Origin of the sequence: Pseudomonas sp. 2FE (assembly GCF_005503735.1) — a bacterium.
In the GTDB taxonomy this organism is placed as follows: domain Bacteria; phylum Pseudomonadota; class Gammaproteobacteria; order Pseudomonadales; family Pseudomonadaceae; genus Aquipseudomonas.
The window spans coordinates 910,768-968,438 of the sequence record NZ_SCMO01000001.1 but is presented as its reverse complement, the minus strand read 5'-3'; the positions used below and the strand labels follow the sequence as shown (position 1 = coordinate 968,438).

Here is a 57,671-nt window from a genome sequence, read left to right as displayed (position 1 = left end):
GGCCGTTTCCAACGCCCTCGCCCGCCTGCGCGAGACCTTCAACGACCCCTTGTTCGTGCGCACCGCGCAAGGCATGGTGCCGACGCCAATGGCACAGAACATCATCGGCCCGGTGCGCAATGCGCTGTCGCTGCTGCGCGTTTCGGTGCAAGAAAGCCGCATCTTCACCCCATTACAGGCGAACAAGACCTACCGCATCAGCATGACCGACCTCACCGAGGAGGTAATTCTGCCGCCGCTGTTCCAGCGTCTACGGCGCCTGGCTCCGGCCGTGCAAATCGAGAGTTTTCTTTCCAAACGGCGGGAAACCACCAAGGAGTTGGCCGCTGGCCGCCTCGACTTCGCCGTCGATGCGCCGCTGAACACCGACCCGCAGGTACGCCACGTCAAGCTGCTGGCGGACCGTTATGTCTGCGCCATCCGCAAGGGCCACCCGCTGGCCAAGGATAAGCTCAGCCTGGACGAATACATGTCGCTGACCCACATCCACATTTCCAGCCGCCGCAGTGGCCTGGGTTATGTCGACTTGACCCTGGGCAAGATGGGGATTCAGCGCAAGATCGCCTTGCGCTCGCAGCACTACCTGATGGCGTCGATGGTGATGCAGCAGACCGACATGGCCATGACCGTGCCCGAACGTTTCGCCCGCAGCCACGACCTGCACTATATCGGCCTGCCGGTAGAAGTGCCGCCGGTGGAAACCCACCTCTATTGGCATGAAAGCACCGACCAGGACCCGGCCAACCGCTGGATGCGCGAGCAACTGATCGAGCTGGCGCAGCAAATTACCAGCCGCGAAGCGCCCCGCTTGTAGGAGCGAATTTATTCGCGACCTCGATTCCGGGATTTGCCTGAGCTCGGGGCTTGAAAAGCCAATCGCGAATGAATTCGCTCCTACACGAACGAATTTATTCGCGACCTCGGTTCCGGGACTTGCCTGAGCTCGGGGCTTGAAAAGCCAATCGCGAATTGGGTTCCCGCGAAGGCGGGCGCTCAAAGATTGCGCGCAATCACCATGCGCTGAACGTCGCTGGTGCCCTCATAGATCTGACAGACACGCACGTCGCGATAGATGCGCTCGACCGGGAAATCGTTGAGATAGCCATAGCCGCCCAAGGTCTGGATCGCCGCCGAGCAGACCCGTTCGGCCATCTCGGAAGCGAACAACTTGGCCATCGACGCCTCGCTCAAACAGGGCAGCCCGGCATCGCGCAGGGCGGCGGTGTGGTGCACCATCTGCCGCGCCACGGCGATTTCCGTCGCCATGTCCGCCAGCCGGAATGCCAACGCCTGGTGTTGCAGCAGCGGCTTGCCGAAGGTTTCCCGCTCGTGGGCGTAATCGCGCGCCACCTCGAACGCCGCGCGGGCCATCCCCACGGATTGCGCGGCGATGCCGATCCGGCCGCCTTCCAGGTTGGCCAGGGCGATCCGGTAACCTTGCCCCTCCTCGCCTAGCCGCAGCTCTGCCGGGATGCGCAGGTCGTTAAAGACGATCTGGCAGGTATCCGAGGCGTGCTGCCCGAGCTTGTCCTCGACCCGCGCCACTTCGTAGCCCGGCGTATCAGTCGGCACGATAAAGGCGCTGATGCCATTCTTGCCGGCCGCCGGGTCGGTCACCGCGAAGGTGATTACCACCCCGGCATGGCTGCCGGAGGTGATGAACTGCTTGGTGCCGTTCAGCACGTAGTGATCGCCGTCGCGGCGCGCGCGGGTCTTCAGGGCGCTGGCGTCGGAACCGGCCTGCGGTTCGGTCAGGGCGAAGGCGCCGAGCATCTCCCCACTGGCCAGCCGCGTCAGGTAACGCTGTTTCTGCTCGTCGGTGCCGAACTTGTAGATCGGCATGCAGCCCACCGAATTGTGCACGCTCATGATGGTCGAGCAGGCGCCATCGCCGGCGGCGATTTCCTCCAGCGCCATGGCATAGGCCAGGTGCCCGGTTTGCGCGCCACCCCACTCTTCCGGCACCAGCATGCCGAGAAAACCCAGCCCGGCCATCTCGCGCAAAGCCTCGGCCGGATAGCGGTGCTCGCGGTCCCAGTCGGCGGCAAAGGGCTTCAAACGTTCCTGGGCGAACTGGCGAGCAACGTCGCGGATTTGCAGGTCTTGTTCCGAGGGAATCATGGAGTTCTCCAGTCTCAGCGCAGTCGTTCGACGGCGATTGCGGTGGCTTCGCCGCCACCGATGCAGATGGCCGCCACGCCGCGTTTGAGGTCGTACTGCTTCAGCGCCGACAGCAGCGTGACGATGATTCGCGCCCCGGACGCCCCGATCGGATGACCGAGGGCGCAGGCACCCCCGTGGATATTGACCTTGTCGTGCGGCAGGTCGAGGCCCTGCATGGCGGCCATGGCGACCACCGCGAAGGCCTCGTTGATCTCGAACAGATCGACCTCGCCCAGCGCCCAGCCGGTTTTCTGCAGCAGCCGCCGCAGCGCACCAATAGGCGCGGTGGGAAACAGGTTGGGCGCATCGGCGAACGAGGCATGCCCACGAATCACCGCCAGTGGTGTGAGGCCGCGTCGTTCGGCTTGCGACAGGCGCATCAGCAGCAGCGCCGCGGCGCCGTCGGAAATCGAACTGGAGTTGGCCGCCGTCACCGTGCCACCTTCGCGGAACGCCGGTTTCAGGGTCGGAATCTTCTCCGGCCGGGCTTTCGGCGGCTGCTCGTCACTGCTCACCTCGCGCAACGCCTTGCCGACCTTGACCTCGACCGGGGCGATCTCATCGGCAAAGCGGCCGTTGGCCATCGCTTGCTGAGCCCGGCTCAGCGACGCCAGCGCAAAGGCATCCTGCGCCTCACGACTGAAGCCATAGGCCTGGGCACAGTCTTCGGCGAAGGTGCCCATCAGCCGGCCCTTGTCGTAGGCATCTTCCAGGCCATCGAGGAACATGTGATCGAGCACCCGACCGTGGCCCATGCGGTAACCGCTGCGCGCCCGCTCCAGCAGATAGGGCGCGTTGGACATGCTTTCCATGCCGCCGGCCAGCACTATGTCGGCACTGCCGGCCAGCAACAGGTCATGCGCCAACATGCTGGCCTTCATGCCCGAACCGCACATCTTGTTGATAGTCGAACATACGGTACCGCGTGCCAGCCCGGCGCCGAGCGCCGCTTGACGCGCTGGGGCCTGGCCCAGCCCGGCTGGCAGTACGCAGCCGAGGATCACTTCGTCGATCTCCGTTGGCTGCAGCCCGGCCCGCGCCAGCGCGGCGCGAATCGCCGTGGCGCCCAGTTCGACGGCGCTGACGTCCTTGAAGTCGCCGAAAAAGCCGCCCATCGGCGTGCGGGCGGCACTGACGATAACCACCGGATCCTGTTGATTGCTCATGTCTTCTCTCCTCTGCTCAGAGCTGGTTTTCACGAGGTGCATCCATGCACCTCACCCTACGGGCAGCTAAAGCTGTGCAAAACGGCTTTCCTGCCGTTTTGTCGCTGCGCTCTACCCAGCCTACAAATACCGCTCAGGCCACTGGCACTAGTTAGACAGTCTTATTTGGCGGCCATGCGAATGGCGCCGTCGAGACGAATCACCTCGCCGTTGAGCATGCTGTTTTCGATGATGTGCCGCACCAGCGCGGCGTATTCGTCCGGGCGACCGAGGCGCGACGGGAATGGCACGCTGGCGCCCAGGGAGTCCTGCACCTCCTGCGGCATGCTGGTCAGCATCGGCGTGGCGAAGATGCCCGGCGCTATGCACATCACGCGAATGCCGAAGCGCGCCAGCTCGCGCGCGATCGGCAGGGTCATGCCGACCACGCCGCTTTTCGAGGCGGCATAGGCGGCTTGGCCGATTTGCCCGTCGAAAGCCGCGACCGAGGCGGTGTTGATGATCACCCCGCGCTCACCGCCCTCGTCCGCCGGCCCCTGGGACATGGCCTCGGCGGCCAGGCGCAGCATGTTGAAGGTGCCGATCAGGTTGACGCCGACCACCCGGGCGAAGCTCTCCAGGCCATGGACACCCTGTCGGCCTACGACCTTTTCCGCCGGCGCAATGCCCGCGCAGTTGGCCAGGCCATGTAAGGCGCCAAAACTCTCCAGGACGCAGGCGATCGCCTGGCGGCCATCGGCCTCCTGGGTGATATCGGCTTGGACGAAGCGCGCATTGCCGCCCAACTCCGCGGCACGGGCATTACCGGCCTCGGCATTCAGATCGGCCAGCACGACTTTGCCGCCGTTGGCGATCAACATCTGTGCCGTCGCCAGGCCCAGCCCGGAGCTGGCGCCGGTCACCAGGAATACACGGTCTTCGATACGCAAAACGCTCTCCTTAATTAATCAGTACTGGGTCGATCACGCCTGAATCACTGCGCCGCCGGGTGCGGTTCGGCTTCACGCTGTTTGGCGATTTCCTGATTACGCAACAGGAAACGCTGAATTTTGCCGCTCGGGGTCTTCGGCAGTTCGAGCACGAACTCGACTTCCCGCGGATAGGCGTGGGCGGACAGGCGCTTGCGCACGTACTGCTGCAGTTCTTCGGCCAACTGCGGCGAGGGCAGGTACTGCGCGCCGAGCACCACGAAGGCTTTGATCAGTTCGGTGCGTTCGGGGTCCGGTTTGCCGATCACCGCGGCTTCGATCACCGCCGGATGCTCAATCAGCGCGCTCTCGACATCGAAGGGGCCAATCCGGTAGCCGGACGTGGTGATCACATCATCCGCGCGGCCGACGAAGCTGATGCTGCCGTCGTCATTCAGTTCGACCGTGTCGCCACTCAGGTAGTAGTCGCCGACAAAAGCCTTGGTCGGCCCCCCCAGATAACCGGGAAACCAGAACAGCGGCGAGTGCTTGCGGTCAATGGCGAGGATGCCCGGCTCGCCGGGCGGCAATTCGCGGTTCTGCTCATCGAGCACCACCACCCGATAACCGGGCACCGAGAAGCCTGCCGCGCCGATGCGCACCGGGTGCTCCAGCGCGTGGTGGTTGCACAGCACCATGCCCGTCTCGGTTTGCCCGTAGTGGTCGTGGATCGCTACCCCGAGCTGAGCGTCGAACCAGCGGATCACCTCCGGGGTCAGCGGCTCGCCGGCACTACTGGCCACGCGCAGGCAGCCCTTGATCGACTGGGTGACCTCGGCGGCGTTGGCCAGCAGCAGGCGATACGCCGTCGGTGAGCCGGCCAGGTTGCTGATGGCATATTTGCGGATGATCCGGCAGGTGCTTTCGATCGTGAACGGGCCATCGTAGAAGGTGGTCGGATGGCCCAGCGCCAGCGGCCCCGCCACTGCGTAGTAGAGCCCATAGGCCCAGCCCGGGTCGGCGAGGTTCCAGAACGAATCTTCGGGGCGCAGGTCGATCGCATCGCGCATGTAGCCGATAAACGCGATCAGCGCCTTGAGCGGCACCGGCAAGGGTTTCGCCGGCCCGGTGGTGCCCGAGGTGAACATCATCAGGAACGGGTCTTCGGCTGTGCGCATGACCGGTTCGAACGTTGGTGAATGCCGCTCGATTTCCGCCCAGAAGCTGAAATCGCCCTGGGCGATGCCCTGCCCTTTGGCGCCGCCAACTGTGACTAGGGTAGGTGGGTTGTCCACCTCGTCGAGTTTCGACCGATTCGTGCCGTCGGTGACCAACACCCGCGGGCCGGCGATCTTCACCCGGTGTTCGATGGCTTTCGGGCCAAAGGCGGTGAACAGCGGTTGATAGACAGCGCCCAGGCGCCAGGTCCCGAGTATGGTGATGAGCAGCTCCGGGGTGCGCGGCAAGAGGCCCGACACGCAGTCGCCGGGGCGCACGCCTTGGCTGTGGAGGAAATTGGCGAAACGCCCGGAGAGTTCTTTCAGCTGGCTGAAGCTGTAGTTGGCGACCGAGCCGTCACGGCCCTCCCAGAACAACGCGATGCGCCCCGGCAAGGCATGCCGGTCGCAGCATTCGACACAGGCATTGAGGGCATCGAGAGAGCCCGCAAGGTCGGCGTCGGCCGTACTGGTGTAATCGAACCCAGTTGCGGCGGTAAGGTAATCGCGCATCGCTATGACTCCCCGGTTTGTTCTTATGTGGAATTAACCGGATATTCGCGCTGCGGGCCGATGGCGGCAATGTCGAAAGCCACCATTGTCGGTGAGCGATTTGGACAGGCCGGAAAACTACTCAGTCCAGCTGACGGCCCATCAACAGTCCCTGGTTCGCCTCGGCCATTTCACGCAGAAAGTTCCAGGTGGTCTTCATCCGGGCAATGTCCTTGAGCTCGATCGGCATCAACATCCAGAAGGTTCGAGTGAATTCGATCTGCTCGCCCAGCACGCGTTTCAGCCGTGGGTCCGCATCGGCGGAGAAGGACGGGAGAATGGCAATCCCGGCCCCGGCTGCGGTTGCCTGCTGCTGCGCGAGAATGCTGGTACTGCGCAACGCGACATGGCGGGGCCGGCCGATTTCATCGAGATAAAGCAGCTCCTTGCTGTAGAGCAAGTCTTCGATATAGCTGACGAAACCGTGCTCGCGCAGGTCATCCCGATGTCGAATTGGCGGATGCTGCTCTAGATAGCTGGCCGAGGCATAGAGCTTGAGCACGTAATCGGTGAGCTTGGTAATGATGAACGGCCCACGTACCGGCCGCTCCAGGGTAATCACGATATCGGCCTCATGCCGCGACAGTTGCACCATGCGCGGCACAGCCAGCAGATCGATGCCCAGATGCGGATAACGTTGGGTGAGCGCGGCCAGTTGCGGGGCAAGCATGACGGAACCGTAGCCCTCGGTCGCACCGATCCGCACCTGGCCGGAGAGGGTGTCCCCCGGCCCGGCTCTCGATTGTTCGATGGCCGAACAGGCGCTCTCCATCGCCTCTGCCTGGGGCAGCAGATTCCGCCCCGCCTCGGTCAGGCTGTAGCCCGCCGCCGCGCGGATAAACAGCTGGGCCTCCAGGCTCTTTTCTAGGGCCTGCACACGGCGCGACACCGTGGTGTGGTCGACGCCTAGCCTGCGCGCGGCCGCCGTCAACTTGCCCGCGCGGGAGAGTTCGAGGAAGTAGCGCAGGTTGTCCCAATCCATGAAGCCGACCTCGCAATTGTGCAAAAACGCAGAATAACCCTGCATATACCAGCATTGCTACAGACAAAAACGCACTGCTAGGATCGAAGCCACGGTTCTCAAAGCCCCTGCGATGAGATCACCCTCAGCATCTGCCCTCGAAAGGCTGGAGTCCTAATGACAGCGCAAGCACAGATCCAGAACACCGTTCCCACCGTCAAGCTGCTGATCGGCGGTAAGCTGGTCGAATCCACCACCAGCCACTGGCGCGACGTGGTCAACCCGGCCACCCAGGAAGTCCTGGCCCGCGTGCCTTTCGCCACAACCGAAGAAATGAACGCCGCCGTGGCCAGCGCCAAGGAAGCCTTCAAGACCTGGCGCAAGACCCCCATCGGCGCCCGCGCACGCATCTTCCTCAAGTACCAGCAACTGATCCGCGAGAACATCAAGGAGCTGGCGGCGATCCTCACCGCCGAACAGGGCAAGACCCTGCCGGACGCCGAGGGGGATGTGTTCCGTGGCCTGGAGGTGGTCGAGCACGCTGCCAGCATCGGCAACCTGCAATTGGGTGAACTGGCCAACAACGTGGCCGGCGGCGTCGACACCTACACCCTGCTGCAACCGCTGGGCGTCTGCGCCGGCATCACCCCGTTCAACTTCCCGGCGATGATCCCGCTGTGGATGTTCCCGATGGCCATCGCCACCGGCAATACCTTCGTGCTCAAGCCCTCCGAGCAGGACCCGATGGTCACCATGCGCCTGGTCGAACTGGCGATGGAAGCCGGAGTGCCGCCGGGCGTGCTCAACGTCATCCACGGCGGTGTCGAGGCGGTCAACCTGCTGTGCGATCACCCGGATATCAAGGCCGTGTCCTTCGTCGGCTCGACCAAGGTCGGCACCCACGTCTACAACCGCGCCATCCTCAACGGCAAACGCGCGCAGTGCATGATGGGCGCGAAGAACCACGCCATCGTGCTGCCGGATGCGAACAAGCAGCAGACCCTGAACAACCTGCTCGGCGCCGCGTTCGGTGCCGCGGGCCAGCGCTGCATGGCGCTGCCGATAGTCATCCTGGTGGGCGAAGCACAGAGCTGGTTGCCGGAGCTGATCGAAAAAACCAAGACGCTGAAGATCAACGCCGGCGCCGAAGCCGGCACCGACATCGGCCCGGTGGTTTCCTGCGCGGCCCTGGATCGCATCAGCGGCCTGATCGCCATGGGTATCGAGGAAGGCGCAACGCTGGAGCTGGATGGCCGCAATCCGCAGGTCAGCGGCTACGCCCAGGGCAACTTCGTCGGCCCGACCATCTTCTCCAACGTCAGTACCGAGATGAGCATTTACCGCGAAGAAATCTTCGGCCCGGTGCTCTGCGTGCTGCACGCCGATAGCCTGAATGACGCCATCGACCTGATCAACGCCAACCCGAACGGCAACGGCACCGCCCTCTTCACCCGCTCCGGCGCGGCCGCGCGGCACTTCCAGGAAGAGATCGACGTCGGCCAGGTCGGCATCAACGTGCCGATCCCGGTGCCGGTGCCGCTGTTCTCCTTCACCGGCTCGCGCGCTTCCAAGCTGGGTGATCTCGGCCCGTACGGCAAGCAGGTGGTGCAGTTCTACACCCAGACCAAGACCGTCACCCAGCGCTGGTTCGACGAGGACGAGGTCGGCGGCACCGTTAACACCACCATCACCTTGAAATGATCCGTCCAAGCCGGCGCGTTCAGGCGCCGGCCTCCTTCAGGAGCCATCGACATGGCCTATGAAACCATCCTGCTCGACGTCCAAGAGCGTGTCGGGCTGATCACCCTGAATCGTCCCCAGGCGCTCAACGCCCTCAATGGGCAGCTCATCGCCGAGCTGAACCTGGCATTAGACCGCCTGGAGAGCGACCCCAATATCGGCTGCATGGTCATCACCGGCTCGCCGAAGGCCTTCGCGGCTGGGGCGGACATCAAGGAAATGGCCGAGCTGTGCTATCCGCAGATCTACCTGGACGACTTCTTCGCCGCCGCCGACCGCATCGGCAACCGGCGCAAGCCGCTGATCGCCGCGGTAGCCGGTTACGCCTTGGGCGGCGGCTGCGAGTTGGCGCTGATGTGCGACTTCATTTACGCCGCCGAAAACGCCCGCTTCGGCCTGCCGGAAAGCGCCCTCGGCGTGCTGCCCGGGATCGGCGGCACCCAGCGTCTGACCCGTGCCCTCGGCAAGGCCAAGGCGATGGAAATGTGCCTGACCGGCCGCCAGATGGACGCCCATGAGGCCGAGCGCGCCGGCCTGGTGGCCCGTGTTCTGCCGGCAGAAACCCTGCTGGAGGAAACCCTCAAGGCCGCCCATGCCATCGCAGACAAATCGTTGCCCAGCACCATGATGGTCAAGGAAAGTATCAACCGCACCTTCGAGATCAGCCTCAGCGAAGGCGTGCGCTTCGAGCGCCGGCTGTTCCATTCGGTGTTCGCCACCGCCGACCAGAAGGAAGGCATGGCCGCCTTTGTCGAGAAGCGCCCGGCGCAGTTCAAGCATCGCTGAAACCCGACAAGAACCAACACAAGAGGTATCCACCATGCATATCGGCTTTCTCGGTCTCGGCAACATGGGCGGGCCCATGGCCCAAAATCTGCTCAAGGCGGGTCACCAGCTGAGCGTATTCGATCCGGCCTCCCCGGCCATTGCCGCTCTGGTCGAACTCGGCGCCGCTGCCGCCGCCTCGCCCGCCGCCGTGGCCCGGGCGAATGTCGAGCTGATCATCACCATGCTGCCCGCCGCCGCCCAGGTGAAAAGCGTCTACCTGGGCGAGGACGGTCTGCTCGCCAACCTCCGTGCCGGGGTCATGCTGATCGACTGCTCGACCATCGATCCGCTCAGCGCCCGCGAAGTCGCCGCCGCAGCCGCCGAGCACGGCAACCCGATGCTCGATGCGCCGGTCTCCGGCGGCACCGGCGGCGCCACGGCCGGCACCCTGACCTTCATGGTCGGTGGCACTGCCGCCGACTTCGACCGAGCCCAGCCGACCCTCGCCGCCATGGGCAAGAACATCGTGCACTGCGGCGACTCCGGCAACGGCCAGGTGGCCAAGGTGGCGAACAACATGCTGCTGGGTATCTCCATGGTCGGCGTCGCCGAGGCCATGGCCCTCGGCGTGGCCCTGGGCATGGACGCCAAGGTCCTGGCCGGAATCATCAACACCTCAAGCGGCCGCTGCTGGAGTTCGGAGATCAATAACCCCTTCCCCGGGGTGCTGGAGAACGCGCCCGCCGCGCGCGGCTACAGCGGCGGCTTCGGCACCGACCTGATGCTCAAGGATCTCGGCCTGGCCAGCGAAGCGGCCAAGCAGATTCGCCAGCCGGTGATCCTCGGCGCCCTGACCCAGCAGCTGTACCAGAGCTTCAGCGCCCAGGGCAACGGCGGCCTGGACTTCTCGGCGATCATCAACCTGTACCGCAAGGACGCCTGAGCATGAGCGAGATCGAAGCTCCCGTCCTGGCTGCGGTACGCAACCGCATCGGCCACCTGACCCTGAACCGCCCGAGCGGACTGAACGCCTTGACCCTGCCGATGGTGCGCGCCCTCTGGCAGCAGTTGCAGGCCTGGGAAGAGGACCTGCAAGTCCTCGCCGTGGTGTTGCGCGCTTCGGGGGAAAAGGCCTTCTGTGCCGGCGGCGATATCCGCTCGCTTTACGACAGCTACCAGTCCGGCGATAACCTGCACAGCATTTTCTTCGAGGAAGAATATGCCCTCGACCAGTACATCCATGACTACAGCAAACCCATCCTGGCGTTGATGGATGGCTTCGTGCTCGGCGGCGGCATGGGGCTGGTCCAGGGCGCCTCGCTGCGGGTGATCACCGAGCGCGTCAAGATGGGCATGCCGGAAGTCGGCATCGGCTACTTCCCCGATGTCGGCGGGAGTTACTTTCTCTCGCGCCTGCCTGGCGAACTGGGGCTCTACCTGGGCGTAACCGGCTCCCAGGTTCGGGCTGCCGATGCGCTTTATGCGCGCCTGGCCGACTGGTGTTTACCCAGCGATCTGCTCCTAGAGTTCGATCGCTGCCTCGACAATATGGCCTGGACTAGCCATCCCCAGGAAGCCCTGCGCACCCTGCTCGCCACGCTGGGCAGCAACAAGCTGCCGGGGGCGGAGTTCAAAGCCTTGCGGCAGGCCATCGATCAGCACTTCTCCGGTGCGGATATTCCGTCCATCCGCGCAGCGCTGCTGGCAGAAACCCGCCCCGAGTTTCAGGACTGGGCCGAGGAAACCGTCAAGCTGCTGGATAGCCGCTCGCCGCTGGCCATGAGCGTCACCCTGGAGCTGCTGCGGCGCGGTCGCGAGCTGCCGCTGGCCGACTGTTTCGAGCTGGAGCTGCACCTCGGTCGCCAGTGGTTCGCCAAGGGCGACATCATGGAGGGCGTGCGCGCGCTGATCATCGACAAGGACAAGACCCCGCGCTGGAATCCGCCCAGCCTGGCGGCGGTTACCGCCGAACGGGTGCACGACTTCTTTACCGGCTTCAAGCCGGCCGCCAGCAAATCCCGCCGCACGGTTTCGGCCTGAGCAGTGCCACAGAACCAGAGAGATGCCCGATGCACGACCTCGAACTGAGCGAAGAACAACGCATGATCCGCGACCTGGCCCGCGATTTCGCCCGCCGCGAGATTGCGCCCAAGGCCCAGGCATGGGAAAAGGCCGGCTGGATCGACGATGCCCTGGTGGCGCAGATGGGTGAGCTGGGCCTGCTCGGCATGGTGGTGCCGGAGGAATGGGGCGGCTCCTATATCGACTACGTCGCCTATGCCCTGGCGGTGGAGGAAATCTCCGCCGGCGACGGCGCCACCGGCGCGTTGATGAGCATCCACAACTCGGTCGGCTGCGGCCCCATCCTCAGGTACGGCACCCAGGCGCAGAAGCACACCTGGCTGCCCGCGCTGGCCAGCGGCCAGGCGATCGGCTGCTTCTGCCTGACCGAGCCCCAGGCCGGTTCCGAAGCCCACAACCTGCGCACCCGCGCCGAGCTGCGTGACGGCCAGTGGCTGCTCAACGGCGCCAAGCAGTTCGTCAGCAACGGCAAGCGTGCCAAGTTGGCCACCGTCTTCGCCGTCACCGATCCGGAACTGGGCAAGAAGGGCCTCTCGGCCTTCCTGGTACCGACCGACAACCCCGGCTTCGTGGTCGACCGCAGCGAACACAAGATGGGCATCCGCGCCTCAGATACCTGTGCGGTGACCCTGAGCAACTGCGTGATCCCGGAGGAAAACCTGCTCGGTTCACGCGGCAAGGGCCTGGCCATCGCCCTCTCCAACCTCGAGGGCGGGCGTATCGGCATCGCCGCCCAGGCGCTGGGCTACGCCCGCGAGCGGGTACAGTTCGGTCAGCCGATCATCGAGCACCAGAGCATCGCCAACCTGCTGGCCGATATGCACACCCGCCTCAATGCCGCGCGCCTGCTGATCCTGCATGTGGCACGCCTGAAGAGCGCCGGGCATTCCTGCCTGTCGGAGGCCTCGCAGGCCAAGCTGTTTGCCTCGGAAATGGCCGAGCGGGTGTGCTCCAAGGCCATGCAGATCCACGGCGGTTACGGTTACCTGGAAGACTATCCGGTGGAGCGCTATTACCGCGATGCACGCATCACCCAGATCTACGAAGGCTCCAGCGAGATCCAACGCCTGCTGATCGCCCGCGAACTGGCCCACTACCCGCTCTAACCCCTTTTGAGCAGGTACCCAGCGCGGTCCTGCTCTTTTTTATTGATGAAGAGTCCCCCATGAAGCTTCACTAGCGTTATGTTTTTCATTGATCGAATCGCTACTCAAAACGGGGTTACGTCGTGGCCAGTAGGTTCTTGATCGGCACGGACAACACGCAACCAGCAACGCAATTCATGAGTTCCTCGCGGCTGGGGGGCTCAAACAAGGGGGCCGGTTCTGCGCTATTCTCGCTTTGACTACTAGGGAGGTGGGCAATGACTAGCGCATTTTCGATTCATCCGTCGGTCGACGACGGCATCCAAGCGGGCGCAGACAATTTCGCGGGCGGGACCCTCGTCTGTCGCTGCGCTCAGGACCCTGTCCGGGTGAGGGTCGATTCGCAATCGGCCCACAACCACGCCTGCGGCTGCACCAAGTGCTGGAAGCCGAAGGGTGCACTTTTCTCCGTGGTGGCGGTGGTGCCGCGCGACAAGCTCAGGGTCACCGACAATGCCGAGAAGCTTGCGGTGGTCGATCCCAAGGCCACCATCCAGCGGCACGCCTGCACCAAGTGCGGCGTGCACATGTACGGCCGGATCGAGAACACCGGGCATCCCTTCTACGGGCTCGACTTCATCCACACCGAACTGTCGTCGGAGCCGGGATGGTCCGCGCCGCAATTCGCCGCGTTCGTCTCCTCGATCATCGAATCGGGCGCGGATCCGGCCATCATGGGTGCTGTGCGTGCCCGGCTGAAGGCACTCGGCCTGGAGCCTTATGACTGCCTGTCGCCAGTGCTGATGGATGCCATCGCGACGCACGCTGCCAAGGCCTCTGGCATGCTGAAGTCCTGAAGTTAAGCGGGGGCAGAGTCACTTGCGAGCGTAAGCCGCCCTGCCCCTTTTGGCCCCTGGGTGCTCGCACCCAGTGGCTCTCCGACATCACTGATTTATTTTTCATCTTTCAGGCTGGAGAGACTGAGCATCATTGGCAACTGAGCAGCTCACCACTGGCAGGAGTTGACCCTTATCGGCCATTCACACAAGCCGGTGGACAAGAACAGCCTTGTCCATATATGGACCGGTTTGCCAGCGAAATGTACTTCCAACGAACCTAGGGAGCTATTGCTTGTCTCGGGAAATTCCGCTTACGAAAAGCAACGTGAGCCCAGAACAGCGAAAGCGGTTGGTTAATGCTAAGTGCAGTTTATTCTCAGGTTTAGGGTGCCGGCAGAATAGGTTAATTAGTTTCAGAAAATCACTTTTATTGGCCCATTTAGAGAGATTGTATTTGGAGACCGTGAAATGGATTTTTTCAAAAGTGAAAGCGCCGCAAAGCAAAATATGCTCGCCAGCCCAAATAATTCGAGCTCGAAAAAATGGCACCGTATGTATTTTTTCCTTGCGGGTTTCGACGTGCTGGTTGTTGTGCTGGGCGTGCTCTTGAATCACCAGATTGTCGACACTTATCACCGTTCCATCAAGGCAAACCAGTCGTGGGTCCAACAGCTGTCGAGCTATTCAACGCTGGGCAGCTTGGCCTCCGAAGTCAATGCACCGGGCAACAATGTGTTCGATACACATGAGGTCGAAGCCGAATCACGGAACATGAGTGAAGCGCTGCGTGCCTTCAACGAGCATTTGGCAATGGCCAAAGAACAGCTACAAGCTCGGATCGCTAATCAAGTTGAGCGCAGTGCAGACATCCAAACCTTCACTCTTGCATTGAAGGATGAGGTGGATGCAGTCGACGTTGCGATGGTGAAAATGGTCGATGAGGCCTTGCTGATATTTTCTTACTTCAGGGAGGGCCAGTCGGACAATGCCGGCAAGCGCATGGCAACAATGGACAGGAAGTATGCCAAGTTGCTCGCCTCACTCGCTACTGTGCGGGAGCGCGTCGGCCTAATTCAAGGCAAGCTTCTAGAGGAAGAGCTGGAATCGGTCGAGGTACTGCGCCGGGTCGAGTATGCGATTATGGCGTTCGTGCTGCTAATGGTCAGTGCGGCCGTTGCTTACGGGCGCAAGATCAAGCGCGAAATGGAGTCACATGCAGCAGAAAGGGAGGGCTACCTTGTAGAGCTGCGCGAAAGCGAGAAGCAGTTCCGCCAGCAAGCATCGTTGCTGGACAAGGCCCAGGATGCCATTGTCGTTCACGGGATGGATCACCGCATTTTGTACTGGAACAAGAGTGCTGAGCGTCTCTACGGCTTGTCAAAGGAAGAGGCACTCGGCAAATCGGCACAGGAGTTAATCTACCAAGGCCATAGCGCTTTCAATCTGGCCACTAATAGCTTGATAGAAACTGGCGATTGGGCTGGTGAGGTCACGCTTCGACGCCAGGATGGCTGCACCATCACGCTTGAAAGCCACCGAACTCTAGTGAGAGACGACCGTGGCCAACCGCAGTCTGTTCTGTCGATTAACACCGACATCACCCACCGCAAGTCAGCAGAGCAAGAGGTCAAGCGTTTGGCCTTCTACGATCAGTTGACCGGGCTGGCCAACAGGCGACTTATGTTGGACCGATTACAGCACGCGCTGGCGGGCAGCGCCCGCAGTCTACATACGAGCGCGGTAATACTTATTGATCTAGATAACTTCAAGGCGCTGAACGACACACTGGGGCATGACAGAGGCGACATGTTGCTGCGGCAAGTTGCTCTGCGTCTCTCCGGCTGCATACGCGAGAGCGACACCGTGGCCCGCCTGGGCGGAGACGAATTCGTGGTCTTGCTGGAAGATCTTAATGAGAACCCTCCAGAAGCAGCTGTCCAGGCCAAGGCTATCGGCGAGAAAATTCTCAATTCGCTCAACATTTCCTACCAACTGGATGGTTATGAGCACCACAGCACCCCCAGCGTCGGCATTGCCCTGTTTCAGGGTCAGCTAAACACTGTGGACGATATTATGAAACGCGCTGACCTGGCGATGTATCGCGCCAAGGCGGCTGGCCGTAATACCATGCGTTTCTTCGATCCGGAAATGCAGGCGGTTGCCACGGCACGCGTCAGACTGGAAGCAGACTTACGCCAAGGCTTGCAGAGAAAGGAATTCCTGCTTCATTTCCAGCCGCAGTTGAATAATGGGGGCTGCATCATAGGGGCAGAGGCGCTTGTGCGCTGGCAGCATCCTGAACGCGGAACCGTATCGCCAATTGAGTTCATTCCAGTGGCGGAGGAAACAGGGCTGATTCTGCCGTTAGGCCGTTGGGTGCTGGAAACTGCTTGTGCTCAGTTGGTAGCTTGGGCAAAACATCCAGAAACCGCCCGGCTGAGCATGGCAGTGAATGTCAGCGCCCGTCAGTTTCACCATCCGGACTTCGTTGAGGAAGTGCTCTCAGTACTGAAATACACCAGTGCCGATCCAGAGAAGTTGAAACTGGAGCTGACCGAAGGCTTGCTGATAGAGGATATAGAAAATACCGTCGCCAAAATGGTCGAATTGAAAGAGAACGGCATAGGCCTCTCCTTAGACGATTTCGGAACCGGCTACTCGTCGCTGTCTTACCTGAAGAGCCTTCCGTTAGATGAACTTAAAATCGACCAGTCCTTCGTCAGGGATGTGCTGATTGATCCTAACGATGCTGCCATCGCCTGCGCGATTGTAAGCTTGAGCCAGAGTTTGGGTCTTGCGGTGATTGCAGAAGGTGTGGAGACAGAGGCTCAGCGCACCTTTCTGGTCAATCATGGCTGCCAGGCCTTCCAAGGCTATCTGTTTTCCCCAGCACTGCCAGCCGAACAATTTAAGGAATTTGTTCACGAAAGATTAATAGCCGAGCGCTGATTTCAGGGGGGATTACCCGGGGAGCTAAATAGCCGCCGCCCGGGCTCCAGAGCCGCTGGACGGCAGGCAGGAATACGGCAGGGGTTAATCGCGATTCAGGGCGAGTGGGCTGCTCAGGACGAGTCCGAGTGCATGATCGCGCGGTACTGACCTGGGGTGGAGCCGGTCCACTTCTTGAACGCCTTGTAAAAGGCGCTGGTATCGGCAAAGCCCAACTCGAAAGCCAGGTCGCTGAAGTTGCCATCGCCAAGGTCCAGCCGGGCGATGGCCAGATCGCGGCGGACCTGATCCTTCAGCGACTGATAGGACTGCCCTTCCAACGCCAGCTTGCGCCGCAGGGTCGAGGCGGCCATGAAGAAGTGCCCGGCCAGCGCCTCGAAATCCGGCCAGCGCTCGGGCTTGATGCTGCGCAGATAGGCTTTGATGCGTGCCGCCAGACTCTGCGGGTCGCGGTACTTGACCAGGATGTTCGCCGGCGCGCCGGCGAGAAAACCCCGCAGTTCCTGCTGGCTGCGGCGTACCGGCAGATCCAGCCATTCGGCCTTGAACAGCAGGCGACTCTGGCGCCGGGAGAAGCGCAGATTGTCGGTGAACATCACCCGGTAGTCTTCGAGGTAATCCGGCGCCGTACAGCGCAGGTCGAGCGCCAGAATCGGGATGCGCCGCCCCGTCAGCCAGCAGGCCAGCCCGTGCACTATCATCCACAAGGTGAAATAGGCGAAGGCCCGGCACTGCGACTCGGCCGGCTCGCGCAGGCTGATTTCCGCCAGCCCGCCCTTGCGCGTCAGCAGCGGTTGCAGGTCATCGAACACCAGCGAGAGGAAGCGCAGCGCAGCGTTCAGCGCACTTTCGAGCGTCGGCTCGTGCAAGGCTGCCCGGCACATGAAGGCGAAGCTGCCGACCTTCATCCGCCGCGCGTTCATGCCGAAGAACTCATCGTCCATGGCTTGGGCGATCAACAGCCAGAGCCGCGAGTAAGCCACGGACGAAACCCGCCCATAGGGTTTAGTCAGCAGCTCGGGAGCAATCCCCGCCTGGGTCAGCAGGGGCAGTTCGTCGCCCCCCCGCCGGCGCAGCTCAAGCAAGGCTTCATTGACCTGTTTGACGGAGATGGTGCCTTTCTGAACGCTCATGGTGACGGGGCTGCTTAGAACCTGTTCAAGGTCTGCTGTGCTTGGCCATGCTGCGTTGAAAACCGGCTCGGAATGCTCATTTACCACTCGTAAACTCCGCTTCCTCGCCTGTTTTCGCCTTGCCTGACCGGCGCTCGCGACGACCTTGAACAGGTTCTTTGTTGCGGGCCAGCGCGCAGCCGCTGCGGCTGCCGCAAAGCGCTAGTCTGCACTGGGTATCCTGTCGCCACCAGCCGTCCTCACCGATGATTGCTGACTTGCCGTTGTGAAGCAGCCTCGCTCAGCTCCTCGATGCTGATTTCGCGCATGCGGAACTTCTGGATCTTGCCGGTCACTGTCATCGGGAAGGCCTCGACGAACTTGAAGTAGCGCGGCGTCTTGAAGTGCGCGATGCGCTCCTTGCACCAGTTGCGCAGCTCCTCTTCGCTGGCACTCTGGCCGGGGTGGAACTTGATCCAGGCGACGACTTCCTCGCCGTATTTCGGGTCGGGAATGCCGATCACCTGCACATCGGCTACCGCCGGATGGGTGAAGAAGAACTCCTCCAACTCGCGCGGGTAAATGTTTTCGCCGCCGCGAATGATCATGTCCTTGCTGCGCCCGACTATGCACACATAGCCCCGTTCGTTCATCACCGCGAGGTCGCCGCTGTGCATCCAGCCGTCCTTATCTATGGCCTCGGCGGTGGCCTGCGGATTGCCCCAATAGCCGATCATCACGCTGTAACCACGGGTGCAGAGTTCGCCGATCTGGCCATGGGCGACTAGATTGCCCGCCTCGTCGACTATCTTGCTTTCCAGTTGTGGCTGGGTGCGGCCGACCGTGGTCACGCGCACTTCCAGTTCGTCATCGGCACTGGTTTGCAGGGAGACCGGGCTGGTTTCGGTCATGCCATAGGCGATCTGTACTTCGCTCATGTGCATGTCGTCGATCACCCGCCGCATCACCTCGACCGGGCAGGTGGCGCCGGCCATGATCCCGGTGCGCAAACTGGACAGGTCGAATGAGCCGCGTTGCGGATGATCCAGCTCGGCAATGAACATGGTCGGCACGCCATAGAGTGCGGTGGCCTTCTCCTCCGCCACCGCCGCCAGGGTGGCCAACGGATCGAAAGCATCGCCCGGGTAGATCATGGTGGAGCCGTGGGTCAGGCAGCCGAGGTTGCCCATCACCATGCCGAAACAGTGGTACAGCGGCACCGGAATGACCAAGCGGTCGTGCTCGGTCAGCCCCAGGCTCTCGCCGACCATGTAGCCGTTGTTGAGGATGTTATGGTGGCTGAGGGTGGCGCCCTTGGGAAAACCTGTGGTACCGGAGGTGTACTGGATATTGATAGGTTGATCGAAGTGCAGCTCGCTCTGGCGCGCCAGCAATTGTTCGTGCGACACGGTCGCAGCGAGCAGGCTCAGCTCCGACCAGGACAAAAAGCCCGAGGGCGGTTCAGCCGCCAAGCTCACCACGCCACGCAACTCCGGCAGGCGCTCGCTGCGCAACTCACCCGGCAGATACTGCGCCAGTTCGGGCAGGAGCCCGGTGAGCATGGCGTGGTAATCCGAGGTTTTGAAGGCGCTGGCACAAATCAGCCAGGTGCAACCGGACTGTTTGAGGGCGTACTCCAACTCACTGCTGCGGTAGGCCGGATTGATATTGACCAGAACCACGCCAACCTTGGCGCTGGCAAACTGCGTGATGCACCATTCTGCGCAGTTGGGGGCCCAGATGCCCAGGCGGTCGCCGGGTTGCAGCCCTAGAGCCAACAGGGCGCGCGCATGGCGATCGACCACCTCGGCCAGTTGCGCCCAGCTGTAACGCTGCCCGTGATGACGAACCACCAGCGCTTCGCGCTCGGCAAAGCGTGCGACGGTACGGTCGAAAGCCTCGCCTATGGTCATGGCCAACAGGGCTTTGTCCTGCCGACCTTGGGTATAACTCAGTCCAGACATCATGATTCCACTTTTGTATTTATTAGGCGTTTGCATTTAGAACCGTAGGGCGGACTCAGGAGCGCAGCGAACAGTCCGCCAGCCAGTGGCGTACTGCCTTCGGCGAGTACGCCCTACACTTGCTAGAAGCGCCGCAGGTTTAGCGGGTGAAGATTTGCGAGGAGGCGATCGCCATGTCGCCGCCAGGCAACTTGATATTAGTCAGCTTCTTCAACGAGTCGGCGTCATACACCGCCACATCGTTGAAGGTGCCGGTCAGGTAGACCTTGCTCCCCGACTTGTTCAGTGCGACTAGGTAGTAGGAGTGATCCAGCTCACCCACTTCCAGCAGTTTCTGCTGCTTGATGTCGTACTTGGTCAGGCGGTTGAGCACACCGTAGATCAGATTCGGGTCCTTCGGTGAGCGCATGGCGGTGAAGTAGATCTCCGTCAGCGGCGCAAAATCCACGGTCTCGCTCTTGCCGGTGGCCAGGTCGATATTGAAGAAGCCATAGACGAACTCGGCAGTCGCCATGTCCTGCTTCTCATCCTTGAACTTGGCCGCGGTGTAGAGAATGCTGAAGTCGCGCGTATAAGGCTGCTGCGCCCAGGCGTAGAGCACATCCGGCGGGCTGTAGAGCGGGCGTTTCCAGTTGCGGCTGGGCACTGCCACGCCGACCTTGCCGGTGTTCACATCGACCTTGTAGATATCGGCGCCGGCCATATACAGCGTGCCGTCATCGCCGGTTTGCATCACCGTCACCTGGCGCGGTGCCGGGAAGCTGCGCAGCGGTTTGGCCGCCAGCCCGCCATCGGCGGCATAGACCTGCAGCCGCGGCGCTTGCACTTCATAGTGGTCGAGCCCCAACTGGGTCGGGTTGGCGACGCTGTAGATCTCCTTGCCATCCGGGCTGATGGCAATAGAGAACAGCGCGCGCGCACGTTCGCCGGGCTTCTGCGCCAGCGCGGCATGGAACACCAGCTTGCAGCTGTCCAGATCGACGCCGTAGATGTCCCCGTAGTGGTTGTTGAGGATGTAAGCGGTCTTATGGTCCGGAGCGATCTGCGCGGTACCCGGGCCGAAGGCATCCGGCAAGCTGCAGGTTTTATACAGCTTGTCGGTCTGGGTATCGACCAGGTGCAGATTGTTCGGATAGTTGCCCACGACCATGTATTCGTGGCCTGACTGCAGGGCGGGGCCGGTTTCGGCCAACGCCGCCACGGACCAGGAAGTGACCAGCGCGGCTAATGCGGCAGCGATGGTGCCGGAGTGCTTGAACGACATAGCGGAATTCCTCTTCTTGTTCTGGGCCGACTAGTTCTTGACCGACTACTTGTCTTTCGGGAATACGGTGTCAAGGTTGCGCCAGCTCTCATTGGAGCTGATCGCATCCTTGTTCCAGTCCGGGTAGGTGCTCATCATGTCCGGCACCTGGGCGGGCCACCAGCAGGGGTCGGAGCAGCCATACAGGTCGGCTTCCATCGGCTGACAGAGCGAGCTGACGCCACCGAAGGCGTCGATTTCCCAGCCCGGATCGGTGGTCGAGGCACAGCCAACCACGGTGCTCATCGCCAGCACCTCCTCGATACGGTCTTCCTGGGCGGCCTGTTGCAGTATTTGTGCTTTGTTATTGATCGGCTTCAGGTGCTTCATCTCATTTCGCCTTCCGCGGAGTGATATAGCTGCTGATGAAGGCCGGGTTGCCGGCCATGATGCGGCTGTAGACTTCGATGCCGAAGTCCACCCAGTCGCGCATCAGATCGCAGTAGTGATAGGTCGGGTGGGTTGGGTCGCCGTAGCGCGCGTAGCTCTCGTGGTAGCAACCGCCGGAACACAGGTTGCGGATGCGGCAGCTTTCGCAACCTGTGTCGGTCCGGTCCAGACGCTTGGAGAGGAAGTCGCCCAGTTCCACCTGTTTTACCCCCTCATGGACGTTGCCGAAGGTCGGCAGGTCCGAGCCGGTAAAACGGTGGCAGAGGTTCAGCTCACCCTTGTGGTCGACCGCCAGCATCTTCAGCCCGGCACCGCATGGCAGCGCCTTCTTGTGGCCTTCGTGGATGTCGGTGATCAGCTGGTGGAGGTTGGAGAAGCCGATATTGCGGTGCTCCAGCGCGGCCTCCAGATAACGCCGGCCGAGCGCCTTCATATTGGCGAAGACCTCGACCAGCTCTTCGGACCTGAGGTTGAAGTCGCTCAGGTCGCCCGAGGTCACGGGGGCAAAGCCGACTTCGGCAAACCCCAACTCATTGAACAGGTGATCCCAGATGTGCTCGACGTCGGTGATGCCCCGCGTCAGGGTCACCCGGGCGCCGACCGGCCGACTGTTGTAGCGCGCCAGGAGCATCTCGGCTTTTTTCCTGACCACCTCATAGGTGCCCTGCCCGCCCACGGTGATGCGGTTGCGGTCATGCACGGTCTTCGGCCCATCGATGCTGATGGACAGACCGAAACGGTGGCGATTCAGGTAGTCGGCGACTTCTTCGGTCAGCAAGGTGGCGTTGGTGGTCATGACGAACTCGACGAACTTGCCCAGCTCGGCGAAGCGCTGCTCGCAGTAGTCGACCATCTGTTCGATCAGCTTGCGGTTGCTCAGCGGCTCGCCGCCGAAGAACACCACGGTGTAACGCTGCTCGTCCGGCGACTCCTTGAGCAGCATCTCCACCGAGGCGATGGCGGTGTCCAGCTGCATCTTCTTGCCGGCGGACGGCTTGTCCAGGTCTTCCTTATAGCAATAGGTGCAGCTCAGGTTGCAGCCGGTGTTGACGTTCAACACCAGGGTATTCAAGGCAATCCGCTCGACCCGCTTGGCGGTGATGTCCGGCGTCAGCGGCGAGCCGTCGCTGACCACCTCCAGCGCCATCAGGTCACGCAGCGTTTCGTCCACCTCGGCATCGGCGAAACGCCCGGCCAGCCGTTGTACCAGCTCAGCCGAAGAGCAACCCTGCTCACGCAGTGCATCGATAATGCCGCCCGTCAGCTCATCCGTCTGAAACAGCGAACTGCTGGGAATGTGGAACAACATGCGCTCTGCATCGACCTTCACTTCGTGCAGATTGCGCTCAACCAAATTCAAAATAGCGCCCATTACAACCTCCGAGAATCTTCTCAATCCAGCCGTTCAGGCCTGAGCGAGCGGCGCCCGCCCAGGTGCTGCGCGATCAAGGGATGGGTGGGTTGTTCCAGCGTTGCACGGTAACGATCATCTGGCCTTCACCCTTGAGGGACTGCTCGCCTTCGGTGACTGCGGCTATGACCTTGAGATTGCCGGCGTTGTTGGTGGACATCTTGCGTGCCGGGTTCGGCCCGGCTGCGCCCGGCGTGAAGACGCCATCTGCGGCGTTCATCACGCCGGCGAATTTGACGTCCTGGTCTTCGGCGGCGCGCTCATCGAACGGCGCCACAGACCAGGTGGCCGGTACGAAACCGATGCGGTAGGCCTTGCCGTCGGCACCCTGGCCCCAGGCCTCGGCCTCGAAGCGACCTTGCACCTTGGGCGTCGAACCGCCGTTGTCACCGACCCGCGCCACCGAAAACGCCGGCACCACCTTGACCTCGCTGATCTGCCGATACACCGCCAGGCTCGCGCCTTTGAGCGCACCCAGGCTGACCACCCGCACGCCGACCGGCGCATCGCTGGCGGCCTTGACCTTGACCCGCACGCGCTCGGGGGTCTGCTCCAGCACCGAGACCAGCTCGACCCCTTCACCGAACCCCGGCTTACCGCTCAAGCCACTGCCGACCAGCGTCAGCTCGGTTTCGCTGCCGGCCTTGAGGTACTCCGGCTGTACGGCGAGCAAGCGCGCCGTGCCTTGTTTGGCGGCGACGAAGTCCAGGCCGCGCTCATCGTGCTCGGTCTCGAACATCCGCCCACGGATTTCCCCGCCATTGGCGGCGAATACCTGGCGCATGGCGACCCCGTCGACCTTGAGGTTGGCGCGCCATTCGTAGCCGTTGAACAGCACGGCCGAGCCACTGCCGTCGAAGGGTTTGCCGTCGGCGTACTGGCCCTCGAGGCTGACCTTGAATTCATCCTTGCCGCTGACCGCGACGCTCATCAGGCCACGCACATCGCCCTTGCTCGGCAGGTGGCCGCTGAAGCTCCACTCGCCGGCCAATTGCGCCGCGTCCGGGCGCTGTTGCTGCCAGTCGGTCCAGGCCTGGCTGTCCAGCGGGTATCTTTTGGTCAGCTCAGGCACCACCTCTTTGAGCGCCACATCCAGCCAGTCGCGGTCACGCGCCAGCGCTTGGTACTCCAGCGACGGCCATTGCCCCAGGTGGAAGTTGACCAGGTGTTCCCACTCCTTGGCCGGGCGGCGCTGCAGGGCCACCCGCGCACCGGAGTGGCAGCGCGCGCACATCTGGGTGAATTTTTCGTCAAACTGCTCGGCGGTATTCAGCCGGCGCTCCAGGGCGTAGCGCACGCCATCGGTTTCGCTTGGCGCCAAGCCCTGCTGGTCGGCGAGGTATTTCACCAGGGAGCGGCGGTCCTCGTCGCCGATCTGCAGGCCATGCATGGTCTGCATCCGCGCAATGCTCATCAGCCAGCCCTCGGGCGTTTTACGCTGATGACTGATGCGGCTCAGGTCGTTGTCGCCTTCCGGGATGTGACATCCCTGACAGGTCTCTTTGAGGATGGTTGCGCCATCCCTTGCAGCCATGGCCTGGGGCGCCTGCAATGCGGCGCCAACAGCCAGCGCTAGCGTTCCGACGCTCAGGTAATGCCGGAGTAGTGTCATCTTCAAAATCAGACCTCCACGGTTTTTTTCTTATGATTGGCGCCACTGCCCAGCTACATAGGAGTGCGACTGCCATGGCAAATACACATTGCATGCCAGCGTTTATAAAACTCTTATAAATCAGCTGGATGAGCGATTTTAATGACGATATTCAGGCCTAGGACTCGAGCGTCCGGCGTTTAAATTCGCGACAGCTGTATAACTCTGCGACAGAAGGTCGCGCAGCTCCTGGCAATGGGTATCCCGGCCTGTTCCAGGGCTGTCTCAGGCCGTCTCAAACTGTGACAGCAGAGGTTGCCATTCAAGCCCCAGTATCAAAATAAGATCATTTAATTTCAGTGACTTATAGAAACAACCCAGGTTTGGCATGACGGTTGCGAAAGAGCCGTCACCCAAGAGCACTAACCGAGGCTGATTCCATGAGTTCTTCCCTGCCCCTTAACCCACCCCTCAACCCGAAAACGCTCGAGTTCATTCAGCGTAGGCAAAGAATGTTGCTCGGCGAGCAATGGCTCGATGCCGCCAGCGGCGCGACCATGAGCGTGCGCAACCCGGCTACCGGTGAAGTGCTGAGTGAGGTGCCTCGCGCCTCCCAGGCTGACGTCGACAACGCCGTGCAGGCTGCCCGCCAGGCCTTCGACGATTCGCCCTGGAGCCGCATGCGCCCACGGGAACGGCAGAACCTGCTGTGGCGCCTGGCCGATCTGATGGAGCGCGACGCCGAGGTACTGGCCGAGATCGAATGCCTGAACAACGGCAAAAGCGCGCAAGTGGCCCGGCTGATGGACGTGCAACTGTCCATCGACTTTCTGCGTTATATGGCCGGCTGGGCCACCAAGATCGAAGGCTCCTGCGTCGAGGTGTCGATGCCGCTGATGCCGGATGATCAGTTCCATGGCTTTATCCGCCGCGAAGCCATAGGCGTGGTCGGCGCCATAGTCGCCTGGAACTTCCCGCTGCTGCTGGCCTGCTGGAAGCTCGGCCCGGCCCTGGCGACCGGTTGCACCCTGGTGCTCAAACCGGCGGACGAAACCCCGCTGTCGGCCCTGATGCTCGCCGAACTGGTACTCGAAGCCGGCTACCCGGCGGGCGTCTTCAACGTGGTCACCGGCACCGGCATCGAGGCCGGTGCGGCGCTCAGCCACAACCCGGATGTCGACAAGCTGACCTTCACCGGCTCCACCGAAGTCGGCAAGCAGATAGGCCGGGCGGCCATGGACAACATGACCCGCGTCACCCTGGAGCTGGGCGGCAAGTCGCCGACCATCGTCATGGCCGATGCCGACCTGCAACAGGCGGCCGCCGGTGCGGCCAGCGCCATCTTCTTCAACCAGGGCCAGGTCTGCTGCGCCGGCTCGCGCCTGTATGTGCAGCGCAAGCACTTCGACAAGGTGATCGCCGACATCGCCGACATCGCCAACGCCATGAAGCTCGGTAACGGCCTGGATCCGAGCGTGGCCATGGGCCCGCTGATTTCGGCGCGCCAACAGGAGCGTGTGTATGGCTACATCGAGCGCGGCCGCGAGCTGGGCGCCACCATCGCCTGCGGCGGCGAGCAATTCGGCCCCGGCTACTTCGTCAAACCGACGGTGATTGTCGATGTCGATCAACGCGGCCCGCTGGTACAGGAGGAAATCTTCGGCCCGGTACTGGTGGCGATGCCCTTCGACGATATCGAAGAGGCGATCCGCCTGGCCAACGACAACCGCTATGGCCTGGGCGCCAGCATCTGGTCGAACAACCTCGCGGCGGTACACCGGATGATCCCGCGGATCAAATCCGGCTCGGTCTGGGTCAACTGCCACAGCGCCCTGGACCCCGCCCTGCCCTTTGGCGGTTACAAGATGTCCGGCGTCGGCCGCGAGATGGGCGCGGCGGCCATCGAGCACTACACCGAGCTGAAATCGGTGTTGATCAAGCTGTAAACGCCAAAAGGGGGAAGGGTAAAACCGTTTCCCCCTTTTGGGACCGAACCGTAGGGCGGACTCAGGAGCGCAGCGAACAGTCCGTCATTTCCGGCAAAGCCCGCCATTTCCGGCGAGGACGCAGTTGCGGCGTACTGCCTTCGGCGAGTACGCCCTACGCAAAGCCCGGCACGCATTCAGCGCGGATAAACCGCTACCCCTGGCGATAGCCTTGGCTATGCAGCCAGCCGTAGACCATCCGCTGTTGCGCCACGGCCAGCGGTGCCAGCACCTCGGCTAGCGGCGCGGACTGCAGCGCCCGCACTAGCGGCGCCAGCTCTATCCCCTGCAGATGCCAGATCCCCAGCGGCTGATCCGCGGTTATCACCACCTCCGCCTCGTCGATCAGCTCGCCATGGATCACCGGCGCCCGCGCCACCCGCAGGCTCGCGTAATCCGCCGGCTGGTGCAGCGGCAAATCATCCGGCCAGTGGCGTCGACTCTGCCAGAACGGCCGCGCGGCCCACCGTTGTTCCATGGCGTAAAAATCCCGGCCGATTCGGGCGAAGCGCAGGAACAGCTGCTCCACCCGCTGCTGATGAAACTGCCGCGCCAATGCAGCCCGCTCGGGCCTCTGCAGCAGCGTGTTGATCACCGCAGGCGCCTGCAGGGACGACGACAGCGACTGGAAGATGCCATTACCCGAGAGCGGATCGACGGCCATCGCCGCATCACCGACGCGCAGCCAGTTATCACCGGAGGTCTGCAGGCACAGCGTGGCCGTGCTGCTGCGGGCATGCAGCGCGCTCGGTTGCAACGCCGCCGCGCCGAACAGCTCGCGGACCAAAGCCGACTGCCTACGCTGGGCCGCGCAGAATTCCGCCAGTCGGGACTTTTCCGGCAAGTCGGCGCTGGCCACATCGAGGGTCAGCTGCCAGAAACAACGGCCATCGCCCAGGCGCGCCATCCAGGCCCAGCCATCGGCCAGACTCTCCACCGCCGAGCGGGCCGGGCCGGGCTCTTCCTGCCAGGCATTGAGCAGGCTGAGGCTTTCCTGGCCGCGCAGACCTTTGCCGGATAACGGCGCCTGACGCCCACGGGCTTCCACCAGGAAATCGGCGTGACAGCTCAGCGGGCCGCTGGTGCTATCCAGTTGCAGGCGATGGCCCGCGGCAGTCGAACTCAGCTCGCGCACCCGCGCCTCGATCAGCTCGACGCCGGCCGCCAACAGATCCTGGCGGATCGCCGCATCGAACACCGGCCTATCCAGCAGATGCTCCACATTCGGCGCATGGGCTTCGCCGTTCCACTGCACCTGCCGGGGCGAAGCCGCGCCGGCACTGGCCAGCGCCTGGTGCAGCCCGGCCTGGCGCAAGCCCTCCAGCACTCGCTGGGAGACCCCTTCCAGCGCCGCGAAGCGCCGCCATTCACTGACCACGCACACCCCATAGCCCAGGCGTTTGAGCCCCAGCGCCACCGCCGCGCCGGCCGGGCCGGCGCCGAGCACGACTATCTGTTTATTCATCACGCTGTTTGTCCATCAAGACACCAGCCCACGCCGCTCCGGGCCGACAAAGGCGGCCTGGCTGCGCAGATGTTCGAGCAGCGCCGGCACGCTGGCTGCGGGATGCTCCAGCAGATAAGCCGCGGCATGCCCGCTAAGCACTGCACTGGCAATACTGGCGCCGGCCAGATCGCCGCTGGTCGAGGCCACCGGCGCGCCGAAATCCGCCTGCGGGCTGTTCAGCCAGGACCATTGCCCACCCGCACAGCGCGCATCGCCGGTGACCCGCAGCACACCGGGATAGCTCGCCGGAAACACCGGCTCACCGCGCGCCGGGCTGGCCGCGCAGAGCAGGATGCCGGCTGCCTGTGCGGCCGCGCAGGCTTCACGCAGTAACGGGCGGTCCTGGCGTACGCCGAGGCTCAGGTTGATCAGCGCCACGTCCTGCTCCATCAGCCAGTAAATCGCCGCGGCGATTTGCAGCGGGCTGGTCAGCCAGCGCTCGCTAAACACCTGCGCCAGGCAAAACTGCCCGGCAGCCGCCCGCTCGGCGATGGCGGCCAGCACCGCCGTGCCGTGCCCGAGGCAATCCAGTTGGGCCGCGCCCTCCTGCAGGCTGTCATCCGCCAGCCAGAAACGCCGCGCGACCAGCACCTGGGCGGCCTGCGCGGCGCTATGGCCGCTGTCGATGATGCCGATGCGCAACTCAGCGGCCATGTAGCACGGGCTCCTCAATAGCGCAGGCCAACAACTGGCCGTCGTGCAGCTCGAAGCGAAGTTCGGCTTGCGCCAGGGTCGAGGGCCGGTGGCTGATGAGAATCCGCGTACGGCCAATGAACAGCTGGTCGATGGCGGCTATCACCTCTCGTTCGGTGGCCTCATCGACAGCCGAGGTGGCCTCATCCAGCACCAGAATCAATGGGTCCTGCAGCAAGGCGCGGGCAATAGCTATGCGTTGTTTCTGGCCGCCGGAAAGTTGCTGGCCACGTTCGCCGAGTTGACTGTCCAGCCCGTGCGGCATGGACTCGATCAAGCTGTCGAGCTGTGCCAATCGGGCGACCTTCTCGATTTCCACGCGGCTGGCCTGGGGTGCGCTGTAGCTGAGGTTGTCGGCCAGGCTGCCGCGAAACAGCACGATGTCCTGGCTGACCACGGCGATGCGCTGGCGCAGGGCAAATAGATCCAGCTCCCGCAAGTCGATGCCTTCCAGGCGGATACAGCCCTGATCCGGATCGTAGAACCGCTGCAAGAGGTCGATCAGCGTCGACTTACCGACCCCCGAGGCCCCGCTGATGGCTACTTTCAGCCCGCCCGGAATCTGCGCGTCGATCCCGCGCAACACCGGCTGCGCGCGCTGGTCGTGGCCGAACCAGACGTTCTCGAAGCTCAAGTCACCCACACCAGCCGGCAAATCGCGGGGCTGCGCCGGCTGGCTGACCTGCGCCGGCTCGCGCTTGAGCTCCATCACCCGCCCGAGACTGACAGTCATGCGCTGTAAGGCCACGTACAAACCCAGTAGGCTCTGTACTGGCCCCACGGCCATGCCCAGATAGGTGGAAAAAGCGATCAGCGCGCCCAGTTGCCAGGTGCCCTGGATCACCCAATAGCCGCCGATCAGAAAGGCCCCGGCGCGGGAGAGCGAGGTCAGCGTGCCCGGCACCGCGTTGGTGAAAAACTCGGTCACCTGCAACTTCAGCAGCTGGCTCATATAGCTGTCGCCCAGATGCTTAAGGCGATGGGATTCGCGCCGCTGCTGGCCGGCGGACTGGATGAACTTCATCGCCGGCAGGGTTTCCACCAGGAACGAGGAGACATCCGCCGAGCGCTCGCGCAACTGGCGCACATTGCGTTCGACCTTGCGGCGCATCCAGCGCAACCAGAGGACTTCCAGCGGGATCAACAGGGCGACTATCAGCGAGAGCTTCCAGTTCAGCGTCAACAGCAAGGCCACCGCGCCAAGCAGGCCGATCACGCTGGAGACCGCCGAGAATAGCGAATCCACGGCAAAGCGCTGGATTTCCGCGACATCGCCATCCAGCCGCGAGAGCAGATCGCCGATCCGTTTGCGCCCGTAAAACGCCGGCGACAGCTGCTGCAAGTGCTGGTACAGCGCATCGCGCAGGGCGAACAGAATCCGCCCGGACAAGCGCGTGTGCAGGTAGCGGTTAATCCCGGCCAGCAGCGTGCTGAAAATGCCCACCGCAATCATCGCCAGTGCCACCTTCAGCAACACGCCGAAGTCCTTGGCCAACAAGCCGTCGTCGATCAGCATCTTGGTCAGCCAAGGCTGCGCCAACACCAGCAGCGAAGCGCTTAGCGAGAGCGCCAACAGGCCGAGGATGGCGCGCAGGTGCGGGCGCACAAAACCGAACAGCCAGCCGATGGCTTGCTGAAAGGTTGCGGGGTCGTCTGTTTCGATAAGCCGGAGCAAAAACCTGGACATCGGTGATCAACGCCATCCAATCGGGGGAAGCCGGGCGCCGGAATTGGCGTCCGCATCAATGCTATGCGCGGAACTGCTTCAGCTTGCGATACAGGGTCGCGCGGCTGATGCCCAGGGAGTCGGCCGCGGCGGACACATTGCCGTGGTGCCGGTCGAGGGAGCTGCGGATCAGCTCCAGTTCGTTTTCACGGATACGCCCGCAGGGTTGCCGGCAACTGGCGGTCAGATCGTCCAGCAGGCTGTCGGTCAGGTGCTCCAGGCCCAATTCGGTTTCCGCCCCTTCACGCATGGCCAGCGCGGCGCGCAAGACCATTTCCAGCTGGCGGATATTGCCCGGCCAATCGTAGTGGGCGAGCAGTTCCCCAAGTTCCTGGTCGATGCTTATATGGCTGGCGCCCAGCTTGTTCAGCACAGTGGCGATCAAGCCGTCGATGTCATCCCGCTCGCGCAGCGCCGGCAGCCGCAGGCTCACACCGTTGACTCGGTAATAGAGGTCTTCGCGGAAGCTCTTGTCCTGCACCAGCTGCTTGAGGTCGCGGTGCGTGGCGCAAATCACCGCCACGTCGATGTCCTGCTCCTCGCCGGCGCCCAAAGGCGCCACCTTGCGCTCCTGGAGCACACGCAACAGGCGGGCTTGCAGGCTCAGCGGCATATCGCCGATTTCATCGAGGAACAGCGTGCCGCCATTGGCCTGCAACAGGCGCCCGAGCATGCCGCCTTTGCGCGAACCGGTGAACGCCCCCTCGCGGTAACCGAACAGTTCCGACTCGATCAGCCCCTCGGGAATCGCCGCGCAGTTCACCGCGACAAAGGGTTTATCGGCACGCAGACTGGACTGATGCAGCGCCCGCGCCACCACTTCCTTGCCGGTGCCGGTTTCGCCCAACAGCAGCACCGGCAAGCCGCCCGCCAGCCCCTGTTGAGCCATGCGCAGCGAGCGGGCAAAACGGCTGTTAGTGCCGGCCAACTCTTCCAGCAGCAGGCGTTTCGGCGCCGACACAGTAGCAGCCGCAGGCGCAGCCATTGCGGCGCAGCGTGGAATTTGCAGAGCCTTGAAGAAGAACTCGCCGCCGGCGGTTTGCACGCTGCTGACCGCGCCCTGCAACAGACGGGCCATGAACTGGCCGCTACGGCCGCCGAGAAAGTCCTGGCAACGACGCCCGAGCAGGCTCGCCCGCGGCAGTTTCAGCAGATCGCAGGCCTGCTGGTTGGCGGCCAGCACTTCACCATCCAGGCTCAGCGCCAGCAGGCCATGCCAGGCGGAACCCAAGTATTGTCGGCGACTGTGGAACGCCAGAATGATCTGCTCGGGATAAAAAGCGCCGAACAGCCGGCCCTCGATATTGCTGGCCACCAGCATCAAGGTCGCGAGGCTGTCCTGCGGCTGGGTCAACACGCCTTCGCGAGTCAGATCGATGACTCCTATGACTTGGCCCAGTGGATTCTTGATCGGCACCGAGGTGCAGGAGAACCGGCTCAAGCGATCCAGGTAGTGCTCGCCACAGTTGATCAAGGTCGGCCGGCCTTCCACCACGGCCGTGCCCAGGGCATTGGTGCCCCGCAGCGCCTCACTCCAGCAGTTGCCCGGCGCCAGGTCGCGTAGCTCGAAGGCCTTGAGGTATTCGGTTTGCCCCTCGACGGCCAGCACAGTCGCATCGGCATTGCCGAGAACGATCAGCCCGCCTTTACCTTGCTGGGCGATCAGGTAGTCCAGCTCGGGGGTGGCGGCATCGATCAGCACGCGGTTCTGCGCCAGCAATAACTCGAGGTCATTGCTCAGGTGCAAACCGATCGCTTCTTCATCGATGCAGCTCAGGCCATGGCCGATACTGCGCCGCCAGGACGCATCGATTTCGTCACGCAGCAGACCTTGCGGCAACTGCCCATCGACAATCAGTTTCTCCCGAACCAGTCGGGACTCATGCAGCGGGTCGGTGCTTATTATTTTTGTTGAAAATGATTGGCTCATCTCTCACTCCGGCTGGGTTTGCATCAACACCGCCCCGATCGACTGGCTGGGCTAGGGTGGCCGATGACAAAACGCGCACGCTGTAAAATGTCTACACCTAGACCCGCTGACAGTAAAGGCCGTGCACAGCGTTCGGTTATTGACAGCCCTGCCTTGTAGCTTTACGTTAACGTAAAGGTAAACGCATTGCGAGCATTCATCCATGTCTACGACCTACAGCATTTCCGACCTTGCCCGCGAACTGGATATCACTACCCGTGCCATCCGCTTCTATGAAGAGCAAGGCATGCTCACGCCGGAGCGGCGTGGCCAGGAACGCATCTATTCGGCACGCGACAAGGTTTCCCTGAAGCTGATTCTGCGCGGCAAGCGCATCGGCTTTTCCCTCGCCGAATGCCGTGAGCTGATCGAGCTGTACGACCCGAGCGGCGGCAATCGCAAGCAGTTGGAAACCTTTATGCGCAAGATCACCGAGCGCCGCGCGCAGCTTGAACAGCAACTGCTAGATATCCAGCAGATGCAGCTGGAGCTGGATACGGCCGAGGAACGCTGCCATATCGCACTCGCAGAAACGCTTAAACAACAAGACCTTACCGTTTAAACCTAATCATAAAGATCACAGGTGGAACCATGAGCTATCCGTCCCTCAACTTCGCCCTCGGCGAAACCATCGACATGCTGCGCGACCAGGTTCAAGCCTTCGTTGCCGCTGAACTCGCCCCGCGTGCTGCCGCTATCGACAGCGACAACCTCTTCCCGGCTGACATGTGGAAGAAGTTCGGCGACATGGGCCTGCTCGGCATCACAGTCCCGGAGGAATACGGCGGCTCGGGCCTCGGTTACCTGGCGCACGTGGTCGCACTGGAAGAGATCAGCCGTGGTTCGGCCTCGGTCGGCCTCTCCTACGGCGCCCACTCCAACCTCTGCGTCAACCAGATCAACCGCAACGGCACTGCCGAGCAGAAAGCCAAATACCTCCCCAAGCTGGTCTCCGGCGAGCATATCGGCGCCCTGGCGATGAGCGAGCCGAATGCCGGCTCCGATGTGGTATCGATGAAACTGCGCGCCGACCGCAAGGGCGAGCACTTCGTCCTCAACGGCAGCAAGACCTGGATCACCAACGGCCCGGACGCCAACACCTATGTGATCTACGCCAAGACCGACCTGGAGAAAGGCCCGCAGGGCATCACCGCGTTCATCGTCGAGCGCGACTGGAAAGGTTTCTCCCGTAGCAGCAAGTTCGACAAGCTCGGTATGCGCGGCTCGAACACCTGCGAACTGTTCTTCGATGACGTCGAAGTGCCGGAAGAAAACATCCTCGGCGTGCTCAACGGCGGCGTGAAGGTGCTGATGAGCGGCCTGGACTACGAGCGTGTGGTGCTCTCCGGCGGCCCCATCGGGATCATGCAGGCCTGCATGGACGTCGTGCTGCCCTACATCCACGACCGCAAGCAGTTCGGCCAGAGCATCGGCGAGTTCCAGCTGATCCAGGGCAAGGTCGCCGACATGTATACCCAGCTCAACGCCAGCCGCGCCTACCTGTATGCCGTGGCGAATGCCTGCGACCGTGGCGAAACCACCCGCAAGGACGCCGCCGGGGTCATCCTCTACAGCGCCGAGCGCGCCACGCAGATGGCCCTGGATGCGATCCAGATTCTCGGCGGCAACGGCTACATCAACGAGTTCCCCACCGGCCGCCTGCTGCGCGACGCCAAGCTCTACGAAATCGGCGCCGGCACCAGCGAAATCCGCCGCATGTTGATTGGTCGCGAGCTGTTCAACGAGACCAAGTAACCCGTAGGGTGCGCCATGCGCACCGGGCAAACATGATGGTGCGCGCGGCGCACCCTACAGGGACTTCCCATGGCCATCCTTAACACCCAGATCAATACCCGCACGCCGGAGTTCGCCGCCAATAACGCGGCCATGCTCAAGCAGGTCGACGACCTGCGTGCCCTGCTCGGCCGCGTCCACGAAGGCGGCGGCGCCAAGGCGCAGGAGCGGCACCGCTCGCGCGGCAAACTGCTGCCGCGGGAACGGATCAATCGCCTGCTCGACCCCGGCTCGCCCTTCCTGGAAGTCGGCCAGCTGGCCGCCCACGAGGTGTATGGCGAGGACGTGCCGGCCGCCGGCGTGATCGCCGGGATCGGTCGTGTCGAAGGCATCGAGTGCATGATCCTGGCCAACGACGCCACGGTCAAAGGCGGCAGCTACTACCCGCTGACGGTGAAGAAGCACCTGCGCGCGCAGACCATAGCCCGGGAAAACCGCCTGCCGTGCATCTACCTGGTCGACTCCGGCGGCGCCAACCTGCCGCGCCAGGACGAGGTGTTTCCGGACCGCGAACACTTCGGCCGAATCTTCTTCAACCAGGCCAATATGAGCGCCATGGGGATTCCCCAAATTGCGGTGGTGATGGGTTCCTGCACCGCCGGCGGCGCCTATGTGCCGGCCATGTCCGACGAAACCATCATGGTTCGCAACCAGGCCACGATCTTCCTCGCCGGCCCGCCGCTGGTGCGGGCCGCCACCGGTGAAGTGGTCAGCGCCGAAGACCTCGGCGGTGCCGATGTGCACTGCAAAACCAGCGGGGTCGCCGACCACTACGCCGAGAACGACGAGCATGCGCTGGCCCTCGCCCGCCGTTGCATCGGCAACCTGAACTGGCGCAAACAAGGCCAACTGCATAGCCGCACGCCACGCCTGCCGCTGTATGCCGGCGATGAACTGTACGGCGTGATCCCGGCCGACGCCAAACAGCCCTTCGATGTGCGGGAAGTGATAGCGCGGCTGGTCGACGGCTCCGAATTCGATGAGTTCAAGGCGCTGTTCGGTGCCACCCTGGTCTGCGGCTTCGCGCATATCCAGGGCTATCCGCTAGCGATCATCGCCAATAACGGGATCTTGTTCGCCGAGTCCGCACAGAAAGGCGCGCACTTCATCGAACTGGCCTGCCAGCGCGGCATTCCGCTGCTGTTCCTGCAGAACATCACCGGTTTCATGGTCGGGCAGAAGTACGAAGCCGGCGGCATCGCCAAGCACGGCGCCAAACTGGTGACCGCGGTGGCCTGCGCCAGGGTGCCGAAGTTCACCGTGATCATCGGCGGCAGCTTCGGTGCGGGTAACTACGGGATGTGTGGCCGTGCCTACGATCCGCGTTTTTTGTGGATGTGGCCGAACGCGCGAATCGGCGTGATGGGCGGCGAACAGGCCGCCGGGGTACTGGCGCAGGTCAAACGCGAACAAGCGGAACGCAGCGGCCACAGCCTCAGCGCCGAGGATGAAGCGAAGATCAAACAGCCGATCCTCGAACAGTACGAGCACCAGGGCCACCCCTACTACTCCAGCGCGCGGCTCTGGGATGACGGCGTGATCGACCCGGCGCAAACCCGCGAGGTGCTGGCGCTGGCACTGTCCGCGTCCCTGAATGCCCCTATCGAGCCGACCACCTTTGGCGTCTTTCGCATGTAGGGTGCGCCGCGCGCACCAATGTTCAACGTATCGGTGCGCACAGCGCACCCTACAGGAATGACCATGACCGACTTCACCACCGTGCAACTGGAAAAAGATCCGCGCGGCATTGCCACGCTGTGGCTCAATCGCCCGGAGAAGAACAACGCCTTCAACGCCGAGATGATCCGCGAGCTGATCCTCGCCCTGGATGCCGTCCAGGCCGACCGCAGCCTGCGTTTCCTGCTGCTGCGTGGCCGCGGCCAGCACTTTTCCGCCGGCGCCGACCTGGCCTGGATGCAGCACTCGGCGACCCTCGACTACAACTCCAACCTGAATGACTCGCGCGAACTGGCCGAGCTGATGCACAACCTCTACCACCTCAAGCTGCCGACCCTGGCCGTGGTGCAGGGCGCCGCTTTTGGTGGCGCACTGGGGCTGATCAGTTGCTGCGACATGGCGATTGGCGCGAGCGATGCGCAGTTCTGCCTGTCCGAAGTGCGCATCGGCCTGGCCCCGGCGGTGATCAGCCCCTTCGTGGTGCAGGCGATTGGCGAGCGCGCGACACGGCGATATGCGCTGACCGCCGAGCGTTTCAGCGGTGAACGGGCCCAACAACTGGGCCTGCTCGCCGAGTGCTACGCGCCGGGGGAGCTGGATCGAGCCCTAAGCAATTGGGTCGACAACTTGCTGCTCAACAGCCCGCACGCCATGCAGGTCAGCAAGACCCTGCTCCAGGAAGTCGGCTCCGGTGTGCTGTCGCCGGCCCTGCGCCGCTATACCGAAAACGCCATCGCCCGCATCCGCGTCAGCCCCGAGGGGCAAGAAGGCTTGCGCGCCTTCCTCGACAAGCGCAAACCCGCCTGGCAGGAGCCCGAAGCATGATTAGCACCTTATTGATTGCCAACCGCGGCGAGATCGCTTGCCGGGTGATGCGCACCGCCAAGGCCCTGGGGATCACCACCGTGGCCGTCCACAGCGCCATCGACCGCAACGCCCGCCATGTGCGCGAGGCGGATATCGCGGTCGATCTTGGCGGCGCCAAACCGGCGGAGAGCTACCTGCTGGTGGATAAACTGATCGCCGCCGCCAAGGCCACCGGCGCCCAGGCGATTCACCCGGGCTATGGCTTCCTCTCGGAGAACGCCGGCTTCGCCCGCGCCATCGAGAGCGCCGGCCTGCTGTTTCTCGGCCCACCGGCAAGCGCCATCGACGCCATGGGCAGCAAGTCCGCCGCCAAGGCGCTGATGGAAGAAGCCGGCGTACCGCTGGTGCCGGGTTATCACGGCGAAGCGCAGGATGTGGAGACCTTCCGCGTCGCTTCCGAACGCATCGGCTACCCGGTACTGCTCAAGGCCGCCGCCGGTGGTGGCGGCAAAGGCATGAAGGTGGTCGAACGCGAAGCCGAACTGGCGGAGGCACTGGCCTCGGCCCAGCGTGAAGCGCAGTCGTCGTTTGGCGATTCGCGGATGCTGGTCGAAAAGTATGTGTTGAAGCCGCGCCACGTCGAAATCCAGGTATTCGCCGACCAGCACGGCAACTGCCTGTACCTCAACGAGCGCGACTGCTCGATCCAGCGCCGCCACCAGAAGGTGGTCGAAGAGGCGCCGGCCCCCGGTCTCAGCCCGGAACTGCGCAAGGCCATGGGCGAGTCTGCGGTACGCGCCGCCCAGGCCATCGGCTATGTCGGCGCCGGCACCGTGGAGTTCCTGCTGGACGAGCGTGGCGACTTCTTCTTCATGGAGATGAACACCCGCCTGCAGGTCGAGCACCCGGTCACCGAGGCGATTACCGGCCTCGACCTGGTCGCCTGGCAGATCCGCGTGGCTCGCGGCGAACCGCTGCCACTGACGCAGGCCGAGGTACCGCTGATTGGCCACGCCATCGAAGTGCGCCTGTATGCCGAAGACCCGGACAACGACTTCCTGCCCGCCACCGGCACCCTCGCGCTTTACCGTGAGTCCGCTGCCGGCCCTGGCCGCCGCGTAGACAGCGGCGTAGAACAAGGCGATACGGTGTCGCCGTTCTACGATCCGATGCTCGGCAAGCTGATCGCCTGGGGCGAGACCCGCGAGGAAGCCCGTCAGCGTCTGCTGGCGATGCTCGGTGAAACCGCCGTCGGTGGGGTGAGAACCAACCTGGCGTTCCTGCGGCGCGTACTCGCCCATCCGGCGTTCGCCGCCGCCGAACTGGATACCGGTTTTATCCCGCGCTACCAGGAGCAATTGCTGCCGCCAGCCAGCGCCCTGCCCGCCGAGTTCTGGCAACTGGCCGCGCACGCCTTCGCTCTAAGCGAACCGGCGCGCCAGCGCGAGGATGACCGGCATTCCTCCTGGGCCGTTTCCACCGGCTGGCGCGCCGGCTTGCCGACTGAAACCGATCTGCACCTGAGCTGCGCCGGCGAGCAGCAAGTCGTGCGCCTGCGCAGCACAGGCAGCGACAGCGCCGTGCAACTGCGCGGCGAACGCTTGGTCGTCGAGCACAACGGCACGCGCAGCCAACACCTGGCGATCCGCCAGGGCCCTACGCTTTATCTGCAGTGGCAAGGCGAACTGCGGGCGGTGCAGTACTTCGACCCGATCGCCGAGGTCGAAGCCAGCCATCACCATCATGGCGGGCTGACGGCCCCCATGAACGGCAGTATCGTGCGAGTCCTGGTCGAGGCCGGTCAGAATGTCGAGGCCGGTGCCGCCCTGGTGGTGCTGGAGGCGATGAAGATGGAACACAGCATCCGCGCGCCGCAGGCTGGCATCGTCAAGGCGCTGTATTGTGCCGAAGGCGAAATGGTCAGCGAAGGCACCGTACTGGTGGAACTGGAAACCTAACCAGGTAGGGCGTACTCGTCGAAGGCAGTACGCCACTGATTGGCAATACGCCGGCGATTGGCGGGCTGCCGCTGCGCGGCGAGACCGCCCTACCTGCTGGAAGAGGCGTAGGGTGGAAAACCCGCGCAGCGGTTTTCCACCAGTCCGGTGGTGGGCATGACAAGACAACACAGGTGGATGGATAAAGCGTCATCCACCCTACGTAAAGGTGAAGCAATGGCGATTCCCCAACACGTCCGCCTGGTCGAAGTCGGCCCGCGCGATGGCCTGCAAAACGAGGCCCAACCCATCAGCGTGGCGGATAAGGTCCGGCTGGTGGATGAACTGTCCGCCACCGGCCTCAGCTACATCGAGGTCGGCAGCTTCGTATCGCCGAAATGGGTGCCGCAGATGGCGGGCTCGGCCGAGGTCTTCGCCCAGATCCAGCGCCAGCCCGGCATCACCTATGCCGCGCTGACGCCCAACCTCAAGGGCTTCGAAGCCGCTGTCGAGGCCGGGGTCAAGGAGGTTGCGGTGTTCGCCGCCGCCACCGAAGCCTTCTCCCTGCGCAATATCAACTGCTCGATCAACGAAAGCCTCGAGCGCTTCGTACCGGTGATGGCCGCGGCGAAACAGCACGGCATCAGCGTGCGTGGTTACGTGTCCTGCGTGCTCGGCTGCCCCTATGAAGGCGACGTCGCGCCGCAGCAGGTCGCCAGCGTGGCCAAGGAGCTGTTCGCCATGGGCTGCTACGAAGTGTCCCTCGGCGACACCATCGGCACCGGCACGCCGAGTGCCACCCGCCGGCTATTCGAGATGGTCGGCCGCGAGATACCCCGCGAGAAACTCGCCGGGCACTTCCACGACACCTACGGCCAGGCCCTGGCGAATATCTACGCCAGCCTGCTGGAGGGCATCAAGGTATTCGACAGCTCGGTCGCCGGCCTCGGCGGCTGCCCCTACGCCAAGGGCGCCAGCGGCAATGTGGCCAGCGAGGATGTGCTCTACATGCTCAATGGCCTGGGGATTGAAACCGGCATCGACTTGGACCGGCTGATCGCCGCCGGCCAGCGCATCTGCGCGGTGCTGGACAAAGCCAACGGCTCGCGGGTGGCGCGGGCACGACTGGCTAAGAATGCGTAGGAGCGGGCCAAGGCCCACCTTACGAACTGCAGCAGATCATGAACAGGCTCTAAGAAAGCGACCACCGTCAGGCTTTCTTTACACGCCGTAAAGCGCAGCCATCAGACTTGGCTGTGGCTGCGCCGGGGCTGGTGCAAAGCCTCTACAGCAGGGCTCGAGTCGATGCCCGAGCAATAAAGGTCGCCTGAGTTAAAGGCGGCCACCGGCCAGTAGGCTAGCGTGCCCACAGCCGTGCACAACGGCGAGGACTGACAAGAATCATGAGTGGAAAGGCACTTTCCGCCGAACGAGGAATCGAGATGCAGCAACCCTTATGGACGCCCTCCCCGGCCCGCATCACCGCCACCCGGATGGATGCGTTCCGCCGCTTCGTCAACCAGCGCCATAGCCTGCAACTGGCCGACTACCCCGCGCTGCATGCCTGGAGCGTGGAGCAGCGCGAGGCCTTCTGGCAGGCCATCGTCGAGTTCTTCGAGATCCGTTTCGGCAGCCAGCCGCGCGCCGTACTCGAAGAAGGCCCGGCCATGCCCAGCGCGCAGTGGTTCCCCGGCGCCACGCTGAACTTCGCCGAACACCTGTTGCGCCGCCGCGACCAGCACCCGGCGCTGGTCGCGATTGGCGAAGACGGCTCGCGCGAAGAGCTGAGCTACGCCGAGCTGGCCACGCATGTCGCCGGCCTGCAACGCAGCCTGAGGGCCGTAGGCGTCGGGGTCGGTGACCGCGTCGCGGCCTTTATGCCGAACACCTGGCAGACCCTGGTCGGCATGCTCGCCACCGCCAGCCTCGGGGCGACCTGGTCATCCTGCTCGCCGGACTTCGGCACCCAGGGCGTGATCGACCGTTTCGGCCAGATCGAGCCGACCGTGCTGATCGCCTCGGCCGGTTATCGCTACGCCGGCAAGAACCTCGACCTGACCGGCAAGCTCAACGAAATCCTCGAACGCCTGCCCTCGCTCAAGCAACTGGTGGTGGTGCCCTACTCGCGCGCCGAAGCCAAGGCCAGCGACTTCCAGACACCCGCCAAAGTCGCCCTGTGGGCGGACTTCTACCAAGCCGGCGGCGAACCCGAATTCACCCAGGTCGGTTTCGATCAGCCGCTGTATATCCTCTACTCCAGCGGCACCACCGGCGTGCCCAAGTGCATCGTCCACGGCACCGGCGGCGTGCTCTTGCAGCATGTCAAAGAGCTCGGGCTGCACACCGACCTCACTGCCGCCGACACGCTGTTCTACTACACCACCTGCGGCTGGATGATGTGGAACTGGCTGGTCTCAGGGTTAGCCCTCGGCGCCACGCTGGTGCTATTCGACGGCTCGCCTTTCCACCCCGGCGCGCAGCGCCTGATCGACCTGATCGATGCGGAAAACATCAGCATCTTCGGCACCAGCGCCAAGTACCTCGCCGCCCTGGAAAAATCCGGCGTTAAACCGGGCAGCTCACACCAGCTGGAACGCCTGAAAGCCATTCTCTCCACCGGCTCGCCGCTCTCCCACGAGAGCTTCGAGTACGTCTACCGCGAGATCAAAAGCGATCTGTGCCTGTCCTCGATTTCCGGCGGTACCGATATCGTCTCCTGCTTTGCCCTCGGCAACCCGGTGCTGCCGGTGCGGCGTGGCGAATTGCAGTGCAAGGGCCTGGGCATGGCCGTCGAGGTCTGGAATGACGACGGCAAGCCGGTCAAAGGCGAGAAAGGCGAACTGGTCTGCACCAAGCACTTCACCTCCATGCCGGTGAGCTTCTGGAACGACCCGCAGGGCGAGAAGTTCAAGGCCGCCTATTTCGAAACCTTCCCTGGAATCTGGGCCCATGGCGATTACGCCGAGGAAACCGAGCACGGTGGCCTGGTGATTCATGGCCGCTCGGACGCGGTACTCAACCCCGGCGGCGTGCGCATCGGCACCGCAGAGATCTACCGCCAAGTGGAAAAGGTCGAAGAAGTGCTGGAATCCATCGCCATCGGCCAGGACTGGGACGCCGATGTGCGGGTGGTGCTGTTCGTCCGCCTGCGCGATGACGTCGAGCTCACCGACGAGCTGAAAACCCGCATCTGCCAGGTCATCCGCGCCAACACCACCCCGCGCCATGTGCCGGCCAAGATCATCGCCGTGGCGGATATCCCGCGCACCATCAGCGGCAAGATCGTCGAACTGGCGGTACGCAACGTGGTGCACGGCAAACCGGTGAAAAACACCGACGCCCTGGCCAACCCGCAGGCGCTGGAACTGTTCCGGAACTTGCCGGAACTCAGGGATTGAAAGGCTAATCGCGAATAAATTCGCTCCTACACGCCGCCCATGTAGGAGCGAATTTATTCGCGAACACGGCTCCGGGACTTGCCGGAGCTCAGGAATTGAAAAGCCAATCGCGAATAAATTCGCTCCTACACCCCGCCCATGTAGGAGCGAATTTATTCGCGAACACGGTTCCGGGACTTGCCGGAGCTCATGAATTGAAAAGCAAATCGCGAATAAATCCGCTCCCACACCCCGCCCATGTAGGAGCGAATTTATTCGCGAACACAGCTCCGGGACTTGCCTACACTCCCGAATTGAAAAGCCAATCGCGAATAAATTCGCTCCTACACCCGGCCCATGTAGGAGCGAATTTATTCGCGAACACGGTTCCGGGACTTGTAGAATTTATCCGCGACCACAAAAACCAAGAGGCAACGGAATGCCCACTCTACACTCGCCGCACGCCCGCAACCTGCGTCTCGGGCGCTTCTCCGAGCCCGGCCGTAGCTATCTCATTACCACTGTTACCCAGCGACGTACTCCTGCTTTCCAAGATTTCGCCTGTGCCCGCCTACTGATCCTGAAGATGCGCCGTTGTACTGAGGAAAGCTTGGTGGAGTCGCTCGCCTGGGTCGTCATGCCGGACCATCTGCACTGGCTGGTTACGCTTAGACAAGGCAGCCTGGCTCAACTGATGAAGCGTCTGAAGGCCAGCAGCACCCAGGCCATCAACCGGCACACAGGCCTAAGCGGGCGCCTCTGGCAACCCGGCTACCATGACCAAGCCATGCGGCGTGAAGACGATATACAAACCATAGCCCGCTATATCGTCGCCAACCCACTCAGGGCCAAACTGGTCACGCGCATCGGTGACTACCCATTCTGGGACGCCATCTGGCTATGAATGCGCCCTTACATGATTGACTCCGCCCCTTCGCGAATAAATTCGCTCCTACACGCCGTCCTTCGCCGCACTCCCGCAATCTGCGTCTAGGTCGCTTCTCCAAACCCGGCCGTAGTTTTGTCGGGTGGGTGAAAACCGCGCGTTTAAAACATTGGCGTCCGACTGATATTGTTTTGTTGTTTTTATTTGGCGGGTTTCACCCGCCCTACCAACCTTAACCGGTGCGCTAGTCGGTATAACGTCTAGGAGAAACCATGCAACTTATCGGGATGCTCGATTCGCCCTATGTCCGCCGTGTAGCGGTGTCGCTACAACTGCTCGATGTGCCGTTTGAACATCGCTCGATCTCGGTTTTCAGTACTTTCGAGCAATTCCGCCAAATCAACCCAGTCGTCAAAGCACCTTCGCTGGTCTGCGACGACGACACGGTGTTGATGGATTCAACACTCATCCTTGAGTATGCAGAGAGCCTTGCCAGCCCAGGAAGATCTCTAATGCCTGCCACAATCGGCGAGCGCCAACGTGCTCTGCGCATCATTGGCATGGCTCTTGCCGCCTGCGAGAAGAGCGTTCAAATCATTTACGAACGCAATCTCCGCCCTGCCGAAAAGCAGCACGAACCTTGGCTATCCCGAGTTACTGGTCAGTTGCTGGCAGCCTATGAGGCCCTGGAGTCAGAGCTGTTGCGAGCGCCGCTTGCTGTAGAGAGCGACACAATCAACCAAGCGGGCGTCACCACTGCGATAGCCTGGTACTTCACGCAAGCAATGTTGCCCGAAGTCGTAAATGCGTCGGCGTTCCCCGCGCTACAACAGTTCTCAGCCGCGGCCGAAGCTTTGCCTGAATTCAGCGCGGCACCTCATGGTGCTGGCACCTACCAACACGCCGGCTAACCCCTACCAGCCGTAGGCTCAGAGGTAAGAACGGATCACAGCCAGCGCCCTTTCCATAAATGCCTCTTTCTCCCCCACTGGCGCCACGTAATGCAGCGCCGTGGCACAGGCATCCTCTCCCGCCAGTTTCGCTATCACCCAGGCCGCCAGGTAGGGGGCCGACAGGCAGCCACCGGCGGTGGCCAGATTGCCCTTGGCGTAGAACGGCTGATCCAGCACGCGCACGCCCGCCTCGATCACCCAGGGCTTGGTGGTTAGGTCAGTACAGGCCGGTAGATCCCCTAGCAGACCCAGTTTCGCCATCAGCAAGGCGCCCGAGCACTGCGAGCCTATTAACTGGCGTTGCGGATCGAGCTGCAGGCGGTCGAGGATGGAGCGATCCTCGGCAATCGCCCGGGTCTGGATACCACTGCCAAACAGCACCACATCGGCGCCGTTGGCATATTCCAGCGGCTGCTGGGCCTGCACGACCACGCCATTCATCGAGGTCACCGATGGCTGCGGGCAGGTGATCTGCGCTTCCCAGCCCTGGCCGCGCATGCGGTTGAGCAGGCCGGCGGCGACAAAGGAGTCCAGTTCGTTGAAGCCTTCGAACGTCAGAACGGCAATACGCATCACAACCTCCCGGATCGCAGGTTAAAAATTGACTGCAAGCCACGAATCTAGGCGTCCTCGGCCGTGAGCGCTAAGTACAGCGGGAATTTGTTTCACCTATACAGCTTGCCCGGACAGGTTGGATTGCCACGCCGAAAAAGGCTGCGGCCACGCCCGAATAGCGTTGCACTGATCCGGGCTTGGCCTGCGCTCAAATCCCTGACCGGCCCGGCTCTTCCAGTTTTTCCTCTTCGGCGATTTCTTCCAGCTTCAGCTCCATACTCCAGGAGGCGACATCCACGGGCTTGGCCGGCTCCGGTTTGGGCGCGGTTTCCGGGGTGGACTTGGCACTGCCCGGGTTCTCGCGGTAGAGCTTGAGTTTGAGCCGCACGTTGTTCGCCGAGTCGGCGTTTTTCACCGCTTCCTCTTCGTCGATGACGCCTTCGTTGACCAGATCGATCAGCGCCTGATCGAAGGTCTGCATGCCCAGGTTCTTGGATTTCTCCATGATTTCCTTGATATCGCCAAACTCGCTGCGTTTGATCAGGTCGCGGATGGTCGGTGTGCCGAGCAGCACCTCCACCGCCGCACGGCGCTTGCCGTCGCTGGTTTTTACCAGGCGCTGGGAGACGAAGGCCTTGAGGTTGTTGCCCAGGTCATTCAACAGCTGTGGGCGACGCTCTTCCGGGAAGAAGTTGATGATGCGGTCCAGCGCCTGGTTGGCGTTGTTGGCGTGCAGCGTCGAGATCGCCAGGTGGCCAGTGTCGGCGAAAGCCAGGGCGTGCTCCATGGTCTCGCGGTCGCGAATCTCGCCGATCAGGATCACATCCGGCGCCTGACGCAGGGTGTTTTTCAGTGCGGCATGGAAGCTGCGGGTGTCCACGCCGACTTCTCGCTGGTTGATGATCGACTTCTTGTGCCGGTGCACGTACTCGACCGGGTCTTCGATGGTGATGATGTGCCCGCCACTGTTGCGGTTGCGGTAGTCGATCAGCGCCGCCAAGGAGGTGGATTTACCCGAGCCGGTGCCGCCGACGAAGAGCACCAGACCGCGCTTTTCCATCACCGTTTTGAGCAGCACTTCCGGCAATTTGAGGTCTTCGAACTTGGGGATTTCCATCTTGATATTGCGCGCGACGATGGACACTTCGTTGCGCTGCTTGAAGATGTTGATGCGAAAGCGCCCGATATGTGCCAACGAGATGGCCAGGTTCATCTCCAACTCGCGCTCGAACTCGACCTTCTGCGCCGAATCCATGATCGAGTCGGCGATGGCTGCGACTTCGCCAGCTTTCAGCGGCTCGCTGCTGAGTGATTTGAGTACACCGTTGAACTTGGCACAGGGCGGCGCCCCGGTGGACAGATAGAGGTCAGAACCATCCTGGCTGGCCAGGATTTTCAGCATTGGATTAAGGTCCATGGGTAAGCATCCGCAAGGCAGTGTAATTATTCGTTAGGCCACTTTGCGCCGACATCCGGCGTATTGATCAGGCATGAGCAGCGGTGGCTGCACGATAAAGCCAGCGCATTCCTGGCACAATGGCAGTATCCGTGCAGATGAGAAATCGATCATGGCCAAAGCAATGGCTCGCCACATTCTGGTCAAAACCGAAGCCGAAGCCGCCGAGCTGAAGAAACGCATCGCCAATGGCGAGGCCTTCGATGTGCTGGCGAAAAAATACTCGACCTGCCCTTCGGGCAAACGCGGTGGCGATCTCGGTGAGGTGCGCCCAGGGCAGATGGTCCGGGCGATCGATCAGGTGATCTTCAAAAAGCCTCTGCGCGAAGTCCACGGCCCGGTGAAAAGTCAGTTCGGCTTTCACCTGGTGCAGGTGTTTTATCGCGAGTGAGCCGTTCGCTACATCCACCTGTCCCGCCGACTGCCCTTCAGCGCCCTAAACCGCTACAATCGCGACCCTTTCGCGCTGCGTGCGCTCGCTTCCTGGACCAGATTCGTGATCTCCACCGCCAATATCACCATGCAATTCGGGGCTAAACCCCTGTTCGAGAACGTTTCCGTCAAGTTCGGCAACGGCAACCGTTACGGCCTGATCGGGGCTAATGGCTGCGGCAAGTCGACCTTTATGAAGATCCTCGGTGGCGATCTGGAGTCCTCCGGTGGCCAGGTGATGCTGGAACCGAACGTGCGCCTGGGTAAATTGCGCCAGGACCAGTTCGCCTACGAAGAATTCAGCGTGCTCGATACCGTGATCATGGGCCACGAAGAACTGTGGAAGGTCAAGGCCGAGCGCGACCGCATCTACTCGCTGCCGGAAATGAGCGAAGACGACGGCATGGCCGTGGCCGAACTGGAAACCGAATTCGCCGAAATGGACGGCTACACCGCCGAATCCCGTGCCGGCGAGTTGCTACTCGGCCTGGGCATTCCGCTGAGCCAGCATTTTGGCCCGATGAGCGAAGTCTCGCCCGGCTGGAAACTGCGTGTACTGCTGGCCCAGGCACTGTTCTCCGACCCGGAAGTGCTGCTGCTGGATGAACCGACCAACCACCTGGATATCAACACCATCCGTTGGCTGGAAAGCATCCTGACCACGCGCAACAGCACCATGATCATCATTTCCCACGACCGGCACTTCCTCAACAGCGTGTGCACCCACATGGCTGACCTGGATTATGGCGAGCTGCGTCTGTTCCCGGGCAACTACGACGAATACATGACCGCCGCCACCCAGTCGCGCGAGCAGTTGCTGTCCGACAACGCCAAGAAGAAGGCCCAGATATCCGAGCTGCAGAATTTCGTCAGCCGCTTCTCGGCCAACGCCTCGAAAGCCAAGCAGGCGACTTCGCGCGCCAAGCAGATCGACAAGATCCAGCTGGCCGAGGTCAAGCCGTCCAGCCGCGTCAGCCCGTTCATTCGTTTCGAGCAGACCAAGAAGCTGCACCGCCAGGCCGTGCATGTGGAAAACATGGCCAAAGGCTTCGACGGCAAGCCGCTGTTCAAAGGCTTCAGCTTCACCGTGGAAGCCGGCGAGCGGGTGGCCATCATCGGCCCCAACGGCATCGGTAAGACCACCCTGCTGCGCACCCTGGTCGGCGAACTGAGCCCGGACGCCGGCTCGGTGAAATGGACCGAAAGCGCCGAACTGGGTTACTACGCCCAGGATCACGCCGACGACTTCGAAGACGAGAGCAACCTGTTCGACTGGATGGGCCGCTGGACTCAGGGCGGCGAGCAAGTGGTGCGCGGCACCCTCGGCCGCATGCTGTTCTCCAACGACGAGATCCTCAAGTCGGTCAAGGTCATCTCCGGTGGTGAACAGGGCCGCATGCTGTTCGGCAAGCTGATCCTGCAAAAGCCCAACGTGCTGATCATGGACGAACCGACCAACCACCTGGACATGGAGTCCATCGAGGCACTCAACCTGGCGCTGGAGAACTATCCGGGTACGCTGATCTTCGTCAGCCATGACCGTGAGTTCGTATCCTCCCTGGCCACGCGCATCATCGAGCTGTCCGCCAGCGGTGTGATCGACTTCAGCGGCACCTACGACGACTACCTGCGTAGCCAGGGCGTTGTGGTCTGATTACAGCTGTAACGCGTCAATAAAAACGCCCCGTTTCGACGGGGCGTTTTTATTCATGTGCTGCTGTGTGACTCAGGCAACGGCAGCGGCGAACAGCTCACTGACCTGCCGATTAGCCGCGGCCAAGGCATTGGCACGCGGCTCCTCGCCATAGGCCAGACCATGGGCGCGGATGATTTCAATGTCGGTGATGCCGAGGAAACGAAGCACGACCAGCAGGTAATCTTCATGAGCCACGCCGGTCGGCTGGCCAGCATGCAAACCGCCGGACGTGGAGACGATCACCACCTTTTTACCGCCGGCCAGACCTTTCGGGCCATTCTCGTCGTAGGCGAAAGTCTTGCCGGCCACCGCGATGCGGTCGATCCAGGCTTTCAACTGGGTCGGCACGCTGAAGTTGTACATCGGCGCGCCGATCACGATGGCATCCGCCTCCAGGAACTCTTGCAGGGTCGACTCAGCCAGTTCGGCTTCGTGCTTCTGCGCGGCATCCCGCAGCTCAGCTGGAGTACCGCCAGCCACCAGGCTGGCAGAGGACAAGTGGCTCAGGGCATCGCCGGCCAGGTCGCGGTAGCTGACCTTGGCCGCCGGCTCTGCTGCCTGCCAAGCTGCCACCACGGTCTGGCTGAGCTGGCGCGAAGCGGATGCGTCGCCGAGGATGCTGGAATCGAGGTGCAAAAGTTTCATGGCGTTCTCCCAAGTAGGAATCGCGGGCTGGCGATCGAGTGGGACAAAGACTACCAATGAAACCAATAGCGTATTAGCCGGTAAAAATGTGATAGTTCGTCCCACTCATAGGACGATAAAGCCATGCAAGACCTTAACGATCTGTTCTATTTCGCCAAAGTGGTGGAAGCCGGCGGCTTTGCGGCTGCTGGCCGACTGCTGGGCATCCCCAAGTCGCGGCTGTCACGGCGCATCGCCGAGCTTGAAAACCGCCTGGGTGCGCGCCTGCTGCAGCGCAGCACCCGCAAATTGTCGCTGACCGATATTGGTGAGCGTTACTACCGCCATTGCCAGGCCATGCTGCTGGAAGCCGAGATGGCCGATGAAGCCGTCGCCACCCTTTCCAGCGAGCCGCGCGGGCGCCTACGGGTGTCCAGCCCAGTGGCGTTGGCGCAGTCCTACCTGCCGCAGATCATCACTGACTTTCTCAGCGCCTACCCGCAGGTGCAACTGGATATGCTGCTGCTCAATCGGCGCGTCGATCTGCTCGGCGAAGGCATCGATGTGGCGCTGCGCGTGCGCGATGAAGGCGATGAGGACCCGGCGCTGATCGCCCGCAAACTGCGCCCGGCGCAATTGGCTCTAGTCGCGGCGCCAACCCTGCTGGAAGGCCGGCAGATTCTCAGCCCCAGCGACCTTGCCAGCCTGCCCGTGCTCGGCGCGCTGGAAGCCGACCGCAAGGTGCATTTCCGCCTGCTCGGCGCCGATGGCAGCAAGCGCGATATCGCCCTGGAGGCGCGCCTGGGCATCGATGATTTCGTCGTGCGCAAAACCGCGGCACTGGCGGGTTTGGGCATGACCTTACTGCCATGGTTATATTGTCAGGAGGAGTTGGCGGATGGCCGCCTACAGCGCCTGCTGCCCGACTGGACACTGCCCAGCGGCTATTTACAGGCGGTCTATCCGCATCGACGCGGCATGTCGCCCACGGTACGCGCCTGGATCGACCATCTGACCGAGGCCTTCAAGAGTGACTGGACCCAACCGGTATGAGCAACCTGCCGCTGACCGAATCACCTCTCGACTTGGAGTCAAGCATGACACCCGCCGCCGTCGCCTCGTTCCTGCTGCAACTGCCCGGCGTCCGTGAAGACCTCAAGTGGGGCAACAACCGGGTGTTTTCCATCGCCGGCACTAAGATGATCGCCATCCTCGACTTTCTCGGTGATGGCTTGGCGCTCAAGGTGGATAGCGAACTGTTCCTCGGCTATGTCGACCGCCCCGGTATTCGCCCGGCGCCCTACCTTGCTCGCGCGCACTGGATCAGCATGACGGCGCCCTACCCGCTGAGCGCGGCTGAGCTGAAAGACTTGCTGAGCCGCTCCCATCAATTGGTGGTGCGTAAGCTGCCGAAGATCCGCCAGGTGGGTTTGCTGCTCGACTTCGACTGATCGGCCCACGGCTCTAGCTCGCAGGCTGACCGCATAGCGCGCCTTTATCTATCCGCCGAATGCCTCCAGCACATCAATGTTGCGCCGTGCTCCAGTCGATCAGCCCCAACTGCCAGGTCGCCAGAATCAACAGACCGAAGCCGATGCGATACCAGGCAAACGCCGCATAACTGTGATTGCCAATGAATTTCAGCAGCGCGCGCACCGCCAGCATGGCGAATATAAAGGAGGTGATAAAACCAACGGCGAACACCGGTAGGTCACCCTGCTGGAACAAATCACGGTACTTGTAGCCGGAATAAACCGCAGCACCGACCATCGTCGGCATTGCCAGGAAGAAGGAGAACTCGGTGGCCGCTTTGCGCGACAGGCCAAACAGCAAGCCACCAATGATGGTCGCGCCGGAACGCGACGTGCCGGGAATCATCGCCAGGCATTGCGCGCAGCCCACCTTGAGCGCGTCCGTCCAGGTCATCTGCTCGACACTTTCGGCGCGCACCTGATGCTGGCGGCGCTCGGCCCAAAGCATGATCACGCCACCGACCACCAGCGCGGTCGCCACGGTGATCGGGTTGAACAGGTACTGGTGGATCAGATCGGCGTAAGCCACACCCAGGATGACGGCAGGAAAGAAGGCAATCAGCAGATTGCCGGTAAAGCGCTGCGCCTGTGGCTCTTTTGGCAAGCCGATCACCACGTCGAGGATCTTACTCCGATATTCCCACACCACCGCCAGGATCGCGCCGAGTTGAATAATGATGTTGAAGGCCATCGCCCGTTCGCCACCGAAACTCAGTAAGTCTGCGACTATGATCTGGTGGCCGGTGCTGGAAATCGGCAAGAACTCGCTCAGCCCCTCAACGATACCCAGAATCAACGCCTGCGCGGCGTTCCAAAGATCCATGCAATCCCCCGTGGTGCAATGCCAGCGGCATCGCGAATCAATCTATTTGGTAGTCGTGCGGCGTGGCGAGTCTGGGACTCGCGGGCAACAAATTAGGCTCCAAAGCGGAACGACAAACCAGCAGGCGCTTAGGTTCGCCGCTTTGGTGCCGAAATGCTAACAGACATCCTGAATAAGCGCTGCTGCCTTTAACAGGCCGTTGAAAAATGTAGGCGAGGCAGCCGAGACAAGGCAAAAACGGCCGAAAAAGCGCAGTTTACGTGTTGTAAATGAGCATTTTGAGGCCGTTTTTAACGCCGTATCGGCAACGTAGGTAGTTTTTCAACGGCCTGTTAAGGCCAATAGCGCTGACCTGTTCTGGATGCTTACACCTGACGGGCTTGAATACCTCGTTCGTCAGTGCCACGACTGCAACAGTTGCACGTAGTGGAAAATATCAACCAAACTGTTACCCAGGCGGCTAGTCTGACTCACAACAATGCACTGGCCGCGCAACAGTCCAGCGGCGCTAGCCAACAGCTGAACCCGTTAGCCAAACAGTTGAACCGTTGGTTAGGGCAATTGCGCGTATGAGAGGGATAGCATGAACAACATGGAGCACCAGGAAGTCGATCTCAAACAGCCGCAGAATCAGGACCTGATCTGGGATCTGGACAGCATGGCCCGCCGCGAACTGGCCGAGCGTTTCATTCGGCTGTTCGAGAACCGTCTTTGTGTGTACTCGGAATCAGTACGCCTGCTGTATACCAACTATACCCTGCACTTCCCCAACGATCTTGGCCGCAAGATGGTGGTGCTGCCTGACGCTTATGCCTTTCACGATACCTTGCATGGCATCGAGGCCAGCGCCGTGCGCAAGACCGGGCTTTGCGTGCTGCCGGGAGTGGTCCTGGGCAAACCTGGGCTGTTGCTGACCACGCAAATCAAAGGGGGTGGCCCAGCGCCCAAAACCATGCCGTTCAAGCTAGCCTTGGCGCAGATCATCAGCAGCCAGAAGAAGATCGGCGATGTCTTCCTGCCCATCATGATGAAGGGCGATCTACGCGAGTTCGACCAGCAGATGCCCTACATCCACCTACACCGCCTGCAGGTAAACAAACTCACGCGCCTCTCCGCCTTCGAGCGTGACGATATCCAACAGACCATCACGCGTAAGCTGCTGATGCTCTATCGCCAAGCCGACAGTCTGGCTTGCTAGTTTTTACGCGGCTTGGCTCCAGCCTGCGGCCTTGAACAGTGGTTCGCTGGGCTCAGCTGACGCGCATGAGCCCAGTGCCCTGGTCGCGTCCCGAAGTCGTTACAGTTTTATCTGTGAGCGGGCTCAACGCCCGCTGCCGAGGGCCGTTAACCTCTCCTCTGAGACCTCAACGAAAAGTCTTCGAGCGAAGATCAGGCAAGGCGCAACGGAGCGGAGTAACAGCCGAATCCCCCCAGGCACTTTCCGTACAGAACCTAAAGCCGCAGAGTCTAACTTAGCCGCTCCCCCCCTTTGCCAAACGTGCCAACGATCAGGGCTCGATCCGGCGCTGTTGATGTATCCAGTCGACAATCTCCCCTTCCGGGGCATAGCCGTTGACCGTCTCGCGCAGCAACTGACGCACTTTAGCGTAATCGTCCTGCTCAACGGCCTCGAGCAATGCTGCCAGCACCGTCTTGAGAGACTCCCAGGGTAGATGCTCCTCATTGGCCCGCATGATCATCGGGTGATCGGTCGGACTGACGTTATCGCCGATCAGCAACTCCTCATACAGCTTCTCGCCAGGACGCAAGCCGCTGAACTCGATGGCGATATCCCCATGAGGATTCTTCTCCGAGCGCACACTGAGACCGGAAAGATGAATCATCTTTTCCGCCAGTTCGAGAATCTTCACCGGCTGGGCCATATCCAACACGAACACGTCCCCCCCCTGCCCCATCGAGCCGGCTTGAATCACCAACTGAGCGGCCTCGGGAATGGTCATGAAGTAACGAGTGATATTGGGATGGGTGACCGTCACCGGGCCGCCGCGGCGGATCTGCTCATAGAACCGTGGGATCACCGATCCCGAAGAACCCAGCACATTACCGAAACGCACCATGGTGAAACGGGTCTTGTTGACCTGATGGACGGCATCCTTGTCTGCAAACAGCACCGGAACCGATTCCCGGCTCAACGCCTGCAAAACCATTTCAGCCAGACGCTTGGTACCGCCCATCACGTTGGTCGGCCGCACCGCCTTGTCGGTGGAAATCAGCACGAAATGCTCAACGCCGGCCCTCACCGCAGCCTGAGCGGTGAACAGCGAGCCCATGACGTTGTTCAGCACGCCTTCGGCAATGTTGTGCTCCACCATCGGCACATGCTTGTAGGCGGCCGCATGGTAGACGGTGCCCACCTGCCAGATCCGCATAATGTCCAACAGCCGCTCTGGATTGCGGATCGAGCCCAGGATTGGCACCAGCCGTAGCGGCAAGGACTCACGCTCGATCCTTTGCTCAAGCTCGGCATGAATGCTGTACAGATTGAATTCGCTGTGCTCGAACAGCAGCAGCGTGGTGGGCTCACTCGCCATGATCTGGCGGCACAACTCGGAGCCGATCGAGCCTCCAGCGCCAGTCACCATAACGGTCTGACCACGAATGCAACGCTCGAATAACTCCTGTTGCGGTGCAACCGCATCACGTCCGAGCAAGTCGGCGATATCCACTTCCTGGATGTCATCGACCTTCACCAGGCCACTGGCCAGATCCATAAAGCCCGGCACACTACGTACATGCAGCGGGAACTGTTCAAGGAGCGCTAACACCTCGCGCCGGCGCCCGCGGGAGGCCGAGGGAATTGCCAGTAATATCTCCTGCGCCCCCGTTTCCTCGATCATCTGCTGGATATGCTTGGGCTTGAACACCCGCAGTCCGGCAATTACTCGATTGGCAATGCCGCTGTCATCATCGATGAAGGCCACCGGGCGCATCGCGCGCCCCATCCGCAAGGCCCCCACCAGCTGGTTACCGGCAGCCCCAGCACCATAGATCGCCACTTTAGGCAAACCGTCATCGCGTTTCATAAACGGCATCGGTTGGCTGGCTGAAAACCAGTCACCCATAAAGTACTGGCGCATTCCCAGACGTAACCCGCCGACCATCACCAGACTCAACCACCAGTAGTTGAACACCAATGAGCGCGGTACAGCTTCTGGAGCCTCGCGGTACCAATACACCGCGAGCGCGAGAAACAAGGCAGACAGGGTGACGGCCTTGGCGATAGCGAGCAGCGCGTCGTTACCGAAGTAGCGCATCACCGCCCGGTACATACCGAACCTCACGAACAGCGGGATCGCGATCAGCGGGGCAGTCACAAACAGCCAGAGCTGCCCCCCCCACGGATGAATCAGGTTGTCGGTGCCCAGGCGCACGACAAACGCTAGCCACAAAGCGGCCCATACCAGCGCTACATCGGTGGTCACCTGCAACAAGCGTTTGTAACGACGCGGCAGCCGCAACAACCCTTCGCGCAACTTATCAGCAGTCCTCAACACCAGAGCGTCCTCGAAATCTTTAACAACCCAATAAGCGGATCAGCCGCAACGCAGTTAATCTTCAGCGCCAAACACCCACCCAACCATGCCCGGAATCAACACTGGGTAAACGGTGTCCCCTACAAGGATTCCATCCTGCCCACTGTTAGCATTCGTAACGTCCAGCAACGAGCTCAACCGCCCCACTCTCGCCAGGAGAGGGAGCACGGGAAGGAACGGCCCTACTCCCGCTCCCCAGCCTTGAACCTTACCGCCAACCACACCAATGGAAGGTAAGCGACCAGCAATCCCAAGGCGCCATCCACTCCACCTAGCCCGACCCAAAGCGCAATCGGCAGCAGCCAGAAAAGGTTCAGCGCCCCCACCGCCAGCGTCACCGGCAAGTGCTTGCCGAGCTGGCGCGACGCGTACTGATAGGCATGGCTGCGGTGCGCCTCGTACACCTTATCGCCCCGCAGCAGCCTGCGAAACAGCGTCCAAGTGGCATCGACGATGAACACCCCGAGTAGAATCAACCAACTCCACAGCAACTGTGGCGCCACCCAGGCGGCTTGCAGCGAGAGCACACCCAACGCAATACCGAGGAAGCCGCTGCCCGCATCGCCCATAAAGATGCGCGCCGGCGGAAAGTTCCAGAACAGGAAACCGGCCACCGCCACCGCCAACGATAAGGGCGCCAGCGCGGAAGCCCCCTCGCCCAGCAACAGGTAGAGCAAAGCGCCGCCCACGCACACGCAGATCGCCTCGACACTGGCGATACCATCGATGCCATCCATAAAGTTATACAGATTGAGCAGCCAGACCAGATAAAACGCCGCCAGCGCATAACCCAGCCAGCCCAGCTCCATGTCGAAGCCGAAGATCACCAGCGGCGGCAAACCACCCAGCCAGCCCAGTGCCCAACCGGCGCCGATGAAATGCGCCAACAACCGCCAGCGCGCAGCGACATGCCCATGATCATCGAGAAACCCCACCACGGCGATCCAGGCACCCGCTCCCAGCAACGCCCACATCACCGGCCATGCCAACACGCCGACTGACGCCAATAGAGGCAGCGCCGCCAGAAAACTGAGCACAATCGCCACCCCGCCCCCACGCGGGGTGGGCACCGAGTGCGAACTGCGCCCATTGGGAATATCCATCAAGCTGCGCGCCAATGCGTATCGGCGTAATGCACCCGTCAGCAAAAGCGAAACGCCGGCCACCGCCGCAAACAACCACCAAATTGTTATCAAAGGTCAACTTCCTGAAACAGCCAAAATAAAAGCTCGCACCGAGGGCATCCGCCATCCTGTAGGAGCGGCGCCCCCGCCGCGATGCGGGCCACAGGCCCGCCAAAAACCCTCAAGCCAACGCAACAACCAAAGCCAAAGCTCACACCGAGGGCAGAGCACCTACAACAGAGGTGCGCGCGCACCGCTGCACCGGCTTACAGCAAAACCTGTAAGAAAAACGGATATTCGAGATCAGTAGTGATAGCGGCACTGCACGACTTGTAATGCGTCACCATCAACCGTATAGACCAGACGGTGCTCCTCGCTGATTCGCCGCGACCAGAAGCCACTTAGGTTGTGCTTGAGCGGCTCAGGTTTGCCAATGCCGTCGAACGGGCTGCGCTGAGCATCCTTGATCAGCAGGTTGATTCGCTTGAGCCCGGCCTTATCGTTCTGTTGAAACCAGAGATAGTCGTCCCACGCCTCGGGCGTGAAGAGGATGTTCACGACGATCATTCTTCGTCGATGAGTTGACGTGCTTCTGCTTTACCTGCACGCAGGCTATTGACCGACTTGATCAGGCGTTCCGCGTTAGCCGGCGAGCGGAGCAGATAAGCGGTCTCCTCGAGAGCGTTGTAGTCGGCCAGGGACATCATGACGACAGGCTCACCTTTCTGCCGTGTCACCAGCAGGGGCGTTCTATCGTTGTTCACGCGGTCCATGGTTTCGGCTAGGTGCTGCCGTGCGGTGGTGTAGTTGATGGCTTGCATCCTGGGCTCCTCATAAGCTGTCGCTTAATGTACATAAATGAGTACATAAACTCAATGGAATGTATTTATTGTTTAGGCCCGCCAGAAACCACAAACAACGCAAAGGCTCGCGCCGAGGGCGGCGCTCCTACAACAGCAGAGCCTACTCACCGCAGCCTCGGCACGCACATACCCAGGAGCGGCGCCCCCGCCGCGATGTGGGCCGCAGGCCCACGCCGGAAAACGAAAAATCAGCCACCCCGAGCAGCACCTGCCCACCCAGCGTATTGACAAACGCACCCAGCTCCGATGGCACCCCGAACAAACGAAGCCTTGAACTCAAGCATTTGCGATTCGCCGCCGGCAAACAGGGCTCGGATTTCGGGATTTGCATGGCCATGTTCTGCGGCACCACATCACTGCGTGCGATGATCCAAAAAATGCTTTGCCGTTTTGCGCAGGGCTGCATCAACGCTGACCGGCGGCGCCCAACCCAATAATTCACGTGTCTTGCTGATGTCGACCTGTAGCGAGCCGCACAACCGCTGGGAAAGAGCGTTCTTCCCCAACATCGCCGCCCCCGTTTCCAGCACCCAGCTCGGCACCGGCAACAAGCGGGCCGGCTTGCCCAAAGCGGCGCCCATTCTACGCAACAACTCGGAAGTCGAGAGATCCTCACCATCGCTTACCAGAAAGGTCTGGTTCGCCGCCGCAGGGTGGTCGATACAGGTCACGATCAAATCAACCAGATTGTCCAAGGCAACCAGGCTGCGCCGGTTATGAATAGCCCCAAAAGGCAAAGGCACGCCCTTGTGCAGCCAACGCATCATGCTCAAGAAATTAGCTTTCACGCCCGGCCCATACACCAGAGTCGGACGGATAATCACAACCTCCATCCCGGTTTCGGCTGCCAGCGCACGTAAACCCTGTTCAGCTTCCATCTTGGAAATGCCATACGGGTCCGCCGGTGCCGGTTGAGCATCGGCACTGTAGGGCACGCCTACTGGCGTACCTTCACCGTTGACCTTGATCGAACTGATGAAAATGAAACGGCGTACACCCGCCACCGCAGCCTGGCGAGCGAGGTTCAATGTGCCTTCGACGTTGACCTTGCGAAACTCGGTGAGTGGGTCGGCGACCTGATCGTTCATCATATGGACGCGGGCAGCGGCGTGAATGACCACCCGTACACCATTCAGTGCGGATTGCCACTGGCAATCCGGCCCAAGCGACTCAACCTTTGCACGCATGACGCCTGCAGGCGTTTGAGCGTTATCACGCCGAATAACTGCAACCAGCTCTTCCCTCTTGTCCACAATCAGTCGTTGCAACACTGAGCTACCAACAAAGCCGCTCGCTCCCGTGACCAAGACACACCCCATCTCTTGAAGGCTCAAACGCCCACCTCCAGTTTTTTATAGATATCGAGATGTGCCTGGACGATCTTTTCGATGGCGAACTCACGCTCAGCCAGTGCTCGCCCCGCTTGCCCGAAGGATCGCCGCAAAGTCGAATCATCAACAAGGCGCTGAATGGCATCAGCTAATGCAACAGAATCACGCG

The 57,671-nt window shown here is 62.0% G+C and carries 48 protein-coding genes (2 of these 48 only partly in view); 23 read left to right on the top strand and 25 right to left on the bottom strand.

Features of this window, described 5'->3' with window-relative positions; all coding sequences use genetic code 11:
- Nucleotides 1–814, top strand: the 3' portion of a protein-coding gene (locus FFS12_RS04490; RefSeq protein WP_137885703.1) for a LysR family transcriptional regulator. It extends 104 nt beyond the left edge of the window; only the last 814 of its 918 coding nucleotides appear in the window; its start codon lies beyond the left edge, outside the window; it ends in the stop codon at nt 812–814.
- 179 nt (nt 815–993) lie between these two features.
- Here FFS12_RS04490 and FFS12_RS04485 read toward each other — a convergent pair whose 3' ends face one another.
- From FFS12_RS04485 to FFS12_RS04465, 5 genes are all read right to left on the bottom strand, one after another.
- Nucleotides 994–2,121: an acyl-CoA dehydrogenase family protein gene (locus FFS12_RS04485; protein WP_137885702.1), complete on the bottom strand. Its 1,128-nt coding sequence runs from the start codon at nt 2,119–2,121 to the stop codon at nt 994–996.
- Nucleotides 2,122–2,135: 14 nt separating this feature from the next.
- Nucleotides 2,136–3,329 (bottom strand): acetyl-CoA C-acyltransferase, encoded by a 1,194-nt coding sequence (locus FFS12_RS04480; RefSeq protein WP_137885701.1) that lies wholly within the window; start codon nt 3,327–3,329, stop codon nt 2,136–2,138.
- Between the two features lie 161 nt (nt 3,330–3,490).
- Nucleotides 3,491–4,258 (bottom strand): 3-hydroxyacyl-CoA dehydrogenase, encoded by a 768-nt coding sequence (locus FFS12_RS04475; RefSeq protein WP_137885700.1) that lies wholly within the window; start codon nt 4,256–4,258, stop codon nt 3,491–3,493.
- Nucleotides 4,259–4,302: 44 nt separating this feature from the next.
- Complete coding sequence (locus tag FFS12_RS04470) at nt 4,303–5,967, bottom strand: acyl-CoA synthetase (RefSeq protein ID WP_137885699.1); 1,665 nt, start codon at nt 5,965–5,967, stop codon at nt 4,303–4,305.
- A gap of 121 nt (nt 5,968–6,088) precedes the next feature.
- Entirely contained in the window at nt 6,089–6,988 is a 900-nt protein-coding gene (locus FFS12_RS04465) for a LysR family transcriptional regulator (RefSeq protein WP_137885698.1), read from the bottom strand.
- Nucleotides 6,989–7,144: 156 nt separating this feature from the next.
- Between FFS12_RS04465 and FFS12_RS04460 the strand changes: the two genes are divergently transcribed.
- From FFS12_RS04460 to FFS12_RS04430, 7 genes are all read left to right on the top strand, one after another.
- Nucleotides 7,145–8,668 (top strand): CoA-acylating methylmalonate-semialdehyde dehydrogenase, encoded by a 1,524-nt coding sequence (locus FFS12_RS04460; RefSeq protein WP_137885697.1) that lies wholly within the window; start codon nt 7,145–7,147, stop codon nt 8,666–8,668.
- Between the two features lie 51 nt (nt 8,669–8,719).
- On the top strand, nt 8,720–9,493 hold the full coding sequence (locus tag FFS12_RS04455; RefSeq protein WP_137885696.1) for an enoyl-CoA hydratase: 774 nt from the start codon (nt 8,720–8,722) through the stop codon (nt 9,491–9,493).
- 34 nt (nt 9,494–9,527) lie between these two features.
- A complete protein-coding gene (gene mmsB / locus FFS12_RS04450) occupies nt 9,528–10,418 on the top strand; it encodes a 3-hydroxyisobutyrate dehydrogenase (protein ID WP_137885695.1) in 891 nt (296 codons plus the stop codon).
- Between the two features lie 2 nt (nt 10,419–10,420).
- Entirely contained in the window at nt 10,421–11,515 is a 1,095-nt protein-coding gene (locus FFS12_RS04445) for an enoyl-CoA hydratase/isomerase family protein (protein ID WP_137885694.1), read from the top strand.
- A gap of 29 nt (nt 11,516–11,544) precedes the next feature.
- Nucleotides 11,545–12,663 (top strand): acyl-CoA dehydrogenase family protein, encoded by a 1,119-nt coding sequence (locus tag FFS12_RS04440; RefSeq protein WP_137885693.1) that lies wholly within the window; start codon nt 11,545–11,547, stop codon nt 12,661–12,663.
- A 257-nt stretch (nt 12,664–12,920) separates the two neighbouring features.
- Entirely contained in the window at nt 12,921–13,499 is a 579-nt protein-coding gene (gene gfa / locus FFS12_RS04435; protein WP_137885692.1) for an S-(hydroxymethyl)glutathione synthase, read from the top strand.
- Nucleotides 13,500–13,949: 450 nt separating this feature from the next.
- On the top strand, nt 13,950–16,430 hold the full coding sequence (locus tag FFS12_RS04430) for a bifunctional diguanylate cyclase/phosphodiesterase (protein ID WP_137885691.1): 2,481 nt from the start codon (nt 13,950–13,952) through the stop codon (nt 16,428–16,430).
- A gap of 113 nt (nt 16,431–16,543) precedes the next feature.
- On the opposite strand, the gene FFS12_RS04425 is transcribed toward FFS12_RS04430, so the two are convergent.
- The 6 genes from FFS12_RS04425 to peaA all read right to left on the bottom strand — a co-directional run bounded on the left by FFS12_RS04425 (nt 16,544) and on the right by peaA (nt 24,222).
- The gene (locus tag FFS12_RS04425) at nt 16,544–17,563 is read right to left on the bottom strand and encodes an AraC family transcriptional regulator (protein WP_137885690.1); all 1,020 of its coding nucleotides are present in this window, start codon (nt 17,561–17,563) and stop codon (nt 16,544–16,546) included.
- Between the two features lie 239 nt (nt 17,564–17,802).
- Complete coding sequence (locus tag FFS12_RS04420; RefSeq protein ID WP_137885689.1) at nt 17,803–19,506, bottom strand: AMP-binding protein; 1,704 nt, start codon at nt 19,504–19,506, stop codon at nt 17,803–17,805.
- 139 nt (nt 19,507–19,645) lie between these two features.
- Nucleotides 19,646–20,770 carry a quinohemoprotein amine dehydrogenase subunit beta gene (gene peaD / locus FFS12_RS04415; protein WP_137885688.1) on the bottom strand — a complete coding sequence of 375 codons (1,125 nt, stop codon included), beginning with the start codon at nt 20,768–20,770 and terminating at the stop codon, nt 19,646–19,648.
- 45 nt (nt 20,771–20,815) lie between these two features.
- Entirely contained in the window at nt 20,816–21,139 is a 324-nt protein-coding gene (gene qhpC, locus FFS12_RS04410; RefSeq protein WP_137885687.1) for a quinohemoprotein amine dehydrogenase subunit gamma, read from the bottom strand.
- Between the two features lies 1 nt (nt 21,140).
- Complete coding sequence (peaB, locus tag FFS12_RS04405; RefSeq protein WP_137885686.1) at nt 21,141–22,571, bottom strand: quinohemoprotein amine dehydrogenase maturation protein; 1,431 nt, start codon at nt 22,569–22,571, stop codon at nt 21,141–21,143.
- A 73-nt stretch (nt 22,572–22,644) separates the two neighbouring features.
- Nucleotides 22,645–24,222 (bottom strand): quinohemoprotein amine dehydrogenase subunit alpha, encoded by a 1,578-nt coding sequence (gene peaA / locus FFS12_RS04400; protein WP_137885844.1) that lies wholly within the window; start codon nt 24,220–24,222, stop codon nt 22,645–22,647.
- Nucleotides 24,223–24,713: 491 nt separating this feature from the next.
- On the opposite strand from peaA, the gene FFS12_RS04395 reads away from it, so the two are divergent.
- The gene (locus tag FFS12_RS04395) at nt 24,714–26,147 is read left to right on the top strand and encodes an aldehyde dehydrogenase (RefSeq protein ID WP_372239448.1); all 1,434 of its coding nucleotides are present in this window, start codon (nt 24,714–24,716) and stop codon (nt 26,145–26,147) included.
- Nucleotides 26,148–26,340: 193 nt separating this feature from the next.
- Here the strand turns inward: FFS12_RS04395 and FFS12_RS04390 are convergent, their stop codons facing one another.
- The 4 genes from FFS12_RS04390 to FFS12_RS04375 form a co-directional block, all read right to left on the bottom strand.
- Nucleotides 26,341–27,651 carry an FAD-dependent monooxygenase gene (locus FFS12_RS04390; RefSeq protein WP_171011820.1) on the bottom strand — a complete coding sequence of 437 codons (1,311 nt, stop codon included), beginning with the start codon at nt 27,649–27,651 and terminating at the stop codon, nt 26,341–26,343.
- 15 nt (nt 27,652–27,666) lie between these two features.
- The gene (locus FFS12_RS04385) at nt 27,667–28,347 is read right to left on the bottom strand and encodes a S8/S53 family peptidase (protein ID WP_137885683.1); all 681 of its coding nucleotides are present in this window, start codon (nt 28,345–28,347) and stop codon (nt 27,667–27,669) included.
- Nucleotides 28,337–30,073 carry an ABC transporter ATP-binding protein gene (locus tag FFS12_RS04380; protein ID WP_137885682.1) on the bottom strand — a complete coding sequence of 579 codons (1,737 nt, stop codon included), beginning with the start codon at nt 30,071–30,073 and terminating at the stop codon, nt 28,337–28,339. Before FFS12_RS04380 ends, FFS12_RS04385 begins: the two co-directional genes overlap by 11 nt.
- A gap of 61 nt (nt 30,074–30,134) precedes the next feature.
- Entirely contained in the window at nt 30,135–32,042 is a 1,908-nt protein-coding gene (locus tag FFS12_RS04375; RefSeq protein WP_137885681.1) for a sigma-54-dependent Fis family transcriptional regulator, read from the bottom strand.
- Nucleotides 32,043–32,244: 202 nt separating this feature from the next.
- Between FFS12_RS04375 and FFS12_RS04370 the strand changes: the two genes are divergently transcribed.
- The 9 genes from FFS12_RS04370 (at nt 32,245) to FFS12_RS04330 (ending at nt 43,470) form a co-directional block, all read left to right on the top strand.
- Complete coding sequence (locus FFS12_RS04370) at nt 32,245–32,643, top strand: MerR family DNA-binding transcriptional regulator (RefSeq protein WP_137819768.1); 399 nt, start codon at nt 32,245–32,247, stop codon at nt 32,641–32,643.
- Between the two features lie 29 nt (nt 32,644–32,672).
- Nucleotides 32,673–33,836 carry an isovaleryl-CoA dehydrogenase gene (locus FFS12_RS04365; protein ID WP_137819767.1) on the top strand — a complete coding sequence of 388 codons (1,164 nt, stop codon included), beginning with the start codon at nt 32,673–32,675 and terminating at the stop codon, nt 33,834–33,836.
- A gap of 69 nt (nt 33,837–33,905) precedes the next feature.
- Complete coding sequence (locus FFS12_RS04360; protein WP_137885680.1) at nt 33,906–35,513, top strand: carboxyl transferase domain-containing protein; 1,608 nt, start codon at nt 33,906–33,908, stop codon at nt 35,511–35,513.
- Nucleotides 35,514–35,576: 63 nt separating this feature from the next.
- Complete coding sequence (locus tag FFS12_RS04355; RefSeq protein ID WP_137885679.1) at nt 35,577–36,377, top strand: gamma-carboxygeranoyl-CoA hydratase; 801 nt, start codon at nt 35,577–35,579, stop codon at nt 36,375–36,377.
- Nucleotides 36,374–38,317 (top strand): acetyl/propionyl/methylcrotonyl-CoA carboxylase subunit alpha, encoded by a 1,944-nt coding sequence (locus FFS12_RS04350; RefSeq protein ID WP_137885678.1) that lies wholly within the window; start codon nt 36,374–36,376, stop codon nt 38,315–38,317. The genes FFS12_RS04355 and FFS12_RS04350 overlap by 4 nt, the downstream gene beginning before the upstream one ends.
- 216 nt (nt 38,318–38,533) lie before the next feature.
- Nucleotides 38,534–39,439, top strand: a complete 906-nt coding sequence (locus FFS12_RS04345; protein ID WP_137885677.1) for a hydroxymethylglutaryl-CoA lyase — start codon at nt 38,534–38,536, stop codon at nt 39,437–39,439.
- Between the two features lie 299 nt (nt 39,440–39,738).
- Entirely contained in the window at nt 39,739–41,694 is a 1,956-nt protein-coding gene (locus FFS12_RS04340) for an acetoacetate--CoA ligase (RefSeq protein ID WP_137885676.1), read from the top strand.
- 418 nt (nt 41,695–42,112) lie between these two features.
- Entirely contained in the window at nt 42,113–42,577 is a 465-nt protein-coding gene (locus tag FFS12_RS04335) for a transposase (RefSeq protein WP_137885675.1), read from the top strand.
- Nucleotides 42,578–42,831: 254 nt separating this feature from the next.
- Complete coding sequence (locus FFS12_RS04330; RefSeq protein ID WP_137885674.1) at nt 42,832–43,470, top strand: glutathione S-transferase; 639 nt, start codon at nt 42,832–42,834, stop codon at nt 43,468–43,470.
- An 18-nt stretch (nt 43,471–43,488) separates the two neighbouring features.
- On the opposite strand, the gene FFS12_RS04325 is transcribed toward FFS12_RS04330, so the two are convergent.
- Together FFS12_RS04325 and FFS12_RS04320 are read right to left on the bottom strand one after the other, a co-directional pair.
- Nucleotides 43,489–44,085 carry a DJ-1/PfpI family protein gene (locus tag FFS12_RS04325; RefSeq protein WP_137885673.1) on the bottom strand — a complete coding sequence of 199 codons (597 nt, stop codon included), beginning with the start codon at nt 44,083–44,085 and terminating at the stop codon, nt 43,489–43,491.
- A gap of 190 nt (nt 44,086–44,275) precedes the next feature.
- Nucleotides 44,276–45,484, bottom strand: coding sequence for a PilT/PilU family type 4a pilus ATPase (locus tag FFS12_RS04320; protein ID WP_171011807.1), 1,209 nt, complete (start codon nt 45,482–45,484; stop codon nt 44,276–44,278).
- A 151-nt stretch (nt 45,485–45,635) separates the two neighbouring features.
- Here FFS12_RS04320 and FFS12_RS04315 point away from each other — a divergent pair, with 151 nt between their 5' ends.
- Both FFS12_RS04315 and FFS12_RS04310 read left to right on the top strand, forming a co-directional pair.
- The gene (locus tag FFS12_RS04315; RefSeq protein ID WP_137885672.1) at nt 45,636–45,914 is read left to right on the top strand and encodes a peptidylprolyl isomerase; all 279 of its coding nucleotides are present in this window, start codon (nt 45,636–45,638) and stop codon (nt 45,912–45,914) included.
- A 105-nt stretch (nt 45,915–46,019) separates the two neighbouring features.
- Nucleotides 46,020–47,609 (top strand): ABC-F family ATPase, encoded by a 1,590-nt coding sequence (locus tag FFS12_RS04310; protein ID WP_137885671.1) that lies wholly within the window; start codon nt 46,020–46,022, stop codon nt 47,607–47,609.
- Between the two features lie 72 nt (nt 47,610–47,681).
- Here FFS12_RS04310 and FFS12_RS04305 read toward each other — a convergent pair whose 3' ends face one another.
- The gene (locus tag FFS12_RS04305; protein ID WP_137885670.1) at nt 47,682–48,296 is read right to left on the bottom strand and encodes an NAD(P)H-dependent oxidoreductase; all 615 of its coding nucleotides are present in this window, start codon (nt 48,294–48,296) and stop codon (nt 47,682–47,684) included.
- A gap of 123 nt (nt 48,297–48,419) precedes the next feature.
- On the opposite strand from FFS12_RS04305, the gene FFS12_RS04300 reads away from it, so the two are divergent.
- Together FFS12_RS04300 and FFS12_RS04295 are read left to right on the top strand one after the other, a co-directional pair.
- Nucleotides 48,420–49,328: a LysR substrate-binding domain-containing protein gene (locus tag FFS12_RS04300; RefSeq protein WP_137885669.1), complete on the top strand. Its 909-nt coding sequence runs from the start codon at nt 48,420–48,422 to the stop codon at nt 49,326–49,328.
- A gap of 44 nt (nt 49,329–49,372) precedes the next feature.
- Nucleotides 49,373–49,726 (top strand): MmcQ/YjbR family DNA-binding protein, encoded by a 354-nt coding sequence (locus tag FFS12_RS04295; RefSeq protein WP_137885668.1) that lies wholly within the window; start codon nt 49,373–49,375, stop codon nt 49,724–49,726.
- A 73-nt stretch (nt 49,727–49,799) separates the two neighbouring features.
- Here FFS12_RS04295 and FFS12_RS04290 read toward each other — a convergent pair whose 3' ends face one another.
- Nucleotides 49,800–50,630 carry an undecaprenyl-diphosphate phosphatase gene (locus tag FFS12_RS04290; RefSeq protein ID WP_137885667.1) on the bottom strand — a complete coding sequence of 277 codons (831 nt, stop codon included), beginning with the start codon at nt 50,628–50,630 and terminating at the stop codon, nt 49,800–49,802.
- A 583-nt stretch (nt 50,631–51,213) separates the two neighbouring features.
- On the opposite strand from FFS12_RS04290, the gene FFS12_RS04285 reads away from it, so the two are divergent.
- Entirely contained in the window at nt 51,214–51,828 is a 615-nt protein-coding gene (locus FFS12_RS04285; protein ID WP_137885666.1) for a hypothetical protein, read from the top strand.
- A 310-nt stretch (nt 51,829–52,138) separates the two neighbouring features.
- Here FFS12_RS04285 and FFS12_RS04280 read toward each other — a convergent pair whose 3' ends face one another.
- From FFS12_RS04280 to FFS12_RS04255, 6 genes are all read right to left on the bottom strand, one after another.
- Nucleotides 52,139–54,142 (bottom strand): nucleoside-diphosphate sugar epimerase/dehydratase, encoded by a 2,004-nt coding sequence (locus FFS12_RS04280; protein ID WP_137885842.1) that lies wholly within the window; start codon nt 54,140–54,142, stop codon nt 52,139–52,141.
- 224 nt (nt 54,143–54,366) lie between these two features.
- Nucleotides 54,367–55,377 (bottom strand): glycosyltransferase family 4 protein, encoded by a 1,011-nt coding sequence (locus FFS12_RS04275; RefSeq protein ID WP_137885841.1) that lies wholly within the window; start codon nt 55,375–55,377, stop codon nt 54,367–54,369.
- Nucleotides 55,378–55,611: 234 nt separating this feature from the next.
- Nucleotides 55,612–55,866, bottom strand: a complete 255-nt coding sequence (locus FFS12_RS04270) for a Txe/YoeB family addiction module toxin (protein WP_171011819.1) — start codon at nt 55,864–55,866, stop codon at nt 55,612–55,614.
- Between the two features lie 5 nt (nt 55,867–55,871).
- On the bottom strand, nt 55,872–56,129 hold the full coding sequence (locus tag FFS12_RS04265; protein WP_119957005.1) for a type II toxin-antitoxin system prevent-host-death family antitoxin: 258 nt from the start codon (nt 56,127–56,129) through the stop codon (nt 55,872–55,874).
- Nucleotides 56,130–56,524: 395 nt separating this feature from the next.
- On the bottom strand, nt 56,525–57,505 hold the full coding sequence (locus FFS12_RS04260; RefSeq protein WP_372239445.1) for a UDP-glucose 4-epimerase family protein: 981 nt from the start codon (nt 57,503–57,505) through the stop codon (nt 56,525–56,527).
- On the bottom strand, nt 57,502–57,671 hold the 3' portion of the coding sequence (locus FFS12_RS04255) for a glycosyltransferase family 4 protein (protein WP_137885665.1). The gene runs 961 nt beyond the window's last position; only the last 170 of its 1,131 coding nucleotides appear in the window; its start codon lies off the right edge, out of view — the gene reads right to left on this strand; it ends in the stop codon at nt 57,502–57,504. The genes FFS12_RS04260 and FFS12_RS04255 overlap by 4 nt, the downstream gene beginning before the upstream one ends.

Bases quoted from the DNA above. Each gene is read 5' to 3' on its own strand.
- FFS12_RS04485 (WP_137885702.1), bottom strand. From the start codon at position 2,121: ATGATTCCCTCGGAACAAGACCTGCAAATCCGCGACGTTGCTCGCCAG.
- FFS12_RS04480 (WP_137885701.1), bottom strand. From the start codon at position 3,329: ATGAGCAATCAACAGGATCCGGTGGTTATCGTCAGTGCCGCCCGCACG.
- FFS12_RS04470 (WP_137885699.1), bottom strand. From the start codon at position 5,967: ATGCGCGATTACCTTACCGCCGCAACTGGGTTCGATTACACCAGTACG.
- FFS12_RS04465 (WP_137885698.1), bottom strand. From the start codon at position 6,988: ATGGATTGGGACAACCTGCGCTACTTCCTCGAACTCTCCCGCGCGGGC.
- FFS12_RS04460 (WP_137885697.1), top strand. From the start codon at position 7,145: ATGACAGCGCAAGCACAGATCCAGAACACCGTTCCCACCGTCAAGCTG.
- FFS12_RS04455 (WP_137885696.1), top strand. From the start codon at position 8,720: ATGGCCTATGAAACCATCCTGCTCGACGTCCAAGAGCGTGTCGGGCTG.
- mmsB (WP_137885695.1), top strand. From the start codon at position 9,528: ATGCATATCGGCTTTCTCGGTCTCGGCAACATGGGCGGGCCCATGGCC.
- FFS12_RS04445 (WP_137885694.1), top strand. From the start codon at position 10,421: ATGAGCGAGATCGAAGCTCCCGTCCTGGCTGCGGTACGCAACCGCATC.
- FFS12_RS04440 (WP_137885693.1), top strand. From the start codon at position 11,545: ATGCACGACCTCGAACTGAGCGAAGAACAACGCATGATCCGCGACCTG.
- gfa (WP_137885692.1), top strand. From the start codon at position 12,921: ATGACTAGCGCATTTTCGATTCATCCGTCGGTCGACGACGGCATCCAA.
- FFS12_RS04430 (WP_137885691.1), top strand. From the start codon at position 13,950: ATGGATTTTTTCAAAAGTGAAAGCGCCGCAAAGCAAAATATGCTCGCC.
- FFS12_RS04425 (WP_137885690.1), bottom strand. From the start codon at position 17,563: ATGAGCGTTCAGAAAGGCACCATCTCCGTCAAACAGGTCAATGAAGCC.
- FFS12_RS04420 (WP_137885689.1), bottom strand. From the start codon at position 19,506: ATGTCTGGACTGAGTTATACCCAAGGTCGGCAGGACAAAGCCCTGTTG.
- peaD (WP_137885688.1), bottom strand. From the start codon at position 20,770: ATGTCGTTCAAGCACTCCGGCACCATCGCTGCCGCATTAGCCGCGCTG.
- qhpC (WP_137885687.1), bottom strand. From the start codon at position 21,139: ATGAAGCACCTGAAGCCGATCAATAACAAAGCACAAATACTGCAACAG.
- peaB (WP_137885686.1), bottom strand. From the start codon at position 22,571: ATGGGCGCTATTTTGAATTTGGTTGAGCGCAATCTGCACGAAGTGAAG.
- peaA (WP_137885844.1), bottom strand. From the start codon at position 24,222: ATGACACTACTCCGGCATTACCTGAGCGTCGGAACGCTAGCGCTGGCT.
- FFS12_RS04395 (WP_372239448.1), top strand. From the start codon at position 24,714: ATGTTGCTCGGCGAGCAATGGCTCGATGCCGCCAGCGGCGCGACCATG.
- FFS12_RS04390 (WP_171011820.1), bottom strand. From the start codon at position 27,651: ATGAATAAACAGATAGTCGTGCTCGGCGCCGGCCCGGCCGGCGCGGCG.
- FFS12_RS04385 (WP_137885683.1), bottom strand. From the start codon at position 28,347: ATGGCCGCTGAGTTGCGCATCGGCATCATCGACAGCGGCCATAGCGCC.
- FFS12_RS04380 (WP_137885682.1), bottom strand. From the start codon at position 30,073: ATGTCCAGGTTTTTGCTCCGGCTTATCGAAACAGACGACCCCGCAACC.
- FFS12_RS04375 (WP_137885681.1), bottom strand. From the start codon at position 32,042: ATGAGCCAATCATTTTCAACAAAAATAATAAGCACCGACCCGCTGCAT.
- FFS12_RS04370 (WP_137819768.1), top strand. From the start codon at position 32,245: ATGTCTACGACCTACAGCATTTCCGACCTTGCCCGCGAACTGGATATC.
- FFS12_RS04365 (WP_137819767.1), top strand. From the start codon at position 32,673: ATGAGCTATCCGTCCCTCAACTTCGCCCTCGGCGAAACCATCGACATG.
- FFS12_RS04360 (WP_137885680.1), top strand. From the start codon at position 33,906: ATGGCCATCCTTAACACCCAGATCAATACCCGCACGCCGGAGTTCGCC.
- FFS12_RS04355 (WP_137885679.1), top strand. From the start codon at position 35,577: ATGACCGACTTCACCACCGTGCAACTGGAAAAAGATCCGCGCGGCATT.
- FFS12_RS04350 (WP_137885678.1), top strand. From the start codon at position 36,374: ATGATTAGCACCTTATTGATTGCCAACCGCGGCGAGATCGCTTGCCGG.
- FFS12_RS04345 (WP_137885677.1), top strand. From the start codon at position 38,534: ATGGCGATTCCCCAACACGTCCGCCTGGTCGAAGTCGGCCCGCGCGAT.
- FFS12_RS04340 (WP_137885676.1), top strand. From the start codon at position 39,739: ATGCAGCAACCCTTATGGACGCCCTCCCCGGCCCGCATCACCGCCACC.
- FFS12_RS04335 (WP_137885675.1), top strand. From the start codon at position 42,113: ATGCCCACTCTACACTCGCCGCACGCCCGCAACCTGCGTCTCGGGCGC.
- FFS12_RS04330 (WP_137885674.1), top strand. From the start codon at position 42,832: ATGCAACTTATCGGGATGCTCGATTCGCCCTATGTCCGCCGTGTAGCG.
- FFS12_RS04325 (WP_137885673.1), bottom strand. From the start codon at position 44,085: ATGCGTATTGCCGTTCTGACGTTCGAAGGCTTCAACGAACTGGACTCC.
- FFS12_RS04320 (WP_171011807.1), bottom strand. From the start codon at position 45,484: ATGGACCTTAATCCAATGCTGAAAATCCTGGCCAGCCAGGATGGTTCT.
- FFS12_RS04315 (WP_137885672.1), top strand. From the start codon at position 45,636: ATGGCCAAAGCAATGGCTCGCCACATTCTGGTCAAAACCGAAGCCGAA.
- FFS12_RS04305 (WP_137885670.1), bottom strand. From the start codon at position 48,296: ATGAAACTTTTGCACCTCGATTCCAGCATCCTCGGCGACGCATCCGCT.
- FFS12_RS04300 (WP_137885669.1), top strand. From the start codon at position 48,420: ATGCAAGACCTTAACGATCTGTTCTATTTCGCCAAAGTGGTGGAAGCC.
- FFS12_RS04295 (WP_137885668.1), top strand. From the start codon at position 49,373: ATGACACCCGCCGCCGTCGCCTCGTTCCTGCTGCAACTGCCCGGCGTC.
- FFS12_RS04290 (WP_137885667.1), bottom strand. From the start codon at position 50,630: ATGGATCTTTGGAACGCCGCGCAGGCGTTGATTCTGGGTATCGTTGAG.
- FFS12_RS04285 (WP_137885666.1), top strand. From the start codon at position 51,214: ATGAACAACATGGAGCACCAGGAAGTCGATCTCAAACAGCCGCAGAAT.
- FFS12_RS04265 (WP_119957005.1), bottom strand. From the start codon at position 56,129: ATGCAAGCCATCAACTACACCACCGCACGGCAGCACCTAGCCGAAACC.